Raw genomic sequence first — 56,596 nt, forward strand, 5'->3', positions numbered from 1 at the left:
ACCCTGATAGAGACAACGGAGACCTTGTCCTGGGGTTGCACATTCAACCGTCAAAGAGGTGTGGGGATAGAAGGCCAACTGGTCTTGATAGGCTTTGACAATGCCTGCACCCAATACAGATAGGGTAGAACTCGAGATAAAAAACTGAATGGGGTCTGAAGTTGTGAGGTAGGGCACCATTTCTTCCCAACAGGTGACAATAACCTTCTTATCCGCAGACATCAATGCCCCAGCATCTTTTCAAGAAGTGCCACATCATCCCGTAAGGTGGGATCATTTTCTTGGAGAGATTTGATGGCCTTCACTGCGTGCATCACGGTGGTATGGTCTCGTCCCCCAAACTTGCGTCCAATCTCGGGTAAAGATCGAGACGTCAATTGTTTTGATAGATACATAGCGACCTGACGAGGACGGGCGACGATCCGGGAGCGCTTGCTAGAATGCATATCGCTGACTCGGATATTATAGTGTTCAGCCACATGACGTTGGATTTCCTCTACCGTCACATATTTTTCATTGGCTCGCAAAAGGTCTTTTAAAAGTTCTTGCGTTTTGTCTAAGGAAATATCGCTGCCTACAAGGGTGGCATGGGCCGTAATGCGATTTAAAGCACCTTCCAGCTCACGGATATTTGAAGTGATTTTATGAGCTAGAAACTCTAAAATTTCTGCGGGCATAGGAAGAGGCAAATTTTCAGCCTTGGATTGAAGGATGCCCAATCGAAGTTCGTAGGTGCTCGGGTGAATGTCTGCTACGAGCCCCCATCCTAACCGAGACCGCATCCGCTCTTCAATCCCCTGCATTTCGGAAGGAGATTTATCAGCAGAGAGGATAATTTGTCGTTTCTGATCCACAAGAGAGTTAAAAGTGTGGAAAAATTCTTCTTGGGTAGAGTCCTTACCGCTAATAAACTGAACGTCATCAATCATTAAAATATCAACAGATCGAAGTTGTTCTCTAAAATTGATCATGGTTTTGTGTCTTAGGGCTCGAATGAACTGGTACATAAACTTTTCAGCCGACATGTAAATGACGCGTCGGTTGGGCTGTGTTTTATGGAGCTTCCAGGCAACGGCATGCATTAAATGGGTTTTTCCAAGTCCGACACCCCCATACAAAAAAAGAGGGTTGAAATAGACTTTGTCTGATTCCGCAACACGCTGAGCGGCGGCGTACGCAAGCTCATTGGGTTTGCCAACGACGAAATTTTCAAATGTAAAGCGGGGGTCCAAGCCAGCGGTTGAGTTCTTTAAGAGATAGTTATCAAGCGCTTCCGGAGCAGATTCTTCTTCAGGGGCGACAAAGGCATTGTTTTTAGGGGTGGATGCAGGCTTCTCTGATTCTTTTGCGATCACCTCGATGGTTTGGATACTGCCATCTTCTTTTTGCCACAGGGCTAAGATTTGATTTAAATAACGGTTCGTAATCCAGTCTCGAATGAAAGGGGAAGGGACAGAAAGCAAGATACGGCTTCCCATATCTTCCTCAAATTCCAGAAACTTAAGCCAGCCTTTGTAAGTGGTCTGCCCAAAGACATCAGGCAACAATGATTGAACCCGATTCCAAATTTGTATTTTTTCAGTCACAAGACTACCCCAGTTTAACTCCTAAAAAACCCTGTTACTTCTTTTGAGGAGGCTAAGAGAATATAAGAATCTATAAAGATTTAATTTTTGTAGATAACCGAGCAATTTTACGAGAGGCTGCATTTGCATGCATAAGCCCTTTTTTTGCTCCTTTTACGAGGAAAGGCTGGGCTGCTTTGAAAGCTGCTTGGGCAACTTCTTTTTGACCAGAGATAATAGCTTGCTCTACTCTTTTCACAGACGTCCGCAATGCGCTCATATGCGATTTGTTTATTTCCGTGCGATTCACTGTCTGCCGAATTCTCTTTTTTGCTGATTTATGATTAGCCATCTTCTTTAAACCTTTTTACTTAAAACTCCACAAAAATCTATACATTGTGGGGCGATATGTCAAGCGCTTTAAGTAAAGAATCTAAGCTTCAAGAATTCATAGAGGGTAAAAAGCCCATACCCTGTAATTAAAGATCCTGAAATATAATTGATGTACCTAAAAAAGCGAGCGCTGGAACGTTTTTTGATAAAACTTACAAAAAAAGCTAACAGAATCCACCAACTCAGAGCTCCAAAAAACACGCCGATCACAAGAGAATATAACCCTACCGGGGGGAGAGGAGTTTCAAAAACATGATAGGCATTAAACATGGCAATAAAAAGCAGTGTGGTCATGGGGCTGGCAAAGGTGAGCAAAAGGGTTCGGTAAAAAGATTTAAATAAATTTCCGGATAATCCCTTGGTAGTGTCTACTTGGGGAGGGGTGCTGCGAAAAATGGTTATCCCTAAAAAGACCAAGAAAGAGCCACCAAAGAAGTAAAACCATAGGGAATAAGTGTCGATTAAATGTTTAATGAGGAGGGTACTATGTGCCGCAAACCAACTGTAAATGGCATCTGCAAGAGAAACGGCAACACCTGCTGTGAGTCCAGAAAGAGTTCCAAAGGCAAGGGTTTGTCGAATGCAAAAAATGGCCACAGGCCCAATAGGGGCGGCCACTGAAAAACCCACCAAAAAACCCGTCACAAAATAGGAGCCCATAAAAAAAGACACCGCTTAGGATTTCCTTTCAAAAACTTCTTAAGTGTATCCAAAAGAAAAAAGATACTCAAGGAGAGAGATTGTTTTAAGATAAGTTGACATTCTAAGGGGTTTCCATAAAATGATCCTATGGAGGGGCCAATTAATAAGAAAAATATTATTTCAACAGCTGTTTTAGCGGCTCTGCTCTCTTGTGATTCTTCCGCTGATGCAGGGGGAGTAACAGACCCGTTTGCTCCCGTTGTGACTTCGCCGGTGCCTGCAACCCCCCCTGTTTTTGCTTTCCCCACTCCTCCTCCAACGCCTCCCCTGACGCCTCCGGAATATGAAAAGTGTTATGGTGTTTCAGGAAAAGACGAAAATGATTGCGGATATGCCTCTTTTGATGGAGAGCCTAATAGCTGTGCTGGGACAGCCAAGGCTTGTGATCCTGGAGCTTGGCGTTGGGTGCCCAAGGGAACCTGCACACGCATTGTGGTGGGAACCAGGGAAGATGGAACCATTTTACAAGGCACCTTACAATCCTCCATGGAACGGGGCGAACCTGTTTTATGTACGCCTTATGATCCAGCCCTCTTAAAATCGAAACCGTACGGTCTTTAGGATGATTAAAGGAGAGATTCCTTGTAAGGCGGGCATAAGCCTAAAAAGTGTACATTATGAAAGAATTCTTCAAGAGAAACCTCCTGTAGCTTGGTTTGAGGTACATCCAGAAAATTTAAAATCAGGGGCCAGTCTATCAATCGTCGATAAGGTTCGCCATGATTATCCCCTGAGTTTACATGGTGTAGGACTGTCTTTGGGGTCAAGGCACTTAAATGACTCTCATTTATCCTTTTTAAAAACGCTATGTGACCGTCTAGAACCAGGGCTGGTCTCCGAACATGTGGCCTGGAATTATGTGGATGGGGTATACATAAATGATTTGTTACCCCTCCCCTATACGGACGAGTCTCTAGATGTTCTTGTTGAAAACATTCAGGACACACAAGATTATTTGAAACGAACAATTTTGATAGAGAATCCCTCAACGTATCTTCAGTTTGCCCACTCTGAATATGTAGAAGAAGAGTTTATAAAAGAAGTGGCACGTCGCAGTGGATGTGGGGTGCTTTTGGATGTCAATAATGTCTACGTGAGTACTTGCAATCAGGGAGGGGATGCCCACTCATACATTCAGACGTTGGCAAAAAGCGGATATGTGAAAGAAATTCATTTAGCGGGTCATAAAAAGATGGTGTTTGAAGGAGAAACTTTCCTTGTGGATCACCATGGGAGTGCAATTTCCCCAGAGGTCTGGGATCTTTATGAACACACCCTTTCTTGTCTGGATCCTGTGCCCACGTTAGTGGAGTGGGATCATCATCTCCCGGCGTTTGACGTCTTGTGGGCAGAGGGGAAAAAAGCGGATTTTTATAGGGAGAAAGCGCGTGCAGCTGCTGAAGTTACAGCAACAATTTAAGGATATTTTATTCCAAAAAGAGGAGGGCCTTTCATTGCCTCTAACGCAGGGGGGGGCGCGGGCAAAAGCTCAATTCTTTCTCTATCAAAACAATCTTTATAGCAGTCTTTATAAAAATCTCACCGACAAGTTCAGCATGACAAGAGCTTGGCTAGGGGAAGAAGCCTTCTTTGCCCAAGCGAAAGAGTATATTTTTACTGTGCCTCAGCACTCTCCCTATCTGTGTGACTATGGGGGAACTTTCCCTTCTATCTTGAGTGATAGTGTGGGTAAAGAGATCGCAAACCTTGAATGGAAGATGAACCTATCTCTTGTTTCCTATCGTGTTGAGACTCCTTTAGCGGTGGAAGATGTATTGACAATGCCCCCTCCTACTATTAGTAGGGCTACCTTTCGACTTTCTTCATCTATACAGGTACATACTTCTTCTTATGCTTTAAAGGAAATCTGGATGTCCTTAAAGAAAGGGAAAAAGCCCCCCTCTTACAGGCAGCGTTCTTATTTTTTTATTTCAGCAAAAAACCAACAAAGCTTTTTTTCTGCCCTGAGTGAAAGCGAATATAATTTTCTTACAATGATCAAAGAGGGGAAATCTCTAGGAGAAGCATGTGATCCTCTATCGGATGCAGATTTTATCCAGCAGCTGCTTCATAGGTTTATCCCGTATTTTGTAGAAATCGGGAATAAATCGTTTTAGTTGGATGCCTCTGTGTGGGAAAAATCCAGCCTACTAACCATGGTCATGCATTCATCGCGAGAAAGCCCTGCTTTTTCCTGAAACTCGGAAAGGAGGCTTGCTAAAGCCTGTTCTTTCTGAGAAGCGGGAGACTGGGAGGTTAAAGCTTCAAGATGAGAAATACTGCTGTTTGGGCTCGTTGGCTCTTTTTGTTCTTGGGGTTTTGCGTGATGTACTATGAAGGGAGTTCTTACAGTACCGTTTGACATAACGCCATATCCCAGTAAGAGGATATTTTCCTCGTGGGTTGTTTGATACCCTTTAACTAATGCGGCTGTTTCTTTGAGCTCTGTATCAGATGACGTTTGATATTGATCGAGAGCTCCTTTTTTCGAAACTTTTGGAGAGAGATATCCTTCAAAATCTTTGCCGCTTAATATGTCATTTCTAAATTTAGCCTCTACGAACCATAATTGTCTTTTTGTTGGGTCTTCTTCCTTAGCATTTACATAAATACCGTCAATTCCTTTATTGCCCTTCCCCTTACCGGAAGACCCTTTTATTTTAGAGGGAAGCTTTTTAAACCCATGAGAGAAAAATGTGAGATCTGCTGCAAGCTCTCCCAAATTGCCTAGCTCTTCTGTATGGTTTGTAACAAGAGTATGAATGCTGCCTGCACCGGTTCCCGTCAAATTATAGGAACTACAGAAGTCTGTTTCTCCTATTAAAAACTGAGCTTTGAAGGGGTTTTTGGGTGTGTTTCTTCTATTTTTAAATTTTTCTAAAAACTTCTCTAGGTCATTTTCTTTTAAATACTTTGGTTCGCTCTTAGTTGCCATGAAGTAGGTGGGAGTACTCCTATCAGTCCATGTAAATGAGCTCACTTGAGCAGCCGTAGGTTTTATAGGGGAAACACACCAAGTATCCTCAAGAATCTGACTTGCATCAATCTTGATGGAGAAGGTTTCAGGGTTAGATTCTATTTCATATCCATAAGTAATTTTTATTCCTCTATATTCAAATATGTAAGGACTTTTAGCAGGGGTAAGATAGTAGGAAATGGCGTCAAATTTTTGAAGATCAGTGTCAAAATGTACAAGCCGGACCAATGGATAGGCAGAGCTCTTGTTTTCAGTTGGTTTAGAATAGTGAGTATGCTTAACATTCTTTCCGAAATTACTTTCCTCTATATCTATGATATGTATCGCCCAGCTTTGACCAACTAAGATGTAGGCCAAGATAAAAGTGTGGATTAAGAAAAAAGACTTTTGCATTTTCATTTTTTATACCTTCGTTGTATATCCCTCCCCCTGACTTTTTTGGGGATACTTCTTTCCTCCTATATTTGATACCCCGAAAAATACCCTCTGTTTAGGGCAGATGTCAATATATGAAATGAGATTTTTCTGGACCTTATTGGATCAGGTCAAAAGATAGGGTGGTACCCGCTGCCGGACTCGAACCGGCAAGGCCGTTAAAAGCCAACGGATTTTAAGTCCGTCGTGTCTACCAAATTCCACCAAGCGGGCAAAAGGTGATTCTCAACCTAGCGAATACTTGAATGTTGAGCAAGGGAAAAGTGGTTTAAATGAAGGGCAAAAGTTTGTTTCTCCCCTGAAGATTAAGAACGATAGCCAAGAGAGGAGCGATTGTTGGTTATGTGTAAGGGGGGAGGGTCCATCCTTTCGGAGACAAAGTGAAAATCTCATATCCTGTGGATGTCACCCCCACGGAGTGTTCGAACTGGGCAGACAGAGATTTATCTCGAGTGACGGCTGTCCAGTCGTCTTGCAAAATCTTTACGTCATATTTTCCGGCATTAATCATGGGCTCTACGGTTATGAACATACCTTCTTTTAATTCAAACCCTGTGCCTTTTGTGCCATAATGTAAAACTTCTGGGTCTCCATGAATATAACGTCCAATCCCATGGCCACAAAAATCTCGAACAACAGAAAATCCGTTTTTTTCCGCATAGTATTGAATGGCATAGCCAATGTCACCTAAGTGAGCGCCTGGCCTAATAACCTCAATGCCTCTCATCATACATTCATAGGTCATTTCCACAAGTTTTTTGGCTTTTATGCCAGGGGTCCCCAGATAAAACATGCGGCTTGTATCCCCGTGCCATCCCTCTAGATTCACGGTGACATCGATATTTAAAATATCTCCCGATAAGAGCTTTTTAGGACCAGGGATTCCATGACACACCACATGGTTAACGGACGTACAAATAGATTTGGGAAATCCCCGATAGCCTAAGCAAGCGGGAATAGCTTTGGCAGCAATGATAAAATCGTAACAAAGTTTGTCGAGTTCTTCAGTGGTGACACCAGGCACAACATGAGGGGTGATGTAATCAAGCACCTCAGCGGCCAAACGGCCTGCCAAGCGCATGCTTTTGAAATCTGCTTCTGTATGGAGGGGAATTGTTTTCATCATCTCACAAAGTCTAAATCAAGGGGTATGGGTTTATCTAACCAAATATGAGAGGGAGTAACATGGCACTGATAGGCCAATACTTCTACCCCGCAATCGATGGCTTTTTCTAGGGTTTCACAATAAAGAGGATCTATGGTCTTGGCAATAGAAAACCGCTGACAGTCATTACGTTGCACCACGTACAACATAACGGCTCTCTGTCCTTGGGCTTTGATATTCATCAACTCATTTAAATGTTTTGTGCCTCGAAGCGTGGGGGCGTCTGGAAACAAAGCCCTATCGCCTTCTTTAAGGGTGACATTTTTTACCTCCAGATAGGTTGGTTGTTGAGTAGCGTCTGTTAACAGAAAATCAAGGCGGGAGGATCCATAGGTCACTTCTCTTTCTATATGAGCATAATCGGAGAGCTCAGGGATATTTTTGTCTTTCAATGCCTCATAGACAATATGATTGGTGCGATGAGTATTGACCCCCACTAAGGTCCCGTCCGTTTCTATGATTTCCAAAGTATGTGAAAGTTTCCGGTTTGGATTATTAGATACACTGAGCCAGCTCATACCCCCTGCCCTGATGAGCCCTTTCATTGATCCGGAATTAGGGCAGTGAGCCGTCATAACTGTGCCTCCTATTTCCACATCCACCAAAAATCTTTTATAGCGTTTTAGAAGAGTTGCTTTTTGAAAGGGTAAAGTCATTGGGTTGTTCTTGAGCTCATAGGGTGAATAAGGCATAGTAAATAAAACACTTTAATTTCATACCATTGAGTTTCTGATGAATAAAGATTTTATTGAAATTTTCACGGACGGAGCCTGCCAGGGTAACCCCGGTCCAGGGGGATGGGCGGCCTTATTAAGGTACAAAGGACACCTCAAGGAAATCTTTGGTAGAGAAGACCACACAACGAATAATCGTATGGAATTATTGGCCGCCATTCGTGGTATTGAAGCGGTGCGAAAAAAAGTCTCCATTATGCTCTATACAGATAGCCAGTATCTAAAAAAAGGGATGACAGAGTGGTTGCCTCAATGGAAACAAAATCAATGGCGCAATGCGCAGAAAAAGGAAATCAAGAATAAAGATTTGTGGCAAGAACTGGATGTTTTGGGTCAGGAGTACAGCATTTCTTGGCACTGGGTTAAGGGTCACGCAGGTCATCCCGAAAATGATCGGGCTGATTATCTAGCGACACAGGCTATTCATCGGTTGTCTGCCTCAAAGGATTGATTTATATATTCTAAGGAGGATATCCAAATGAAGGTTTCTGTTTTTATACAACTAGGTTTTTATATATTAGGGGGTTTGATGTCTGTCTCTCCTTTTTCTTACTCTCAAAAAATCATTTTAATCGCTGATCCTCGTGTGCTGGCAGTGCCTATCCAAGAAAACAAAGATCCTTTAATTGACCTCAGACACCAAGATATCCTTATATTTGGTTCGTCTCCTGAAATTCCCAACAATACGAATTACACCAAAATGCGGAAGAGTGTTTATGACCGATTGGTCAAAGCCCAATCTTTGTTGCCCAAAGGATATAAGTTTTGTTTGTATGAAGCTTATCGTAGTCTTGCTTTGCAGCAGCAGATCTTTTCTGAAAAGTACGAGCGCCTCAGGGCGTTACACCCAGGATGGTCCCATGAGCATGTTTTCACCGAGACCACCAAGCTTGTCTCTCCCGTCATCAATCTTGATGGATCAAAAAATATTCCTCCTCATTCAACGGGAGGGGCCATTGATGTGTACTTAGTGGATAGAGAAGGGGTTCCCATTGATATGGGCATTCATCCAAAAGATTGGATGGAAGATTTAGAGGGGAAACTTTCGCAAACAGATTCCACCATCATTTCGGCAGATGCGCGTCGCCACAGGAAAATGATGGGGGAGGTTCTCTCGAAAGTGGGGTTCATTAACTATCCCACAGAATATTGGCACTGGTCGTTTGGAGATCGCTATTGGGCGTATCTTACAAAAAGTTCAACAGCCGTTTATAAGAGCATCTGAGTGACCGTTATTTCTATTTTTCCCCAAGATTGGAAGCATTTTTCCGCAGATCTATTGCAATATTTTTGTTCCTCAAAATTATAGTTGCCTTCCCCATAATTTGTGATAGTCTGTGCCCAGTTAAATCGATATTTTTTATCGATTTCTTGAAAAAGTTATGGTTGAGTATAGCGTTACACTAAAAAAACGGAAAAGTATGGTCTGAAGATCGGTGTTTCAGGCCTACCTTTCTTTTTGGGCGGTCTGAAAAACCTACTAAAAGAAGATTACGTACGTTATACAGAAGGCTTTTTGTCGTCCTTAAAAAAACAGATGTCTAAATTCTTAAGAGCCATATAAACATTGGAGACGCTTGACATGTTAGAAAAACAGAAAAAACAAAAAAGAATTAAAACAACAGGCCTCTTGCAGGGAAAAGAAGTAACCCTTAACCCAAGTCATAATTATAGAGATTTCCTTTCATTTTTAAGCAGAACTTCAGAGTCTATTTATAAAACGACTGTTATGATTCAGCAGCTTGAATGCGAAATAACCAGATTAAAATGCGAAATTGTGGCGACGGAAAATGAATATAAAAATTTACGCCAAGCAGCTGATGATGCCTCTCTATTTTTGACCAAAAATCCCTCAGTCTCTCTTAAAAAGTCGTGTCAAGTATCTCCTCACGTATAAAAATTGGGAAATATTTTCATCTTTCCCCTTGCAAATGTAAGATAAAACTCTTAAGTATATGGGGACATTGGAGAGTTTGAAATGGCAAAAAAATCAGAACAAGTCGTTGAAACCGTGCCGGCTTTCTCTACAGAGCCGCAGGCGTTTAGTGGCTCCTATAGCATTTATAATTACAAGAGTTTGTCCTTCTTTTTAGAAAGAATGGCAGAGTCTGTTCATAGGACTACCGTTACGATTCATCAGCTTGAGTCTGAAGTTTCGCGGTTGAAGTATGAAATTATGGCAATGGAGAATGAGTATAAAAACTTATGTGAAAGAGCTGCCGACCTAGAAACAAGCGCTCCCAAGCCTAAGAGCTCTTCAGAACTGGCCCAGTCGTAATTTTTATGTTAAAAAAGTTCAGCAGTTAAGATAGAGACTCAGACAGCGGGTTCTGTTTACTTTCTGTGCCAATGCAGTAGGGACAAGAAACATCTATTACATAAGCAGCGCTTGCATAATCTTCCTCCGTTAGGGGAGAACGACACCGAAAACAAAGTCTTGCCTTTGTTTGTTCCAAAGAAGGATTAAGTGCCACTCGATGATCGAATACGAAACAGTCACCTTCCCAGAAGGCATCACCGCATTCCTCGAAGTATTTTAAAATTCCCCCGTCAATCTGATAAACTTCTTTAAATCCTTCATTTTCTAAATGGGGAGCTGCTTTTTCACAACGCACGCCTCCTGTGCAAAAAGTAACAATGGGTTTTTCTTTCAAGGAGGGGTCTAATTTTTTGACGGCTTCTGGGAAATCACGGAAGCTGTCGATATGAGGATTGATAGCATTTTTAAAAGTCCCTAATTTAATTTCATATTCGTTGCGCGTATCCAATAAGACAACCTCTTTCCCTGACTCAAGCCAGTCTCGCAATACGCTGGGTTTAAGATGGGGAGAGGTATAAACTTGGGGCCTTATTTCTGGAACTCCAAAGGCAATCACTTCTTTTTTAAGACGAACAAGCATCCGATTAAAGGGCTGATGATCGGAAAGACTTTCCTTAAAGGGCATATTTTTGAACAGAGGTTCATTCTCAAAGTAGGCAATGATAGCGTCAATGGAAGAACGAGCGCCGGCTAAGGTGACATTGATGCCTTCGGGGCTTAATAAAATGGTTCCTTTAAGCCCTAATTTAAGGCAGGTGCTTTTTAATTTGGATCTTAAAGGTTCCAAATTATTTAAGGTTACAAATTTGTACGCGGAGATATTAATCACTTGTGTCATACTCTGATCCTTAATAAGATGTAGACAATATATAGTTAAAATAAGGTTATGGTTATGGAAAGTCAAATAGAAAGGATGCGAGCAATGTGGGGAAAGATATTTGTTTTATCTTTGTTGCTAATTTTCCTAGGAGAACAGCTGGTGTTCTCAAAAAAGGATGATGTGGACAACACAGCAACGGAAGAGGTGATGGAAGTCGATAATAAATCAAGTAATCAATGGCTTATGTATCGTATGCTGAACTATAAAACAAAAAATCCTGCGGATATAGACTACTATCGTCGTTGGAGAAAAGAGCGACATTTAGAATGGCTTAAATTAGAATGGTTTGCCGATCATAAGAACTTAGATATACCTGGAATGGTAGACATTGGTAATCGTAGTTCTTCATTTGTACCTGGAATGATAGATGCTGAAGAAAAAATCTACTGATCTTCTCTCGTATAGAGGGGTTGCCCAAGAGGTTTTGAGGCTGGAAAAAGAGGCTCTTCAGGCTCTAAGCGATAGCCTGGGAGAAGAATTTGACCGGATTGTTGATCTCTTTTTAGAAAGAGATGGCAGGATTATTGTAACGGGTATGGGGAAAAGTGGTTTAGTTGGGCGTAAAATTGCATCTACGCTGGCCTCTACAGGATCACCTTCTTTTTTCTTACACCCTGGGGAAGCAAGTCATGGTGATCTCGGGATGATCACTCCAAAAGATATTCTTCTAGCGCTTTCTAATTCGGGCGAAACCCAAGAGCTTGCCGATGTGATCTCTTATAGTCGGCGACATGGCATTCCCTTGGTTTCTATAACTCAAGGGGCAAAAAGTGCTCTGGCACAAGAAGCTGATTTTACTCTTCTACTTCCAGCCTTACCCGAAGCTTGCCCGAATGGGCTCGCTCCCACGACCTCAACAACTATGATGATAGCCTTAGGGGATGCTTTGGCGATTTCTTTGCTAAAAAAGCGCTCTTTTTCTAAAGAAGATTTTAAGGCATTACATCCAGGAGGACGTCTCGGGACGCGTTTAAGACGCGTTAGAGAATTGATGCACATAGGGCGGAAGCTTCCTCTTGTTGAACACGGGGCTCTCATGTCGGAGGCCTTGATTGAGATGAGCTCAAAAAGCTTTGGTTGTGTGGGTATTGTGAATAAAGAAGGCATTTTACAGGGAATCATTACCGACGGAGATTTAAGGCGGCATATGTCCAGTCATCTTATGGAACAAACGGTTGAGAGTGTTATGACTCTGTCTCCCAAAACAATTTCTCCAGAAATACTCTTAGAAGAAGCGCTCCACATTATGGAAGGGAAAATCACCCTTCTTTTTGTTGTGGATGAGCACCAGAAACCCATCGGTTTGCTACATATTCACGATCTATTGAGAATAGGGATGATCTGATGTCAGCAGATCATGAGCCGCATATGGATGAAGCAATCCATAGACTTTATCGTCTCAAAAAAAACAGAAAATATTTCAAGTATATTGCCGTTGTTTTTATCGCTCTTACTTTGGGAGGGGTATTTCTGTGGCCCTATCTTGAACAAATCCCCCTTATCTTCTTTCATAAAAAATGGCTGAATGGACGCTTAGAAATAGGCAACATAGATCTTAAGAAAAAATTCATAGAGCATGCTAAATTTATAGGAGGCGGGGATCGTCCTTATATCTTGATGGCTGATCGTGCTCAGCAGGTAGGGGAAGATAAAGTTGTTCTAGAAAATGTACAGGCTCGGATTACATTGAAAAATGGAACTATGTTGTCTATCCTCTCTCAGCAAGGAGATATGCAGATCAAGAACCAAAGGCATGCAAATCTACACGGAGATGTCAATATTATTTATGAAAAGGGAGATACAGAGATTTGGACGGAGTCTGTATTCATCGACATGAAACAGGGGTTCTTAGAGACATCAGATGAAGTGGAAGGGGTAAGTCTTTATGGAGCTCTCCATGGGTCTCAAGGGATTTACATTCATCAAGACAGCCAACTCTATAAACTTAAGGGACCGTCAGACCTTATGATCAATCGCCTAGAGAAAGAGACTCGATGAGATATCCTATCTGGATGTGGGGCATCGCCCTGTTTTTATCTGTATCTTCTTTGTCTCAACCTGCAGATAAGGAAGATACAGATAAGAATGAACCCATCTATATTCATGGAGACAATGGCATTGAAATTGATCGTACACGTAAAGAGATAAGGGCCTTTAAAAATGCTTCTTTGAAGAGAGGGTCGTCCATTCTGTATGGAGATGTTATTTATGGGTACTACGTAGATACGAATGGGAAGCCTACTCTTACAAAGGTAGATGCGATTGGGAACGTGAAAGTCACAATGCCCAATAAAACCTTGAGAGCTCGGGAAGGCACCTACAGTGTTGTCAAGGACGTTATTGTTTTCCGGGGAGATGTGCGTGTGACGGAAAAAGATAATCATTTAAAGGGATCATATGCAACCATGGATCGAAAAACAGGGCGGACTACAGTTTTAAATCATGATCCGTTAGATCCAAAAAAATCTCCTACTTCGCAAACTCAAAATCAGGTTCGGGTTCTTTTAGGAGGGGGGAAGCCTCTAAAATAGGGTTTTTAAGGGGGAGGGGTTTTTTCATATAAGATGGCTTTTTTACGTCAAACAGATCAAGAAGGGTGGGAGCAATCTGAATGGATTCCACTTTTTCTCTGTATGGTACAGGGGTTAGACCTTTTTTATAAACAATCCAAATTCCTTTAGGCTGATGGTACCCTGTGCCAGGATCCCGCTCGATGAGAGAGAGGCCAAAATGGTCTAGAGCTAAAGGCAGGCTTCCTTTATAAATAAATTTTTTGTCTAAGGTTTCGGGTGTCACTTTTAAATTACAATTAAGAGTTGTTCCTTCTACTTTAAGTGTAAAGACGGGATGTCCATCGGGTGTGGTAAGAGAGGTGATCAAATGCTGGAAATGTGTGAGATCTTCTTTACTTTTAAAGGAAAAAGCAAAATCTGGCTGCATGGCAAGATTGTTCTTTACTTGTCCCTCATATCCCAATCCTTTATAGAATTGATCAGCATCCGTAATCCGTAATTCTCCCCTATAGTCTCCGCGGTCAATGGCTTCTTGCCCCATGCTGGATCCGATCATGAGCGTATACCCATGAGTATCAGAAAAATTTTTAAGCTTTTTGAGCTGGGTATCTGTAAGCTTCATAGCTCGAAAAATGTTGCGGGCTTTGAAGTGGTCCTCATCTCCCTCTAGGGTATAATTAAATTCCTCGGGAAAGGTGTATTTCCAATATCGATGCATAACGCTCGCAAGATGATTCGTGAAATAACACGAAAAATCAGGATGAGTTGCTTCCAATAGATGGAAATAAAAATCAAAAGAAACAGGGGCCTGGAAAATAGCTCTAATGTTACGATAGAGAGGGTTCAATCTTTCTTGAATTAACTGATTGATCAGGACAAGAGCCGTTTTAGGAGAGAATCCTAAGTCGAAGAACATCAGAACATCTTTCATTAATCTCCAGGATAGTTTTATTTTATCGGGTGTTTTCCCCCCATCCTTTTTGGTTTGGTTTAAATTAAATCTTTGGAAAGGTTCTAAATTCTCGGGGTGTGTTTCTGAGGTTTGGGCAAATGTATCGGGGATGTAAAATCTATAATTCTTTTTGTTAGGTGGGAGAGGCCAAGATTGTAAGCTCCCAAAAAGACCCACGGATTTTCCTGCTTTGGTTAAAAGCTCCCAAATAGGGGGATAGGTATTCTTGATTTTCTGATTGAGAAATCGAATTTTATGGGTATCGTTATAAACGCCGCGGTGGATTGTGGGCCAAGTGCTCCAAGGGTGAAGCTCCCCAGAATCTTGAGTTTCAGTCGTATATTGATGGGAGTGTTGCAGCAATTGTCCAAGGGTAGAATGGGGACATTCTTTTGTGAAATAATCAATCACTTGCCAGGGGACTTCATTTAACTCATAGAAAATGATTTTTATATTTTGGGGATGAGGCATTTTAGAATTTCCTGTACATGATTATTTACTTTAACCGAACGCCAAACTTTTTCAATGTGTCCATTCTCATCAATTAAAAAGGTGGAACGGTTTATCCCTTTATAGGTTCGTCCATACAGGTTGTTCTCCGTTAGAGCCCCATAAGTTTGTGCAATCTCGCCTTTTGGATCCGATCCCAGAGGGAAGGGAAGCCTATATTTCTGGGAAAAATTTGCGTGGGATTTTAAAGAATCTTTTGAAATGCCGATAAGGACACAATTTTTTTGCGCAAGGTCTCGAAAGGATGATTTAAAATCGCAAGCTTCTTGGGTGCAGCCCGGGGTATTGTCTTTGGGATAAAAGTACAGAATGACCTTTTTCCCCCGATGATCTTTCAAGGCAAAAGCAGAATTTTCTCCCACAGAAACCGTAAAATCAGGGGCAATACTTCCGTCAACCAATGCCATACATTATCCTATGTTTTTATTTAAGGCTGTGTTACGTTTCAGATGCAATATGGCGTATTGTTAAGCATATGAAAAGTAAAATAAAAAAATTCTTCCAATTTTTATTGGCCATTCTTTCTACCGTTGTCTTAATTGGGTTGGCGGGGCTTTGGCGCCTCTCTTTGAGCCCCATTAAATTTGAGGCTCACTCCCCCATCCTGCGACACATCCCCGACTCCATTCAGTTTTCAGAGATTTTTTTAAGAGCCGGTAGATTCTATACGATTCCTGAATTGGAATTGCAAAATGTCCACTTTAAAACGAAGGAGATAGAAATTAAAGCGCCTAAGCTCTTTGCAACGTGGAACTTGTGGGATGTTGTGAGGGGGGATCTAAGGATTTCTTCCGTTCGTTTTGAAGAGCCGGATGTAGTGGTAAACCCAGAGGCGAGGGCATCCCCAGAAGAAACCGGACCAGAATCTCTTTCTATGGGAGCGCAATTGAATGCCGTTTTCAATAGAATTCCGGTTAAATACCTTGAATTAACCCGGGCTCAAATTTCTTTTTACTATGAGGGTACCCCCCATCGAATTAATCGGGCAGATCTATATATCTTAAAACTTTCCAAATCTACTACGTTTCGATTATCAGGCTTTTTAGCAAAGGGGATGCCGCATCCTTTTGACTTTAAACTAGAGGGGCGTGTTGATTCTGAGTCTCAAAAGGTGTCAGGCGAAATAAGATGTGAAAAAATTGTGCCTAGTGATTTACCTGTGCCAACTTTTTTTCAAGACTATACTCGGTTTTATCAAGAGCCTCTCACTATTGACGTAATTTTCAATCAGTCTCCTAAAGCAGAAACCTTTTTTGTGAATGGAACAATCAAATTTAATTCTTTAGCGTCTTCCCCTTACGTTGTTTTCGTAAAAGCAGAACAGAAAGATCGTGACCAGTTTTCTTTGACTCTTACGTCTCCCCGTTTGACTGTTGAGGCTTTACCCAAAGTGTGGCCCTTGACTGTGGGAGAAGATATTAGAAAATGGGTATTTGACTCTCTTCTAAAGGGGACTGCTCATAATATTAATTTGAACTTTGTCTTCCAAAATAAGAAGGATGGCAGCTCTGTGCTGGGAGACAGGAAAGGAGACTTGGATGTGGAAGGCGCATCGGTTCTCTATCTGAAGAGACTGCCTGTCATAGAAGGCCTTCGGGCACATGTGTCTTTTAATAAAGAAACAGCCTCCATTCTTGTGCACCAGGCTCATATAAAAGATTTAAAAATAATGGATTCTCCTCTGAATTTATCCCAATTTCAAGAACCAGCCTTACACCTAGAGGGAGACATCCATTTCAAAGGCCCTTTTCCCACGCTTGTTTGGTATATGACCCATGATTTCTTCAAAAAATACTTGCCAGGGAAAATGAAAGCCGGGGCAGGCCAAGTTAAAGGGGCTGTTCATTTGTCTCTTCCTCTCAAAGAGGAGACGTCCCCTAAAGAGGTGGTGGTTGATATAGATGCAACTCTTAAGAAGGGGAGCTTTTCTTTCCAATATGGGGATCAAAATCTGGTTTTGAAAAATACAGATTTAACACTGTATAAGAAGCAGGATATTTTGAAAGTTTCTGGAACGGGGAACGTGGGAGGATTTCAATCTTCCTTTTTATGGGAGGAAGACTATCAAGAAGGCGCATCTATTAAAAGTAGAAAAAAAGTAAAAGGGTCCGGTGCTTTTAAAGGACTATTGGATATTTTGCCTCCTTTTCTTCAGGCTCACATTCAGACCCAAAAGGGGGGCGACGCCGTCCTGTCTTTTGCCTCAGAAGAAAACAAAGAAGGCGTTACAAAGGTAGACTTAGATTTGGATCTTACCAACGCAAGTGTTGTGTTGCCTCTCCTTAATTGGGGAAAATCTAAGGGAGAACCCGCTAAATTAGAGATTGATCTAGAAACGAAGAATAGCCGCATCTATAAATTTAAGCAATTGTCCTTCATGAGTAAGGGGCTAAAAATACAAGGCAATGTAAGATTTGATGATCAGGGCAAGGTTTCTGAGCTTTATTTTTCACCGCTTCTCATCAATGGACTAAAGGGTGAGGGACGGGCTGTGATGAAAAATGGAATATGGGACGTAGTGGCCAAGGTTCCTCTTTTAAACTTTAACTCTGTGTTGAGTGTGTTGCAATCGCTGCAAGATCCGGAAAAGAAAAAAGACGGGGTTTCTTTGAATCTCAATTTGAAGGTTAACACATTGTTTTTCAAACAAAACTACGTTTACAAAAATCTAGAAATCATTAGCAAAATAAGGAAAGATGATCTTCACTTCTTAAAAGTGAGCGGAGACGATCGAGGGAGTCCTTTTTCCATTCGTTACGAGCCCCACCAAGACGAGATGGTGCTTGAAGTAGAAATCCCGCGCTTAGACACATTCTTAGAGGGGTTAGATATTTCAAATCATATCAAGTCTAAGAAAGTGGAAATTCAGGCATCAAAACCTCTCAATGATTTAGAGAGTCCTATTAAAGGTAAGTTGTTTATCGAACAGCTGAGAATTCTTAATGCACCTGGATTTGCAAAGCTTTTAAGTCTGATTTCCATCGAGGGTTTGGTGCGGGCTCTAAATGGGGATGGCCTTGTCTTTACGGATAATTATGCCAAATTTGAATATAAAGACCAGCAAATCGCTTTGCGGCGTGCGCATATGATGAACAGTGCCATTGGCATTACAGCCAAAGGATATATGGATCTGAAGGGGAAGACATTAAATTTAGAGGGGGTGTTGGTTCCCGCCAACTTTTTAAACCAACTGTTAGGGAAAATCCCTCTCATTGGAACCTTGCTGACCGGCGAAAAAGACCAAGGACTTTTCTCCGTTTCTTATACAGCGAAGGGAGATATTAAAAACCCAGATATCAAAAGTAATCCTTTGGGGGTGATTGCTCCGAATATTCTGAAATCATTCTTTGAGGATTTAACAGGCGGTAAAAAACCCAAACCCACATTGGGGGTGGAATCTTAATTTAATTCGATTGAGACTGTTTTTCAAACAAAGAAATGGCAAGTGCATTTGAAACATTGAGGGTCGGAAAATTTGGGTTGGTAGGCAGACGAATCAACTGATCGCATTTTTCCTTTGTTAGCCGACGGAGGCCTTTCCCCTCGGCCCCCATGACTAAAGCAATTTTTCCATCTAATTTTATCTTTCCCAAAACCGCTGACCCCGCCTCATCCAGCCCATAGCACCAGAATCCCTTTGTTTTCAGAAAATCTAGGGTGCTGGCTAAATTGGTCACTTCAAGGAGAGGAATAATTTCCAAAGCGCCGGACGCCGTCTTGGCTAAAATTGTACTATTCACACCAGAACTGTGATCCGTTGTCAGAATCAATGCCGTCGCGTTAAAAGCAGCGCAAGAACGCAAAATGGCTCCCACATTATGGGGGTCTGTGACTTGGTCTAAAATGACTAGCGTTGCTTCTTCATCTGGATGACTGCAGATTTCCTCGATAGAGAGAGAAGGAAGAGAAGTGGTTTCCAAAACAATTTGCTGATGCACACTTTGGGGAGGTATTTTTTGTTCGAGCTCTTTGAGGGAGATAATTTTGACAGGAGGGACATTATCCTTGAGCTCCTTAATCAACGGGTGGGTTTTAGAGGTGACATAAAGCGCTTTATGGTTGCGACGTGGATTGGACAGCGCCGCTTTGACGGTGTGAAGCCCAAAGAGAATTTGTTTGCTCATTTGGCTTCTTCCACGTTTATAATATTTGTCGTGCCTGGTCTACCAAAGGGAACACCAAAGGTGATAACAATACGAGCACCTTTTGGAGCTAGTTTGTAGTCTTGGACGATGGAGAGCGCTTTTTGGGTAAGCTCTTCAAAATCAGATACCTTTTCTGTCAGGAGAACAGGAAAGACTCCCCAGGTTAAGGTGAGGTTTCGTGCCACACTCTTGGATTCAGTGAGTCCTACGATGGGACAAGGGGGGCGTTTGTGAGCTTCCCGAAGCGCTGTTCCTCCTGTGGCGGTAAAGGTGATAATCAGTTTGGCATCGAGATCATAGACAAGTTGCTGACTTGCAGACGTAATGGCATCAGAGACAGTGTTTTCGATAATGGGCATCGTTGCTTTTAGGAGTCTGGGATAGAAAGAATCCTGCTCTACATTCCGGATGATCTTTGCCATTATTTGTACTGCTTCCAGGGGATGGTCTCCGACAGCCGATTCGGCTGACAGCATGACAGCATCTGCGCCATCATACACAGCGGTTGCCACATCTGACGCCTCCGCACGAGTAGGGATGGGAGATTTGATCATTGACTCCAACATTTGGGTTGCAATAATGACAGGTTTCCCATGAAGGCGACACAGCCTCACAATCTTTTTCTGCAGGGCTGGCACATTTTCGGGGGGAAATTCCACCCCTAAATCTCCGCGGGCAACCATGATGCTGTCAGACACAGTAATGATTTCATCCAAATACTGAATCGCTTGGGGTTTCTCGACCTTGGCAATGATCTGCGCTTTGTTTTTAACATGCTTCTTAAGTGTCTTAATGTCATCTGGATGCTGCACAAAAGAGAGCCCAATGAAATCAATATCTTGGGTTAAAATAAATTTAAGATCCTTCAGGTCTTTGTCGGTCAGTGCAGAAGAAGGAATCCTATCTTCTGGAATGTTGACGCCTTTATGATCAGAGAGAGGGCCACCCGTTTGAACGATTGTTTCAATGGTTTTGGCCGTGACCTTGGTGATTTTTAATTGAATCTTGCCGTCATCAATCAGAATTTTACTGTCTTTCTTTAGGTGAGGATAGACAATCGCGTGCGGGAAAGAAACACGCGTTAAGGTGCCAAGGTCGCCCCCTAAGTCTAGGGTAAATTTTTGTCCCCCTCTCAGGTGAATGCTGCCTTGTTCAAAACTACCGATGCGAAACTTGGGGCCTTGCAAATCAGCTAAAATGCCCAGAGGAGTCCCCAGTTTTAATTCTACCTCGCGAATGATTTTCAAGTTGGCGGCATGGGTTTCATGGGTGCCATGGGAAAAATTCAATCGAAAAACATTAACACCCGCCAGCGCCAGGGCAGAAATCATGTCTTGGGTGGAACTCGCTGGCCCGAGCGTGGCGATGATTTTTGTTTTTTTCACATATTGTGGGGAGTGCATCTTGTTTTCTCTGTTAACTCAACTTTGTAGAGCATAACGTAGCCCTCGCACTGAGACAAGGAGATAACGCTCTTAAAGCCGGTTTTTCTAAAGTTTTTTGGGAAGAATCTCATTGAAAATGAACTTAATTTTAAAAAATGCTTGCAAGTTATGAAGGTCCTGATTATTTTGTGGTATGTCATGGGGCTATAGCTCAGCTGGGAGAGCGCTACAATGGCATTGTAGAGGTCAGCGGTTCGATCCCGCTTAGCTCCACCAGCGCTCCAAAGATGGTTGTGGGCTTGTAGCTCAGTTGGTTAGAGCGCGCGCTTGATAAGCGTGAGGTCGGAAGTTCAAGTCTTCCCAGGCCCACCATAGCCCTTCGATCCCAAAATCCTTTAGTGGGGGTGTAGCTCAGCTGGGAGAGCGCCTGCCTTGCACGCAGGAGGTCATCGGTTCGATCCCGTTCACCTCCACCACTTAAAGCTCAATACTTTGAATAAGTTCTTCTTTCTCTTGAATAACTTAAAATTCTCCTTATATAGTTGTTAAAGATTAAGGGTTTTAGATGTCATATATTTTAATGATACTATTTTGGTTTGTTGTGGGTGTTGTTTCAGCTTGCTCCGCTGCAGTGGAATCTGATCAAACAGAACTCAACGTTATTTCTACGCGTCTTCAAAATGGGGGGTCGGTGACGCTTTCTGCCTCTCAAATTGACTATTTCCAAGCAGGGCAATCTTTGAATCTTCAGTGGGCTGATTTGACGCTGGTAGATGATGTGACGGGGATTGGCAAACTGATGGGGAAACTTGAGATCTTTAAGGGCTTTGTCGTCCCTTATTTTTATAAGGTCTCTAAGGAAAAGACGAGTTTTGATATTTTGGGATCATACCATCTCCTTCCTTTAGAAATTCTCCCTCCTTTTATCAAAGAAAAATTTAAGGGATACTCTGTCTTGGCGGATGAAGGGAGAGGATCTGAAGAAGACTCCTTTTCTGTGGAGGAGGGGGTTGATGAGCCTGCTTTCCTAGAGTTTGTTGATCGCCTTAGTCCAGAAGAACAGAGATACCTCCAGCGCCTTCCAGTGGACATGGGGAAGGTTATGAAAACAGATGTTCGTATGATGCCGAGCTTGTATAAACATTTTTACAACAAAGAAAAAATGGATGATCAGCTCGTATCGACAGCTAAGGAACAGAAACCGTCTTTCCTATTATTAGGTCTAGAAGAAGGTTTTTTGGATCCTAGAAGGCTAATTTCTGATTTTTCTGAAGATGATAGTCTTGACGAATTTCGTTTTCTTTTGCAGGAAAGCATGAGGTATGGAGGGTTCCTTAATCACCCGAATATAGTTTTTGGGGCAATAGAGTATTTGAAGGGGGCACTAGGTCCTTTGGAAGACGAAAATGTATATGTGGAAAACGCAAACTGGTTTCGTCGACTAAAAGAAAGGATGATAAATGGAATGGGAGTGGTTATAGGGGCTGGCCATCTTTGGGGTTCTAAAGGCCTTTTTAGCCATTTTCTGAATGACGGTTGGAAGATAGCGCCCTATAATAAAGATGGGAGACTGGAAGAGGTCATCGATTCGATCTCGTTCACCTCCACCCCTTAGGAACAGTCTCTAGAACGTATCTCTAAAAAACCTTTTTGTTTTAATTTCTCTTATAGGATAGACATTGTGAATTTAAGTTTCTTTGAAAACCGATCAGAGGTATGGAAGTTTGATACAAATGAACGATTTTTAGATCGAAAGAAGAGTAGGGGTCTTTCTGACATGGACCGTAAAGAAATAGATGGTTGGACGGAGGCGCAAATAACCCGCCATCGAGAAGAAGAAAAAGAAGTCTATATTAAGGACTTTAAGCATGATTCCACCCACTCTCTTGTGAACTCATTTATTTGGGACGGTTGCAGTATTTTCTTTAGTTTGCATTGGTGGCTTTATCAAAGAGAAGCAAGAAGGAAACCCTAAACTTGGGGGGCTGCTGCCTCGTTCGGGATGTTAGGAAAGCGTCATAGGTTTACGACAACGACTCCCACGACCAATCAAGGGCTTTGCCATAAGGTTGGCGGTTTTTTCTTTTATCCACATATTCGTCATAGAGCCTGCGGAATCGTTTGGCCATTTCTTTTAAAATCTTTTCAGCCTCAGGGGTCAGATGTTTTTCATTAATCAATAAAAAGTCTGGAATTTTATTGTCTTTGAACAGCGGTACTCGCAATTTTTTCTGAAGTTCAGCGGGTTCTTTTGTGAGAGCAACAACAGCATCTGCCAGCTCTTCAAAGGAAGCATACTGAGTAACATCCATAAAAGAGTCTGGGTTAAAAAATTCCCGGACGGTGTCAGCGTCTCCCCAATATATGGGAATGGCGCCGACTTTGTAGGCGTTAATAATTTTTTCTGTCACATATCCTTTGTAGTCTCGGTTTTCGGCGGCGATCACAAAATTGTAGTCTTTCAAAAGAGCGTCCAGATCTCCGTATCCTCCTGGTGCTTTGTGTCCGGGGGTCGTAGAGCATTGCCCCATTCCTATGGCTTGGTCACCACCCAGTCTTTGACGTAATGCATGGAAGATCCCCTCGCGTTCGGGGGTGCAATCACTGGCTATATAAGCAACCTGGTGGCTTCTTGGCGTTGCTGTGGGCCTTTGGCGCATGGCCTCTTCTAAAATGTCCTTCAGAGAATCATAGGCATAGATAAAGAAGGGTAGAAAGATAAAATTATCCGTTTCTTTTTTGCGGCTGACGAATTCAGCGAAGGGATAGCCAGTGGCTCGAAAGCGCCGCCAGCGCACGCTTTTGTTTTCGATGGAAAGGGCGAAGTAAGGCGCCCGTACGGCTTGTTGATCCCACGACTCTTCTGATTGGCCATAATATCCGGTGATGAGCAAATGGGGAGCGCGCGCGTTTTCTTTATAAGTAATTTTATATTCAGGAAAGGCTAGGGTTAAGAGGCGCTCCAGCACGCGTGGAAGATCAACGCCTTCGCTTCGGATGATAAACTCTTCTTTGGGTTGGGGGAGTTTAAACTCCCACCGAGTGCAGCATTCATTAAACGTCGCCCATAGGAAATACTGATAGCGGTTGATGAGGGCCAAGGAGATACCCCCTATTAAAAGGATCATGATTAAGTTTTTTATCAATTTTGATTTTTTTAAGAAAAATTTCATATCTTACTTTCCAGGTTAGAGTCTTGTGGAGTCATATCCTTAAACCCGGTTGCTTTCAACCCTAATTTAGTAGCACATTTCTGACCCTTAGAGACGTGTGTTGTGAAATTTCAAAAAGATTGAGAAACTCCTTGACGAATGTCGGGGGATTCTCTATACAGGTTCCTGAGCTCTGCTTTGGTAGAGTCGTTCATTGAAATTGTAAACAAAAGAGTTAACACTAAGTTTTTCCAAGATTTTTCTAGCAATAGAAAAAGCAAAGAAACACGAAACGTATCTCTGTGTATTTCTCGATACACAGAAGCGTGAGAATACATATCACTGTATATGAAGTCTCAATAAAGCGTTTTAAGAGCATTTGGTGGATGCCTTGGCATTAAGAGGCGATGAAAGACGTGGTACGCTGCGATAAGCGACGGGGAGGTGCGAACAACCTTTGATCCGTCGATCTCTGAATGGGGGAACCCACTGCACACTGCAGTATCCTGTTCTGAATACATAGGACCAGGAAGCAAACCCGGCGAATTGAAACATCTAAGTAGCCGGAGGAAAGGAAATCAAACGAGACTCCGTTAGTAGTGGCGAGCGAACGCGGACCAGGCCAGCCTTTACGAAAAGAACAATTTGAATCATCTGGAAAGATGAACGACAGAGGGTGATAGTCCCGTAGAAGTAATGTCTTTTTGTAGAGCTCGAGTAGGGCGGAACACGTGAAATTCTGTCTGAATATAGGGGGACCATCCTCTAAGCCTAAGTACTCCTTAATGACCGATAGTGAACTAGTACCGTGAGGGAAAGGCGAAAAGAACCCCAAGAAGGGGAGTGAAATAGACCCTGAAACCAAATGCTTACAATCAGTCAGAGCACCTTTAAGGTGTGATGGCGTACCTCTTGCATAATGGGTCAGCGAGTTAGTCTCTGTAGCAAGCTTAAGCCGATAGGTGTAGGCGCAGCGAAAGCGAGTCTGAATAGGGCGATTGAGTTACAGGGATTAGACCCGAAACCGGGTGATCTACCCATGGACAGGTTGAAGTTACGGTAACACGTAATGGAGGACCGAACCATATGCTGTTGCAATAGCTGTGGATGATCTGTGGGTAGGAGTGAAAGGCTAATCAAACTCGGAAATATCTGGTTCTCCGCGAAATATATTTAGGTATAGCGTCAGAGGGTTACCATCGGGGGTAGAGCACTGGATAGGCTAGGGGGGAGCAATCTCTACCAAACCTAACCAAACTCCGAATACCGATGAGTATACTCTGGCAGACAGACTACGGGTGCTAAGGTCCGTGGTCGAAAGGGAAACAGCCCAGACCGCCATCTAAGGTCCCCAAGTCATCATTAAGTGGGAAAGGATGTGGGAAGGCCAAGACAGCTAGGAGGTTGGCTTAGAAGCAGCCATCCTTTAAAGAAAGCGTAACAGCTCACTAGTCTAGTTAAGCCGTCCTGCGCCGAAAATGTACCGGGGCTAAAATGATGCACCGAAGATGCGGATTTTAGGAATCTATCGTGATTCTTAAAGTGGTAGCGGAGCGTTCTGTAAATCTGCGAAGGAATACGGTGACGTATTCTGGAGATATCAGAAGTGAGAATGCTGACATAAGTAACGACAAAGCATGTGAGAAACATGCTCGCCGAAAGTCCAAGGTTTCCTGCGCAAGGTTAATCCGCGCAGGGTTAGTCGGCCCCTAAGGTGAGGGCGAAAGCCGTAATCGATGGGAACAAGGTTAATATTCCTTGACCAGTCTGAAGTGACGAAGATTGTAAGGTGTCTTTCCTAATTGGATTGGAAAGGCAGTGAAAATCTTCCAGGAAATAGCTCAGACGTAAATGACCGTACCCTAAACCGACACAGGTGGATGAGTAGAATATACTAAGGCGCTTGAGAGAAATATGTTGAAGGAACTCGGCAAATTGACCCTGTAACTTCGGAAGAAAGGGTACCCATCTTTGGGCAACCAGAAATGGGTGGCACAGAATAGGGGGTGGCGACTGTTTATCTAAAACACAGGACTATGCTAAGTCGAAAGACGATGTATATGGTCTGACGCCTGCCCGGTGCTGGAAGGTTAAGAGGAGGTGTGCAAGCTCCGAATTGAAGCCCCAGTAAACGGCGGCCGTAACTATAACGGTCCTAAGGTAGCGAAATTCCTTGTCAGGTAAGTTCTGACCCGCACGAATGGCGTAACGATCTCCCCACTGTCTCCAACATATACTCAGTGAAATTGAATTCTCCGTGAAGATGCGGAGTACCCGTGGCTAGACGGAAAGACCCCGTGCACCTTTACTGCAACTTTACAGTGGTATTAGGGTGTTCATGTGTAGGATAGGTGGGAGTCTATGAAGCTTTGGCGCCAGCTAGAGTGGAGACGTCCTTGAAATACCACCCTTGAATGTTTTGATATCTAACCAGGAGCCCTGAATCGGGCTTTGGGACCCTGTATGGTGGGTAGTTTGACTGGGGCGGTCGCCTCCCAAAGAGTAACGGAGGCGCGCGAAGGTAGGCTCAGGCTGGTCGGAAATCAGCTGTAGAGTGCAATGGCATAAGCCTGCTTAACTGCAAGACTGACAAGTCGAGCAGAGACGAAAGTCGGTCATAGTGATCCGGTGGTTCTGTATGGAAGGGCCATCGCTCAACGAATAAAAGGTACGCCGGGGATAACAGGCTGATCTCCCCCAAGAGTCCACATCGACGGGGAGGTTTGGCACCTCGATGTCGGCTCATCACATCCTGGGGCTGAAGCAGGTCCCAAGGGTATGGCTGTTCGCCATTTAAAGTGGTACGTGAGCTGGGTTCAGAACGTCGTGAGACAGTTCGGTCCCTATCTACCATGGGTGTTGAAGAATTGATAGGATTTGTCCCTAGTACGAGAGGACCGGGATGAACGTATCTCTGGTGTACCGGTTGTTCCGCCAGGAGCATCGCCGGGTAGCTATATACGGACGGGATAACCGCTGAAAGCATCTAAGCGGGAAACCCACCTAAAAACTAGTTCTTCCTATGAGAGACGTTGTAGACCACGACGTTGATAGGCTGGGTGTGGAAGCGTGGCAACATGTGAAGCTAACCAGTACTAATATCTCCATCGGCTTTATTTTGATCTTCATGTACAGTAATATGTATTCTAAGTTCTATTAAAAAGTCGTTTTAAGTAAAACAACCCTTAATAAAATTTCAGCAATCGTTTCAAAAAATAGTGTTTTCTCTTTTGTTTCCTTTTCAATAAAGGAAGCTCCTAGATAACCTGGTGGTTATAGCGAGGAATCTACACACGATCCCATCCCGAACTCGACCGTGAAAGTCCTCTGCGCCAATGATACTACACCTCGACGTGTGGGAAAGTAGGTCGCTGCCAGGTTTTCTAGGAGCTTTTTTTATTCTTTCCCTTGATATGCCGAATGTACTTTCTCGGATGGATGTTACGTTCGAGGTTTTGGTGGAATCCAATTACAAATTTGTTTGAGGTGGCAAAGAAAAAAGATTATCTTGTGGGAGCAGTTAATTCACGATATACAAAATATAACCACCCTTTACAAAGGAAAAATCAAATGAAAAATTTTTTACTTGTTCTTGTTTTGTTTAGTGTAAGCGCCGCAACTTATGGAGCGGAAGCAGAAAGAGAAGATGCACAAACACCAAGGGCTGAAGTACATAGATCCCATCCTGTATTTGATGAGGTAATGGTCTCTAAGGATGTCCATGGATCTATGATTCATGTCCCAACCACCAATCAACTGCGTGATATGCTTTATTCTAAGTATTATGGTGATTCTGTAATTCCTATTGATGGACTTTATTCTGAACATATAGGTGGGATGCTATTTTCAAGATTTGATGGTAGGGATTGGATTTTCTCTGTGAAAAAAAATAGTTTCAAACGCATTATGGAAGAGAAACTCTCCAATTGGGTGGTAGAAGGACCTTACCCTATTCTCTATCAAGTGGCTTCAAGAACCACGCAATTGTTTGAGGAGAGTTGTCGTCTATGTGGTAGTGGGCCGCATCGTCCATGCACAAAATATACGTATGTCTTTGAGGCTGCTTATAAAATTATGGGGGGGGAGGAGAGAGAACCGATCTGGGGTCAACTGATTTTAACAACTATTGCAAAAGAGGCTAGTTTTTTTGAAGAATTTGGACCAAATAAAGAAATGAAAAAAGTACTACCTGTAAAAATTAATGTTTATTCAGATGCACTGGTGTCAAAAAATGGTTCGGTTACTGTTGGTGGTCCTCAGGGAAAAACCCCGTTTATTGTTCAAGAAATTGTTGGGCCAGAATTTCACGATAACCTGTTTTTCTCTTTTGAGGGGTAATGTCCTCTGCGATACTTCACCTCGACGTGTGGGAAAGTAGGTCGCTGCCAGGTTTTCTAGGAGCTTTTTTTATTTTTTATCGGAATTGATTTTTTTCACAGACGAGTATGAACTTTTTAAGTAATGAGTTATAAAAATTCTGAGGAATTTTCTATAGCTTTCAAGAAAGACACAGCGGAATTTTCAATTCCTCAATAATTTTTATCATGGTGAAAATGTAATGAAAAAATTCCTATCCATTTTCCTCTCTTGCCTCCTTCTCTTTTCTGGCTGTTCGGAAAAAAGTTCCTATCATCCAGAGCGCAGAAAATCTTTAGAGAAATTAGTGAAATACTTTCAGGTATATGATGCTCAAGACCAAAAAGGTCCTCTGGTCCTAAAAAGAATAGGTCGGGATTATGATGGGGGATATGTGGTGGCCGAAAAATCATTGAAATCGGCGGATGTTCTGTTGGGCTATGGTATTGCGGATGACATCTCATTTGAAGAAGCTTTTTGCACTCTTTATAAAAAACCTGCTTATGGGTTTGATGGGGGTGTCGAAAATGTAACATCCAAAAATAAGTTATTTACATTTTTTAGGGAAAGTATTTCAAGCGATAAATTTTTGTATGGGAACCAAACGTCTTCAGGCAAAGTTTCTACCTTTGGACAACAAATTTCCAGGCTGAAATTGCAGGATAAAAAAGTCTTCGTCAAAATGGATATCGAAGGCGCCGAATATGATGCCTTTGCGGATATACTCCCCCACCATGCACATATTACTGGGATTGTGCTTGAGCTTCACTTTAAGTCTTTAGAATCCCTCAAAAGGGCTATCGAGCTTCTTACTAATCTTGATAAGCACTTTTTATTGATCCGTATCCATGGCAATAATGCGTGTGGCTCAAGATTCTCGACCAAAGGGATGTCAGGTAAGATTCCTTATATGGTTGAGCTGACTTATATTAACAAAAACTTAGTAACCAAATTTGAACTGTCAAAAAACCAAAAGCATCCTCAAGATCTGGATATGCCGAATATACCATCCCGACCTGATGTGGCATTTGAAATAAAATCTTAACAGCTTCGGTTTAGATAAAAAAGGTACTAAAACCCTTGGACAAAAATAGTTTTCTCAGATGAGGTCTGCTAGACTTTGACTTAAAAGAGGTATCTTAAGGGGGAGGCAGATGCTTAACAAAAAACTTATATCCATCCTGGTCGTTGTGGGTGTTTTCTTGAACTCAGGCGTCGTTTTTGGCAGCCCGACTGATCCTGAAAGCCAAGAGTGTTTCCGTTTTCTTCGTCCTCTTCCTCAACCCGTTCAAGAAGATCCAATGATCAGAATTCGTCGTTCTCTGAATTATTTTATACCTGCTCCTTTTCAGTGGGTAAGGTTCCCCCTCTATGCAACAACCCTCATAGTACTTCTAAAAATAAATAAAAAAGGCCCCCGATCTTTCGACCAGGAGCCTTTTTCGGTCTTGAATAAACCTAAAGTTTAGACAAGTTGCAAATTTCCGGCAGATTGCTTGCCGCGATCAGTTACGATTTCATAGCTGACTTTTTGCCCTTCGTTAAGACCTTTCAATCCAGCACGCTCAACAGCGCTGACGTGCACGAATATGTCTTTCCCACCATTCTCAGGGGAGATAAAACCATAACCTTTTGTTGGATTGAACCATTTTACTGTACCGTTTGCCATAACAATTTTTCCTTTCAGTGGCGCATCAATAGCTGAGGTCTTGAATTATTTCAAGTAAGGTATTTACGAATTTTTTGGGAAAAGTCTTAATAAATATCTTAGAACCGCTTTTGAAAACAGATTAACGGATCCACACTAAACTGATTTTTCTAAGAAAACCAGCTTTTTTTTATTTTTTTTCGTGAGGGGGGGGTAGAAAAGTCTTTATTTCTGGATCTTTGTAAATCCGTCATCACTCCAGAATTCACTGCCCACATAGTGCCGGCCCACAAACAAGCCGACAGGATCATATCTTTTTTTGAGAAAGAGAAGTCGTTTATAGTGAGGGCCCCACGCGCGCTGTTGCCAATTTTTACCAAAGAAATCAGCCTGCGGGTTGTAGGTGCCGCCGCTCGGAATAAGTGTCCGCATCACGGCCATGGCTTTCTGCACCCTCTTGGCACTTTTCTGGGCTCGGACAAGATTGGGTTCATGCTCTTTGATGTTTTTATAAACCTTCCCTTCTCCCTTAGAGGTTATGAGCAGAGCAAACGCGTCTATCATCACCGGATTTAGGGGTGTTTTTTTCGCCGCTTCGATGACTGCTTTGGAGGCTCCAGCCAATCCTTTATTAAAATGAAGTTCAAGGGGACTGAGTCGAGAGGCGTCAAAGAGAGCTTGTACCAACTGATCGAGAGAGGGGCCCGATAAGAATTTCTTTGGGATCCAGAGGGAATCTGCGCCCTGTATATAGAGGCCCACTTCTCTATTGCTGTTTTTCCACCAAAATTTTTTCCGAGCTTTTGGCCGCTGATCTGTTTTGATAGATTGAGGCATTGTCTTTGTAAGATAAGCATAATCCCACCATTTCTCGGCAGGGACTACGCTAAGGGTGAGAGAGGACGAAGTTTCAAGATCGCCAGATTGTTTTTGAACCCATTCGCTAAAGGGTTTCCAAATCACCATCATTTGTTCTTTTGTGAGAGACTGACACAGCATGGAAATCTCAAGAGAGTTATTTTTACGAATCACAATTTTCTCTCCCCAATTTGGATTCAGGAGATTGCTTCTGTAAAAGATAAAAAATTCTTTCAGCAACTTTTTAAAGGCTATGTCGGATCGCGCTTTGATTTTCATCTCTGCCGACCCAAAATATTTTGGCAAAGCATGTGTTTGGAGGGTAACCTTTGTGATGACCCCAAAGGAGGCCCCGGCGCCTTTTAGTGCCCAAAAAAGATCAGGGTTTGTACAGGCATTAGTGGTAAGAACGGCGCCGTCAGAGGTTACCACCTCGGCTTCAAGAAGGCCGGCAGAGGCTACCCCCCACCGTTTGGAGAACTCTCCAAACCCCCCTGTTTGAATAAATCCTGCCACGCCCACTGTGGTGCATCCTCCCCCTTGGACATACCGTCGGCCGCGAGTTGTAATGGCATCATACGCTTGCAGCCAATTGGCACCGGCTTCTATCGTGGCCGCCGGGACGGGTTTACCCGGGCAGTCGTGGGGCGTGAAAGCATTGTGAAGAGTGATTTTATTCATATTTTTGGTCCAGAGCAGTAAAGAGTCCGGCGCATTCGATTGACCCAAATAGCTGTGAGCGCCCCCCTTCACCACCAACCTTAAATTTTTTGTGCGGGCAAAATTGATGGCTGCGACCACATCCTGCGTGGTGCGAGCCTCCACTACATATCGGCTGAGGGAGGAATCCCAAGCTTTGAACCATCCACTTAGCTCTGTTCCCCCAGGCTGCTCTTGCACATAGAAAGGATTTTTCATGAGAGAAAGGGCTTCAAAGCAGGCTTTTGATTTGGTATTTTTTCGACACGCAGAAAGAGGGTCCTTAACCGGCCAAAGTCGTCCTCCCACATTTTTTTTGAGCTTCTCCCATTCAGTGACAGATGGCCACGTAGCGTCAGAGGGGCGCACGCGACGAAGAGGCGCTGCTGTCACGGATAGGGCACACCAGAGAGAACTCAGAAGAAATAAAGAGAGGCCAAATTTGACGAAGGGGAGCATAGCATTCCTATTTTTTTAGACTTCTTGCCAAACCACAATCTGGGGGCGATTTTGTCGTCAAAGCTTGGTCTTCGGTCCTCACGTACTCAAGTACGTTCCGGTCCTCGCCGGCACTTTTCCTAAAACTCCCCACCCATCTTGTCGCTTTTGCGACGAAGTCTGTATTTATGGTAACACAGGTCTGAGAGGAAAGGCGACGCTTAATTCTTGCCGAGGATCTCCATCAATTCACCCCACTCGCGTTGCCCCATCCCCATGGATTCGGCGGTGGGGTTTTTGCCGGCAATCATCTCTTTCACAGTCGCGAGTCCTTTGCCGGAAAGATGAACCCCGTTTTTACGGTAATTCATGAAGGCCTCATAAGCGAGAGGTACCCATTTTTTAACAATATCCAGCATCACTTCTGCATAAACGCGCAATTCATATTGCGCGTGGGGATCGGCACGGAGAGACAAAAAGTGCATTAAATTACTGAGATCAATTTTCCAATACCATTGGGTATAGACACTGACAGGGAGGTTAATGCGGGCCAATTCACGGGCCAATCCTTTTTTGTTTTTATCAACCACATTTCCGTGACCATCTTCGTTGAGAAGTTCTTGGTAGCTATCATAACATTGTAGCGCATCCCGCTTTAAAAGCTCGAGGGCGCGCGCGGCTTCTTGTCCCTCGAGAACATCTTCCCGACCTTGGCGGTTGGTTTGAGACTGCTTGCCCAACTGATCAGGGGAGGGCACGTAAAACTCATTCTCCAAAATAGAATAACGGGCAGAATACTCATTTACATTGGCGGTGCGATGGCGAATCCAGTCGCGGGCCACGAAGATGGGCATCTTGGCATGGATTTTAATTTCGCACATTTCAAAGGGGGTGTTATGACGGTGCCGCAGCAAATAGTTAATGAGGGCTTTATCATCTGAAAGTCTTTTCGTTCCTTTTCCATAAGATACCCGCGCGGCTTGCACAATGGCGGCATCGTCTCCCATATAATCAATCACCCGAAGGAACCCATGATCTAAGAGGGGGAATGGTTTATAAAGAATTTTTTCCACCTCTTCACAAACGGGACGCAACGTCGGTTGAGGGTGGCTTCTGAGTACCTCAATTTCTTGTTCCTGGGTTAAGAGTGTGACGGGTGTATCCATATGAGTCGTATCCTTCTTTCGAAGTATTCTAAGGATGTCAGATTAAAAATGGAAGATCTATTTTGCCGTGGCGGTTAATATGACGCCGGCCATGATGAAGAGAGCGCCTACAAAGAATCGTGCGCTCAGTTCTTCTCCGAAAAAGTAATGACTTAAGAGGGGCAAAATAATAAAAGCGGAAGAGACAAACATATAGGCTCGTCCAATGGCCATGTGCTGAAGAATATACAACCATGAGAACATGGAAAGGCCATAAGACACCAAAGCCATGATAAAAAGAGGCTTTAAAATCAAATGCAAGGGATGGGCCAAATCGGCGATCATGAGGGCACTTTTTTTAAGCAAGAGTTGCCCCGTACAGAGCGTCAAAATGGAAAAGGCGAGGCAAAAATAGACCATGACAAGAACATATAACATTTTTTTCTCCGAGGCAAAGCAAAATACTTGACCTGGCCGTTTCTTTCCTATATGAACATATGTTCAGAGTTTTGAAAGGAATGATCATGTCTCGCGTGTGTCAAATTACGGGTAAAGGCGTTATGGTTGGCAACAATGTAAGCCATGCCCATAACAAGACCCGTCGTCGGTTTTTGCCCAACCTTCAATCGGTTTCTCTTGCCAGTGAAGCGCTCGGGGTGTCAGTGCCCATTCGTTTATGTACCCGTGGGCTTAGGACTGTTGAATTTAAGGGCGGCTTGGATGCTTTTTTGCTGAAGACAAAGAATGCGAAGTTGACCCCAGAAATGAAAAAACTTAAAAAGCAGATTTTGAAAAAACAAGGTGCGGCTTAAAAATTTTTTTTATTTCTGTCGTTTTAAAACCCGCCTTATCGCGGGTTTTTTAATTTAGGTGTACGGGTGGATATCTTTCTTTTTCTTGTGTCGCTTTTCTTAAACTTACCTTCCGAATCGTTGCTGTTGGTTGAGTTTTTTCTTTGTGGCATCTTAATTTTACTGGCGGAGCGTTTCTTTGGGCTCGCTGGGCTCTATGTTTATACGGCGATGGGAGTCGTGGCTGCCAATATCTCTGTTTTAAAAACCGTTCAATTTGCCTTTTATCCAGTGCCTATGGCTCTCGGGACCATTGTTTTTGGTTCCTTATTTTTGTGCAGCGATATGATTAACGAGCGCTACGGAAAGGCTGCGGCCTTAAAGGCAATGGGACTGGGGTTCTTTGGCTACTTTACCACCTTGTTGATGATGGTCATGACGTTGGGGTATGCCCAAAGTTCCTCGTTTTATTTTCAATCGGCGGTCTCCTTTCTCATGATCCCCGGGCCCTCTCTTTTTCTAGCCAGCCTGATTGCTTATTTTCTCGGCCAATACGTGGACATTTTTCTGTATCATTTTATTCACGTCAAAACGGGGCAGCGCTATTTATGGGTGCGGTCATTGGTTTCAACCCTTTTGGCCATCTTCATTGATAATACACTGTTTAGTCTGCTCGCGTGGCACTTTTTTGCGGTCAAGTCGTTGGCCTTTGAGGACATCTTTTGGACTTATATTTTAGGAGGTACCATTCTCAGAATGGCTTTATCCCTTGGGAATGTGGCCTTTATGTATATATCTTCTTTTTTAAATAGAAATAAAAATCCCCATGTTCCCTCGGTATCCTAACTTTTCTTTTAAAGCTCAGTCTTGTGCCAACGCCGGCTCTGCGCGGCTTGGGGAGATCATCACGCCCCATGGAGTGGTCAAGACACCGGCCTTTATCTTCTGTGCGACAAAAGGGGCAATGAAGGCCATTGCCATGCCAGAAATGAAAGCAGCAGACACCCAGATTATTTTGTCGAATACCTACCATATGATGTTGCAACCGGGGTCAGAACTCGTTCAGAAGATGGGGGGATTGCATAAATTTTGCGGATGGGAGGGGCCCCTGCTCACTGATTCTGGAGGGTTCCAAATTTTCAGTTTGGGGCACGGTTCCGTTTCTGATGAAATCAAGGGCAAAAGATCAAGCGGTAAGGGCAGGTCTTCCGTCGTGAAAATTAAAGAAGAAGGAGCCTCTTTCCGTTCGTATATCGATGGGAAGAAATGGCTTTTAACTCCGGAACAATCCATCCAGGTTCAACGACAATTAGGCGCTGATCTCATTGTGGTTTTGGACGAATGTACTCCCTTTCATGTGGATAAGGCCTATACGAAACGGTCCATGGAAATGAGCCACCGCTGGGCGCTCCGCAGCCTCGCCGAATTTGACAAAGGGAACACCCATACCCAGGCCCTCTACGGCATTATCCAAGGGGGCATTTACGAAGATCTGCGTCAGCAGAGTATCGATTTTGTGAACGACCATGATTTCTTTGGGCATGCCATCGGGGGGTGTTTGGGTGAAATGGAAGAGCAGATGAATGAGATCACAGCCTTCACGGCCTCCAGACTGCGCCCGGATCGCCCCATTCATTTATTGGGAGTTGGAACGGTTCGGCACATCTTTTCGGGGGTGCGACAGGGCATTGATACCTTTGATTGCGTGCATCCTACCCGGATCGCTCGCCATGGAGGGGCTTTGGTCAAGGGGGCTCCGCGCGAGCATCTTCAAATCCGAAATGCGCAGTACAGAGAAGATGAAAATCCTCTGGAATCTGACTGTGCGTGCCCCACGTGCCAGGGGTATTCGCGTTCCTACTTGCATCATCTTTTTAAAGCCAAAGAGATATTGGGGATGCAGCTTTTAACGGTGCATAATGTGCACTTTATGAACAATTTACTGAAAGACATCCGAAAAGGATTACAAGAAGGCACTTTTTCCCAAGTAGAAAATAAGTGGCTGAATAGAAAAAAATCGATATAAAGCAATCAAACTATAGAGATTTCATGGTTTTTATGGTATAAACTCTATCTTTAGCTTTTTGGAATGATGAGAATGACTGAAATTCGGAACTTGGCAATCATTGCCCACGTGGATCATGGTAAAACAACTCTTGTTGATGCCCTTCTGCACCAGAGTGGAACTTTCCGTGAGAATGAACGCGTGGAAGAGCGTGCCATGGACTCAAACGACTTGGAAAAAGAGCGAGGGATTACCATTCTGGCCAAGTGTACCTCCATCAATTGGGGGGACAAACGCTTTAACATCGTGGATACACCTGGACATGCTGACTTTGGTGGTGAGGTAGAGCGTATCCTAGACATGGTGGATGGGGTGATTTTATTGGTGGATGCGGCGGAAGGTCCCATGCCACAGACCAAGTTTGTGCTGACCAAGGCGCTCGCCCAAGGGCTCCGTCCCATTGTGATCATTAACAAAATTGACCGTCCGGACGGGCGTCCGCAAGAAGTCTTGGACGAAGTGTTTGAGCTCTTCTTTTCATTGAATGCGACGGATGAACAATTAGATTTCCCCATTTTGTATGCCGCCTCTCGAGATGGCTGGGCGGCGCGGGATCTCAACGATCCTCGCACAGACATGAAGCCTCTTTTGGAAACCATTTACAGCCACATTCCCCCTCCCACCGTTGATAAAGAGGGACCCTTCAAAATGTTGGCCACCATTTTGGAATATGACAACTTTGTGGGGCGTATTCTGACGGGGAAAGTTTACAGCGGAAAACTTTCCGTGAACGATGCCGTCAAGGCGCTTTCTTCTGCGGGAGAGGCAAAAGAATCGGGTAAGGCCACCAAACTCTATATGTTTAAAGGGTTGCAGCGTGTATCTATTGATTCCGTGGAAGCGGGGGACATTATTACGTTTGCAGGTCTTTCTGAGGCAACGGTGGGGGATACCCTCTGTGCGCCTTCAGTGACAGAGCCTTTAAAAACAATTCCCATTGATCCCCCGACTCTTGCCATGACTTTTTCCGTGAATGATTCACCGCTCGCGGGGCTCGAAGGCAAAAAGCTTACCTCTCGTATGATTCGAGATCGACTCATGCATGAAAATGAAATCAATGTTTCTATTCAGGTGAGCGAAACAGAAAGTAAAGAGGCATTGGACGTAGCTGGTCGGGGAGAACTTCAATTGGGTGTTCTCATTGAAACCATGCGCCGGGAAGGATTTGAATTGTCCATTAGCCGTCCGCGCGTTTTGTTTAAAAAAGATGAGCAAACGGGGGAACGGTTAGAACCTATGGAAGAAGCCCAAGTCGACGTGGATGAACCTTTTGTGGGCGTTGTTGTTGAAAAGATGGGTCTTCGAAAAGGAGAGATGATCAATATGACCACCATCGGGGGAGGGAAGGCGCGCTTGACGTTTATCGTTCCCACCCGTGGCTTGATTGGGTATCGAAATGAGTTTCTCACAGACACTCGGGGAACGGGCATCATGTGCCGGTCTTTCCATGGATATGCGCCTCATAAGGGAGAAATTAGCGGACGCCGTAATGGAGTTTTGCTCTCGACTGAAAAAGGAAAAACGGTGGCCTATGCTCTGTGGTTTATCGAAGAGCGGGGAACGTTATTTGTTTATCCCGGCACAGACGTGTATCCCGGGATGATTATCGGAGAAAACTCGCGCCCAAACGATCTGGAAGTGAATCCGTTGAAAGGGAAAAAGCTGACAAACGTGCGGGCCTCTGGTAAAGATGATGCCATCAAGTTGACACCGCCCCGAGAAGTGACTTTAGAGCAGGCCATCGCCTATATTCAAAGCGATGAGCTTGTGGAAGTGACTCCTGAAAATATCCGTCTGCGCAAAGTTTATTTAGATGCGAATGACAGAAAAAGAGCGGAGCGATCTAACACTTTTGAATAGGATCTTGGATGATCTCGGCTTTCAAAAAAAAATATATTGATCCTTATTTCTCTCCCCGAGTTTTAAGTATTGGTTTTTTTGGCTTCCCATACGGGATGATGTTCTTCCTCATGGTTCTGACCCCACAGGTTTGGCTGAAAGAAATTGGGGTTGATAAAACGAACATCGGTCTCTTCGCGCTCGTCAGCTTTCCTTATGTATTTAAGTTTCTCTGGGCTCCTATGGTGGATGTGGTGAAGTTGCCCTTTTTGCATCGGTTGGGTCAACGGCGCAGTTGGCTCATTTTTGTGCATCTCTGTTTGATCGTCGGGTTAATCGCCATGGGGTTTTCTGATCCAAGGCCCGACCATTTAATTCCCATTGGCATCATTGCCTTGGTTCTTTCTTTTTTGGCGGCGACCCAGGATATTATTGTGGATGCTTATCGCATTGAGATCTTGAATAAAGATCAATCCATTCCGGGGGTCAGCCTGTTGATTTTTGGGTATCGGTTAGGGTCTCTCACCGCTAAAGCTGGCCCTTTGTATTTGGCTCATTACTTCAATTGGACAGTGGCATATATTGTTATGGCGCTTCTCGTCGGCATTGGGATCATCGCGACGTTATTCAATCCCGAGCCCGTGCATACGAACAAAAAAAGGACGTTATCCACCACCATCATCGAACCCTTTTACGAGATTATTCGACGTTCTTCCTTTTGGCCAGCCATGATTGCTTTTGTGATTTTGTACCGTCTGAGTGACGCCATGATTCATAATATGGCCTCTACCTTTTATCTGGAAATCGGGTTTTCCAAGACAGATATAGCTTCTGTCATGAACGTCTTTGGAGTTTGTGCCACCATTGTGGGAGGATTCCTAGGAGCCGCCGTTGTAAAACGATTCCATATTTACAAAGGATTGTTTTTTTGCGGTGTGTTTCATGCCCTCTCGAACCTCATGTTTGTTTTGCTGGCCTATACCGGCAATGATCTACCCACTTTCTATCTGTCTGTGGCGGTTGAGAACATCACAGGCGGGATGAGCACGGCAGCTTTCTTTGTGTATTTATCTCGGGTGTGTCACTTAAATTCAGCCGCCACTCAGTTTGCGCTTTTAACGTCTCTCTGGTCTCTTTCAACACCCCTGGCGAGCTTAAGTGGATGGATCGTGGACCAGCTTTCCGGGCATTGGATCGCCTTTTTCTTGCTGACGGTTGTGGCGGCAGTGCCAGGCATTGTGCTGATTCGGTTGTTGCCTAAGTATGCCTTGGGGAACGAAGGCGCCATTGACCCGGTGACATGAATTTTCTCCACAGTTCATCCTCTTCGTCTCTCTCTGTGGGGATTTTTTTGAAGACGATAGAAGATTCAGCTGATACCATATTAATGGAGGAGGACTAGGGATGATGCGGATACTTTTTTTCTTCTTTTTTTGGGGCCTCTGGGGCACGAGCGGGGCGGCTTCTGTTGACAGAGGAGATATAGAACCGGCGCCCCCTCTTGAAAAACATCTGTCACCGAGTATTGGAACGATAACAGCCGGGTATGACCGTGTCTTTGAAAAGCCCAATGCGTGGAGCGAAGCATTTTTGGGCCATATAAAATTGGAGGATTTCCAGCGCTATCTTTCCACCCCTCAGGAGGAGGGACAGGAAGAAAAGAAACACCCCAGGTTGGGCCAGTTTTATCAGTCACGCGTTGACGCGTACAATAAATGTGTCAGAGCGCTGAACAAGCTAACGCTGGCTCAGCAACAATTCTGGGGTCAGCAGGCTGACCTTTTTACGGATCCTTTTCTGTTTGTGCGCGCCCAGCGTATTCCTAAGATCCCCGCGAAGAGGTTAAAGGAGATGACCAGGTTAACTGACCTAAAAGAAGGTGAGGAAAAACATTTATTTTCCATCTTTTTGTATATAGGGCAGGCAAGAAAAGAAAAACTGGAGACGATTAATCTTAGTTTTACGTCCAGCAGAGCAGAGCTGTCTGAGAGAGAACGCTTCATCAAGGGAGAGGCAGAAGAACCGACCCCAAGCTGCTGGCCTTGTTGGAAAAGAGGGGCGGCATAGGTGCCGGGCGTTCTGGACATAAAACTCCGTCGTGTTTTTTACTTAAGGGGCTGAAGTAGGGAAGACCTAAAAATAGGTGTCTCTGGAAAAGCACCTACCCTTAAGAAAGAATATAACTTGTACTGCGGCCTCCTTGAGGATTCTGTTGTAAAATATCGTAGGCAAGCAAATCTTTGATGTCTCTGAGGGCTGTATCCTGAGAACATTTTGTAATCTTTGCGTACTTGCCTGTTGTTAAATGTCCCTCGAAAGATCTAAGCATCAGATTGAGAATTTTAATTTGTCGCTCATTTAGAGGATGCTTTTCTGCTTTTTTCCAAAAACGGCTTTTCTGTAGCGTAGACTCAAGAAGAATTTCTGAACCCTTTATAGCGTTCTGCAGACATTCTATAAACCAGAGTAGCCATTCCGTAATATCTAAATCGCCTTTCTGTCCCCACTCGAGCTTGTCATAATAGAGGGAACGTTCTTTTTCGATCCAGAACGACATACTATAAAATCGATCGATGGATTGATCGGAACGGGTAAGAAGCAGATCTGTCAGAGCCCGTCCGATTCGTCCATTCCCATCCTCAAAAGGGTGGATGGTGACAAACCAAAAATGGGCAATCCCTGCTTTTAAAACAAGATCAATTGAAGATTCCTCATTAAACCACGAAAGAAACAAAGCCATCTCTTTCTCAAGTTTTTGGGCTTCTGGCGCCTCAAAGTGGACCCGCTCCCGTCCCATTGGACCAGACACAACTTGCATAGGACCTTCTTGCTCTGTGCGCCATGTCGCTACTTTTATCTGTTTCATCCCACTTCTGCCGGTGGGAAACAAAAGAGCATGCCATCCAAAAAGGCGATCTTTTGTGAGGGGCTTACCATAATTGCGAGTTGCATCAAGCAGCATATCCACCACCCCATCAATGTGTCGATCTTGAGGGAAAATGGAAACCGTATCAATACCAAGTTTTTTGGCAAGAGATGACCGAACAGCTTTTGGATCTAGTATCTCTCCTTCAATGGAGCTTGTTTTCACGACATCAGCGGTTAAAATTTCGAGACTTGCTTCCTGACGCGTATTAAATCCTAACTCTCCCATTTTTCCTAAAAGATGCCCTTGTAAATATCTCACCTGAGCCAATCTAGGATTTACTTTTTCTTCCTGCCATTTAAAGTGAGGCCATTCTAGTCTTTCATGAATAAACATTCTATTCTCCGCAAGTTATAAGGAGATTATATTACTTAATCACCGCAAATACAATTAAATACCGCATAATATGCGGAGAATAAATTATCGTGACAATCGAGTCCTTGCAGTCCCTGTTTCTTTATGGAGACAGATCCTTGCTTTTTCGGGTTTTTGTTGTTCAATTTCCTTTCTAAAAGAGAAGATCAGCGTTAATTGACATCTATAGAATGTTTTGTTCTAATAAGAGGGAACAGGGAAAAATCATGACCAACAGCCGTATTTTAAGCTTAATAATCCTTTGTGGATCCTATCTCACATATGCAGGGTTTACACCCTATTATCCTGGGTATGGGAATTTGGCCCCATCGTATTCCTATCAGCAGCCTTCCTATTATGGCGGGGGATACCAACAGCCTGGGTATGGAGGATACCAACAGCCTGGGTATGGAGGATACCAACAATCCCCCTATGGCGGAGGGGGTTATCCGCAACGGTTTGGGGCATCACCTCTGCAGAGACTTTCCCAGGGGCAATGGTCCGGCGGGGGCTCTGGGGGCTCTATTTTTGACTGTTCGGCTAATAGCTGTGGCACCTTGAAAGGCTTCAAAAAATGTTTGGGGAGCCAGAAAAGCGCGTATCGGTATTTTATTTTCCATCCCGAGGCGCTCGAGTCCCGTCAGGCCAGAACCCGGCTTCGCACGTTTATTAATGATCACCCCAAATGCTATACCCAGTTTTGTAATCGGGTTTGTTCCACCGTTCCTGAGCAGTTTCTAGGGGCGGCGAGAAAGAGGCCGCAGAAAGCCAACTGGCTGAGACGGCAGGCGGATTGGGCACGGCAAAATAAGGCGTGGCGCACGCGGGAAGCCCACACAAGATTCAGAACGAGGATCAGAATAGAAGATCTGTGTAAAAGGCAGGATAACCGCGGCAAAGAGATTCGCCTCTGGTGCAGTGAATGCGCGGACTATTTAAAAGGTGACCGTGAAATGATTGACGCTTGTCGGGCAGAGATTACTTATAATATATCGCCTGTAATAAGATTCCGAAAGAGGGGTCAACAAGGGCAGGTTCAACATGTGGTAGCGCAAGAAGAAATAACTATCGGTGGGGGAGACGCCCCTCAAATGCAAGGGCAAAGACAGCAAAAGACCCAGATAAAAACAGTGGAGCAAAGACAGCAGCAGGGGACTGTCGTAGAAAAAGAAGCCGGTCCTGGTGGTGTAGTCATGAGCAGTACGTCATCCCAGCGGTCTGAGTCCAGTCAAGGGTCTGAGCAGAGCTCGGATCGCTGGGATGACGATGAGTCTTCAGACGATGATTCTGGAGAGGAGTTTTCAAGCGCATCCTCAGACTAACAGCAGCCGAAGAAGATAGATCGTTTCTACCATCTCTTTTTAACTTGAGCCAAGGTCATGTGCTCGTTTCTGATTCTTTCCATAACACGAGGGTTCCCTTTGGGGTCAATACGTCGTCCCAACAGATAGACTTCTATGTCTAGTTGGGCACATTTGGCTCGGCTGATCTCATTTTCTCTTTCGCCCTTTACAACTTGTTGGGCATACGGATAATCTAAAACGCCTTTTCTAACAGCTTCCATGGCAAGTGGTTTTGTCTTGGCATCATTCCATCCCCCTGGTTGCTCCGTATCTCTCTTTAGAATTCCCAACGCTTGATTAATAATCTGGTCTCGTTTAAGGGCTTCTTCCACAATCTTAGTGCCGAAAGGTTTGTTGTTTTGGATACGGTCAACCATGGTCCAGTTAAAGTCATCCCACTTGTCTGTGCTACACCAGGCAACCGGGTTATGGGAGGCTGATTCTAAGCGCTGCGCAAATGCCTTGACTATGGAGAGGTTCTCTTGGTGCTGTCTTTTTTCTTCTCTCTCGGCTTGCTCACGATCTTGTTTCGCTTGACGTTGACGGGCGGCGTCCTCTCTGTCGGTTTGCTCACGAGCGCGTTGCTCTCTTTCTTGCTTGGCTGTCTTAGCCGCTTGAGCTTTATCAAACGCCAAGCGGTCTTCTTCTATCTTGGCCTGACGATTCATGGCTCTCGCTTGATCATTCATCGCACGAAGGGAGAGACGGGCCATCCGGTCTTCATAATCATCATATCCATATCCCCCGGTGGCAGCCTCACTGAGCCCTTGGGACAAGACGATCCCCAGGGTGATTAAAATACTTTTTTTCATACCGAAACTCCTTGTATTCATTGCAGTAACGTACACTATTGAAACGTCTGCCCCTTTTATATAATTAAAGCAAGTAGAAAATTCAAGGAATTGTGTATAAAAATGAGAAAAGAATACCAGGGGCGGTAATCCCCCATACCGAGTTCTTCTTTAGAAAATCATTCAGACTCAATCTATACAAAAGGACATAGTATTCTAAAAACCATTTGATATATCTTAATAAATAGACTTGAAATTTTTTTTGAAAGGAGATAGTGTGCTCATGGTTGAGCAGAGGACATTATGAAAACCAGGTCTTTTTTTTTCACTCGAGTGGTGGTTATCCTTTGGATAGTTTTGTTTGGAATCAATGCTATTGCCGATCCAAAAAAGATAAATATTAATTCTATCAAAACTTTTTTCGATCAACGTTTTAAAAACTATAAAAATAAACAGGTTCTTGGCGAGAGAATTCTTTCACCTAATTCGGTGAAACGCTTATATTTAGTGGAATTTCCCTTAGAAGACATGCCGGATGAAGAGAAGGCGAAACTTCTTGAGAATGAGGATCCTGAGGCATTTTATTATGGATATGGGGGGGAAATCGACTACGAAAAAGCACGTCTTATCGCTTATTCACACTTGGGGAAAACACCCAAAGGTGAGAGGCTCTCTCTGGCGGCATTGTCTGTGCTGATGATGATTTATGGGAACGGGCAGGGTGTGAAATCTAATTTCGAGTTGGCTCAGTTTTTTGCTGTTGTGGAGGGGGGATCTCACTTTGAATTGACGGGAGAATTAATGGATTTAGAGGAACGTAAATCCAAGGGTTGGAAAGGAGAGGAATTTTCTTTCTGTGACCATACAACAAGTGGATTTCGTGAGGGATATTGTAAACGCATACATCGAGATCTTCAGCGCTTTAGGCACAATAAAGCCTTCCTAATTTTATCTCAACATTGGACACCTCCCCAAATTCAAGCATTTGAAAGATTAAAAAAGAAAGCTTTGCGTTACTTTTTGAGCCAGTCTCAGAATGAAATAGATGGATCTGGATCAGCGGGCACTGCTTTTATCCTTGAGGAAGAGATGAATCACCATGATGCTTTTAAGAAATTGATCGAACAGCTTGAAGAGAACGAAATTTCTTCCTTTTCTAAAGAAGAATTTGATGAATCGAATAAAAATCTTAAAACTGCCTGTAAAGATGCTTGTGAATATCTTGTACGTTCAGAAGAAAAATTCATCGATTTAATAGGTTTTAAAAAGGAAGATCTCAAAAAAACCCAACAAGATTGGGCCCAATACAGAGATGCTTTCTTTAATTTTTCAAGGGTGAGATATCCAAAAGTTTCAAAAAATACTCTAGGAAAAATATTAACAGATATGAGGATAGAAGAACTCCAGAGAATTAGGGGCTGTCCCTTAACAAATCCTTATGCTATCTGAGACAACCCCAACTATTATTGTCAGAACACCGAAGGGGGTTCTGATAAGGTTCCTTAGTTGTAATATATTTTCACTATGTCGAGTGCGTCTCTTTGGTACCTATCACCCAGTCTATCCCAATTGTCATCTAAAATGGAAAAGTCCGCACCTCTTTCTCTGTCTTTAGAAGAAAGACTTTCGCTGGGGGGCTCTCCTAGATTGAAACTTCTGCCCCTTCTCCATACTTAAAGCAAGCAGAAAATTCAAGAAATTGAATGTGAACGCTCCACGGAGAAATTATTACAAAAAAATGTAAAGAAGATTAGGAGAAACGGTTTAAGATAGGATACAATGACGAACGCTTTTAAAGCCTTAAGTAAAATATTTTGTACCATTAGTCAGACATATCAATCTTGGAGGGGGAACGGAAAAATGATCGTAGGACTTAAAAACGATAAAGAAAAAACCTCTAATAACAACGGCACGCACTCTTTAAAAGATCAACTCTATGATTTTTTGGAAGATCTGCCGAGGCAAGAGGGAGGGGTTACGCATATTTGCAGTTTTTTCGTCTCTCTTGCGAATCAACAGCATAGTCTTTCAGATATTTTATACGAGATTGGAGAAGATCCCCGTCTGTACTTTTGGCTTAAGTTAGTTATTGGCTCGCTCAGCTTTAAAGAAAGTGACCAGTTGACTAAAACTTTGAGATCAATGTTCCCTAAAGAAGGGCCCTTGATGCAGGAAGTAAATTTTTTCTTTTTATCTCATCAAAAGAAACTGATTCAAGAAATTGCGTCTCATCTCACAAAGCAAGTCAGCCTCTCCCCCCTTCAAAGTCATGAAGGAACGGCATAAGTTCAAGGGGCAGAAAAAATTTAGAATAGTGTAGTCGGGCCTTTTCTTGGGGGTCTCTTTCCAACGGTCCTTATCGGGGTTGATTTTTTCCGATTTTTCAACTGGATCTATATTTTTAGTCGATATAGAAACTAAAAGTACTTGTGGGGAGGAGATTTGATGAAATCACTGATTTATGGTGCCGTGTTTTTTGTTCTGAGTGGATGGGGAGCCGGAGCTGACTTGGGGCCAGATGTGTTTTCTATGCCCTCAAGTTCTAGCCTGAAAAGTCACTCACCGTACACTATGAAAGTTGAAGCAGATCCTTTGGCTCTCGCTCGAGTTTTATGTTTGGATGGGGGTGGCGGTCGCGGTATTTATACGGCCGCAGTCCTCGATTATCTAGAGGAAGAATTGCAGGGGAAAAGAGTTTGTGATTTTTTTCAAGGTGGCATTACAGGCACGTCAACAGGGTCCTTAATCGCCTTAGCCATTTTGGCACCAACTCATTTTAATAAAGCCACCGGAAAAAGAGAAGAGGGTCCATACCCTGCTAACGAAATTGTGGATTTTTACGAAGATATGATTAAAGAAGTATTCAAAGGATGGACACCTGCTAATTGTTGGAGAAATGTGAGTCATGGATACGATGAGGGGTGCTTCTCCAGCCTAAAGAAAACCCTTTGGAGCATGATGACTTGTTTTGGGTGCTGTGCTTGCTATAAAAATTGTGATGGATTTTGTGGTCCTCGGTACAGCAACCATAGTTTGAGGGCATTTTTAGAGAGGCACTTTGGGGACCTCACCTTGGCAGATGCTTTGGTGCCTGCTCAAATAGTTTCTTATGATGTTTCTCAAAACAGGCCTATTTATTTTAGCAGTTTCAAAACTCCTAAAGTAAGATTTGTGGATGCTGCTTTGTGCTCTTCAGCCGCCCCCACTTATTTCCCATCTGTCTCCATTGAAGACGGTAGAAATGGCACTTATCCTTGTGTGGATGGAGGCGTTTTTGATAACAGTGCGTGTTTGGCTGCTTTAAAGCTAGGTCTTCTCCATTCTGCTTCTCTGATGTCCCCTGCCTCGACACGTCATCTGGATAATTTTGTCTTATTATCCATCGGAACAGGAGAAGAAAACATTGATTCACGGTATAAAAAACTAAAGCACTCAGGTAAACTTAGGTGGGCATCCGATGCTATTAAGATTAGTATGGAGGGAACGTCTAAAGCGGCTCATGAGAATCTACAGGATATCTATGAAGCCAGTGGCGTCAGGGATGAACGATATTTCAGAATCCAAACCATTTTAACTCCTAAAGAAAGCCAAATGGATAACACAAAAGAGAGCATAACGGAGGCGTTGGTAAACAAAGCACGGAACGATGTAAGCGATGACAGTAAACCATTCCGACGTTTCGTGAGATATCACATTGAAGGGAAACTTAAAAGGGAAATAAAAGAAGATGCACAGGAAGATCAGGAGGTTCTACAACAGTTCCAGGCTCTTAACACCTCTCTAGCTCAAGTTGCCCATTCCGAAGTTTAAAAGAGGCCCAAACTACAGCTCAACTTCCAAAGGTGTTCAGAGTCCTTGCCTGTTGCTGAAAAACCCATATGGCCTGAGCGATCTCAAAAAGGACTATATGGCTCGTTATTTTTGTTCGATCAAAGCCTGAGTCTCTGTAAGGCTGAAGAACTCCTCTTTCATTTAAATAGGCAAGAAATTCCTTAAATCTCTCCCCCGTTGGAATTCGACTTCTTATTAATTTCCGTTGGGTTTTGTCATCTCCCCGCGGGAGTAGATGCGTTGCGGGTTTTTGTTGTAGTTTTTCCTCATTCGCTTCACCCCCCGCCGCCTGCAAAGAAGGCAAGGACAAACAGGTTATCAAGGCGGTTGCGCATATCCATGGAACAGCTTTCATGATGGGTCTCCTTAAAAGTTATAACGCTATGATGATCTTTGACACCCTACGCTTTTTTCATCAAGGCGAAAATATAAAAAAATTAAATTTTCCGAAATAAAAAAACTCAGACAAGGCCAAGCTGATCTTTTCTCGCGTTCTCTCTTGCAAAAAGTTTGAAGCGTGCTAATATCCTGCGATAAACAAGCGGGAATAGCTCAGGGGTAGAGCACAACCTTGCCAAGGTTGGGGTCGAGGGTTCGAATCCCTTTTCCCGCTCCAAGTTTTCTGGTTTATCCCCCTTCCAGATCCTGCTAAGATAACCCCACGTTGTCGAGATGGTTAGGTTTTTAAGAATGGATCCCCAAGAAAAAAGACAAGAGAAAAATCCCATCATAAAGCGGATAGAAGCGGTGGCTCAAGCGTACAAGTTTCCGGCGCTTTTTTATCAGTTCCTTTCTTTCTTTCTGTCCCAAGCGTCGCTTGAAGATCTTGCCCAATATGCGCCGGAGGAATGGGTTCGCCTTGTGTCCCATGGGTTTGATGCCTGTCATGCGCAAAAAGGGAGGCGGTCGTCTGTGACCCTTTACAATTTATCAGACTTGTCAGATCTGCAGACTCAGGGGGGTGATCAGGCGGTGATCGAGATTGTCCACCCCCATCTTCCCTTTTTGGTGGATTCCCTCTATGCCACCTTGGTGGCCGAGCGCCACCATATTTCTCTTTTCCTGCACCTTATTTTAAAAATCACTCGGACGGCAGAGGGCACCCTCCTCTCGTTGGAACGGGGCAAGGCGTCTTTAGGGGAAGAAGGATTAGAATCTTTCCTGCATATTCATTTAGAGAACCCTCTTTCCTCTTCGGAAAAAAGAGACTTGCAGCAGAGCTTAGAGGCTGTAATCCAAGACGTGAAGATTGCCGTGGAAGAGTGGCAACCCATGCGGGAGCGGGTGCAAAAATGTTTAGAAGAGATTCACTCAAGCAGGACCCCTTTGAGCGAGACCGAAAAAAAAGAACAATCGGATCTTCTCAAATGGTTGGATGAAGGATTTTTTACTTTTTTGGGGTATCGGTTTTATGGAGCAGCGGCTGGTGGGGCGGAAGAAACATTAGGTGTCGCCAAAACACATAAGGGGAGTTTCTTTGGTCCAGACGAGCGCACCGAACAAACCATCCTCAGTCAAACAGGGGGTCTGGCTCCCTATTTCAGTGTGACGAAAACCATGGTGCAATCTAAAGTGCATCGCCCTGTGCCCATGGATGTGATTCGGTTTACCGCATTTGACTCCCAAGGCAATGTGCGAGGAGAGCATGAATTTTTTGGACTGTTCACGGCGGCGGTATATAACGCGCGGCTTCAGGATATTCCCTTTATCCAAACAAAGGTTGCCCAAGTTTTAAAGGCCTGCCATGTCCAGCCAGATTGGTATGACGGGCGGCGGTTGATGTATATTCTGGAATCGTTGCCACGGGATCTTTTGTTCCAAATTTCCGTTGCAGAACTGGCGAAATTTTCCCAGTCTATTTTGAAATTAAAGGAACGACACAAGCTCTCTTTGTTTGTGCTCCCGGACCCCTTAGGACACTTTATGTGGAACCTTATTTATATTCCACGGGATCGCTATACGGCAGCCCTGGCGGGTGACATGGGGGAGATGCTGGCAGATTGTTACAAGGGCGCGCTCGTCTCTCATAATACGCACATTGGGGGGGATCTGTCTTTTGCGCGGGTTGAATATATTATTTCAACGGATGCCCATCCTCAGCATAAAATTATGTGCGACATTCAAAGTACAGAGCTTGCCCTCTCTGAGCTCTCTCTCTCGTGGGAAGAGTGTCTGAAAAAAGAATACCGAGAACACACTAAAAAAAGCGATCTGATGGGCACGCGTTTGTTCTCGTCTGCATACCAAGAACATTTTTCTGTCAGAGAGGCTTTAAAAGATCTGCCCTTCATAGAAGAGGCCGTGAAAACGGCGTCGAAAGGCATTCGGTTCTACCAGAGCAAAGAAGACACCACCCTTCATGTCAAAATTTTTAGTCCGGCTCATCCTTTGTTTTTGTCAGATATTTTTCCCACTCTTGAACATATGGGCTTACGTATCTTAACAGAAGCCTCTTACAAAATAGGACAAGGATCAGAGAGTGTTTGGCTACATCATTTTAAAGCGGAACCAGCGCACTCACCAACAGAGCGGTTTCAAGATATTTATGGCAACTTTTTGAAAGTTCTCACGAAAGTACTGCACCAAAAAGCAGAGGATGATTCCTTTAACCGTCTTGTTTTGGTGAGCAATCTGACGGATCGGCATCTCTTATTGGTGCGGGCTTATTATCATTATCTTTGCCAATTGGGGTGGCCCTTTATGCGAGCCGCCATTGTCTCTGCTCTGGAACGGTATCCGTCCTTTTTAAAGAAGCTTGGGCAATTGTTTTACAAACAGTTTGATCCGGCTTCTTCAGCTGCAGCAGGGGAAGAAGAAGCTCTCTTTTCTATGATGAAGGAAGATCTGATGGCCATTGAAAGCGGAGAAGATGAAGCCATCCTCTCGGGTCTATTGACGCTCATCAGAGCCACTCAACGCACAAACTTTTTTCAGCTGGATGACGCGGGCAACCCCAAAGAATATGTGTCTTTAAAATTTTTACCGGCTCTCATTGAACCGCTCTCAGACACCAAACCGTTGTATGAGGTTTTTGTGTATGCGCCAGAGGTGGAAGCTATCCATTTGCGGAGTGGAAAGGTGTCACGGGGGGGCATTCGATGGTCAGACCGACGCTTGGATTATCGCAAGGAAGTTTTAGAACTCATGAAGGCGCAGCTTGTTAAGAATGCAGTGATTGTCCCTATGGGGGCCAAGGGTGGGTTTTATGTGAGGACTCCTTTGGAACATCTTTCGTTTGCAGAACGTCAAGATGTGGGCATCCAGGCTTATAAAACCATGATTCGCGGGTTGTTGGATATTACAGATAATTTAGTAGATGGTCACGTTATTCCTCCTCCCTTCGTGAAGCGTCGGGATGAAGATGATCCGTATCTTGTAGTAGCGGCTGACAAAGGAACAGCCACCTTTTCAGACATCGCGAATGAGTTGTCTAAGGACTATGGATTTTGGTTGGGCGATGCCTTTGCTTCTGGCGGATCGGCAGGGTACGACCACAAAAAGATGGGGATTACTTCTCGGGGTGCCTGGGAATCTGTCAAAAGACATTTCCGGGAATTAGATAAAAAGATGGACCATCCCTTTACCGTGGTAGGGGTGGGGGATATGTCGGGAGATGTGTTTGGCAACGGCATGCTCCTTTCTCCCAAAATTCAGTTGGTGGCAGCGTTTAATCACGCCCATATTTTGATTGACCCGAGACCGGATGTGGAGGTGAGTTACAAAGAAAGAAAACGTCTCTTTGAGCTGCCTCGATCTCAGTGGTCAGATTATAATCCTGCTCTTCTTTCCAAGGGAGGAGGGATTTTCGAACGGAAGGCAAAATCTATTCGTCTCTCAGCAGATGCCCAAGCTCTCTTGAAAGTGACAGAGAGGGATATAAAGCCGGATACGCTGATCCAGCAGATTCTGAAGCTCCCAGTGGATCTTTTATGGTTCGGGGGGATCGGGACTTATGTGAAAGATCGCAAAGAAACAGAGGGGGAAGTGGGAGATCGAGCGAATGAAGCGGTACGCGTCAATGGCCAGGACGTGAGGGCCCAAATCATTGGGGAAGGGGCAAACCTGGCCATGACTCAAAGGGGCAGAATTGCGTATGCGCTCAAAGGGGGCAAACTCAATCGAGATTCGGTGGACAATTCCGCAGGTGTGGATTGCTCGGATCATGAAGTTAACATCAAGATTCTGTTTCAAGGCATTGTGAAGGCTGGCAAGTTACAGGAAGAGGGCAGAAATACCTTGCTAAAAGAGATGACAGCAGAGGTGGCTCAGTTGATTTTGCGGCATAACTATCTTCAAACGCAGGCCATCAGCCTCATTGAAAGCCGGGGGTATAAAGCACTCGCGCGGCAAAACCGGTTGATTCGGTTTTTGGAAGCAGAGACGCGTCTGAACCGAGATCAAGAAGCGCTCCCGTCAGAAGAAGATGTGGAACGACGGATTGAAAAACAGAGAGGGTTAACGCGCCCTGAAATTGCTGTTCTGGTTTCTTATACAAAGCTGTATTTATACGAGAAAATTTTAGAATCAGATTTACCAGAAAGCCCTGATCTTACCCATTATTTAAGGGCGTATTTCCCCAAACCGTTGCAAGAAAAATACCCCACGTTCATCGACCAACATCCGCTGAAACGAGAGTTAATTGCCACCAGTGAAGCTAACTTCTTAGTGAATCGATTAGGAACAACTTTCTTCTTTGAATTGGAAGAGAGGTTGAAGACGCCTTTAACGGAACTCATCCGCCTCTTTGCTCAGATGCGCTGGGCCTGGAAATTAGAGGCGTATTGGGTACGGATCGAATCTCTAGAGGGAGCTGTGCCGTACCAGATGCAAAATAAACTCTTTAATTTCCTCATTTCTTTTTGTGAGAAGGCTCTCGAAGGAGCTGTCCAAGAAGGCATTTCTTTTTTGCCAGAACCAGGTCCCGTATTTCAGAAAAGATTGGTTCGAGACGGGATGAGTGAAAAAGAATTGGAAAGGTTGAGAGCTGGAATTTTACACGTAAATCAGACAGTTGGGTCGACTGATCTCTTTCGGAAGTTTTTAGCTCAACTTACGGAGATTTTGTAGTTCTTGTGCGAGAAGAGGAACGTTTGAGTATGTCTAAGACCCCTAGATCATTGAAGAAACCTGCGTACTGCGTAGCGAATTGACCTAAATTAGATTAAGGATCAGTTTAATGAGTATCTCTTTATCTGAGGGGTGACTTTGAGCTATCAACAGAGCCAAAGTTGTCAAAGTCTCATTTGTAACGACATCGGTGTTTACACCATGTTGTTTTAGATAAAGGAGAAACAAAAAGCTTGCGGTTCTTTTGTTTCCATCAACAAAAGGGTGATCCTTAATGACAAAATAAAATAAGTGAGCTGCGCGTTCTTTAACGGAAGGATAGAGCATTTTCTGTCCAAAAGTTTGATGAACATTGCCAAAAATTTCCTTAATACCGTGATTTTGAGGTCTGGCAAATAGGTCTGAAGCCTCTCCTTTTTCTCTGAGTTTTTCTGCAAGGGAAGCAATAGCTTCTTCTGCTTCTTCTTCATCCAAAAGTGGGGGCACTTCTAAATCAGCAGGTCTCTCTAGCTTATTCTCATCATAGGCTAATAGAAGATGCCACGCTTTTGCAAATTTTTGAATAATTTCTAAAGCATTTTCTCCAATGTCTGTAATTTCTCCAGATTCTTTCAGACTTCTCTGGAGTAGATTTAAAGCGCTTGTAATTTCTTTGAGGCTTTTTTCACTGAGACGTCGTTGATTGAGAGTATATCCTTTAAGCAAATGGTGATTGAGAACCTGAGTCGCCCAACGTCTGAATTCTGTGCCTCTCTTTGAGTTTACCCTGTAGCCTACGGATAGGATGGCGTCCAAATTGTAATGGTTTACTTTATACGTTTTATTGTCAGTGGCAGTTGTTGCATAATTTGCAACAACTGATTTCCTTTCTAGCTCCTTAGTTTTAAAAATTTGAGAAAGATGCCTAGAAATCACGGACTTATCTCGTTGAAATAGCCCTGAAATCTGCATTAGGCTAAGCCAAATTGATTCGCCTTTTAGAACAACCTCTAAATTAATCTCCCCATCCTTGGAATGAAAGATAATTTGATTTTTTGTGATCTCTAAGTCATTGGCCATTTTAAAGAGTCCCTTAGGAAACCGGAAGAGAGGCTTCCAGTTCCTTTTCCGATCCTATTGTAAGAGGGTTTTTTCGTAATTTCTATCTTTTCTTTGCCATCATGGGCTCGTCGATCTTTGAGGACAGAGCCAGATATTTGATTGGAAATCGATAAAAATGCCCCCATCAGGGCAGAGTCGTCGAGTGTATGTGATTTGCTCCCCAAAACTCAGGCCAATCAGATGGTACGTAAATCTTCGGCCAAATAAAATCAGGCGACAATTGATGCCGAAACCAAGTCATTTGCCGTTTGGCGTAATGGCGCGTTTTTTGCTGAATTTGTTCCGTCATTTCGCCGTGCACGAGATGTCCTTCTAAATAAGATAGAATTTCTTCGTATCCCAATGTCTTTTTAGCCGTGAGGGAGGGCAGGATGTGGCGCTCTTTTAAGCGCCTCACCTCGTCGATGGCGCCATTTTCTAGCATATGCTCCACTCGCTTATTGAGGGCGGCATACAGGGTTTCCCGATCTGGGTCGATCAAAATTATTTTCAGAGGGGGGGAGAGGGGAACGATTTTTTCTTTAGGAATTTTCTGCCACTCTAGAAGAGGTTTTCTTGTGTGACGGATGACTTCAAGAGCCCGTAAAATACGTTGTGTATTCCGGGGGTCCATTTTCTCTGCCGTCAACGGATCTTCTTCTTTTAACAGCTGGAACATCTGGGTGGTGGAGGTGGCGGCCAAGAGAGAGTCTAGCTCTGCACGCAGAGAGGGAGGGATATCTGGAATGGGGCTTAATCCCTCTAACAAAGTCTTTATATAAAGACCGGTGCCCCCCACAAGAATGGGGGGATGAGGGGGGGATTTTTTTAAAACCGCTTCCACAGACTGAAGCCATTTTCCCGCCGAGTTAATGTCAGTAATGGGCAGAATACTATAGAGAAAGTGGGGAACGGAGGCCTGGTCTGAAAGCGTCGGTTGGGCCGAGAGAATGGGGAGCTCTTTGTAAAGCTGCATGCTATCCGCATTGAGGATGTGACCATTTACATGACGGGCAATATCTAGGGCAAGGGTTGACTTCCCCGAGGCTGTAGGTCCACAAATAATATAGGTTGTCATTTTAGGCTTGTACTTCTTTCAGAATGGGACGGGCTGTTTTTAATAAAGAAAAGTGCTGATCGGCCAAACATAGCACTTGGTCACAATAATCCAAAGCTAAGTTTTTTTGGTGCAGAGACAGAAGAACAATCTTATCTTGCTGTGCATATGCCCGCAGTACCTCAAGGGCGATTGTTTGATAGGTGTCATCCAAATGGCTGGTAAGCTCATCTAGGATAAGAATATGTGTGTGTCTCATCACGGCGTACGCTAGAAACACGCGCGCTTTTTCACCAGAAGAGAGGGTTAAAAAGTTTTGGTCTAAAAGGGGATGCAAAGCCAGGGTTTTCAACAGCGGGTGATCTAGATGAAATTTCGGGTTATGGATGGTCATGACCTGTTTGGTTGAAAGTGGCCAATGACAGGTGAGCGTAGCAGGGATATAGGTACGGATCTCTGTGAGGTCTTTAAGAGAGTACGTGGCCAAGTCTTTATGATGGAGGGATATCTTTCCTGTATAATCAGGATTTAACCCAGCAATGGCACGCAAAAAAGAAGTTTTCCCCGTGCCATTTGGGCCCGTGATGCCGATGAGATGTGACCTCGAAAAATGAGCAGAATAACCTTTGAGTAGAAGTTTAGAATGGTATTTCAACGTAAAGTTTTCAAAACGAATCATGGGAGGACCCTTTCTTTTTGAGGATGAGGAACAGGAAAAAAGGAGCACCCAAAAGAGCGGTAATCACTCCTATTTTTATTTCGGTGTGCGTGGGCAGAAGCCTCACAACGATATCGGCCACAAGACAGAGGAAAGCCCCTCCCAAGGCAGAGGGAAGAAGAAGATCGCTGGGTTTCACCTTCAGAAAATGCCGCAAGATATGAGGGACAATAAGCCCCACAAACCCAATTGTTCCTCCCATGGCGGTCAGTGGGCCAATGCAAAGAGCAATCCCAACAATGATCATTTGGGTGGATCGCCTTAAGGAATACCCAAGCGTTGCTGCCATCTCTTCTCCCAAGCTTAAGGCATCTAAAAGCGGACGCTGGATCCACAGCAGCACGACTCCGACTCCCAAGAAAGGAAGGGTAAAAAGAATATTCTCTAAGGGTTGTTGGTCAAACGATCCTAAAAGCCAAAACATAATTTCTAAATTTTTGTAAGGATTTTTAGAGAGGTTGAGGGTGAGCGCTGTTAAGGCGCTAAAGAGACTGTTAAAAGAGAGACCAATCAGAATCAGTGTCAAGATGTCTGATTTTTTTAAAGAGATGACATACAGAAAAAACATGAGTGTGAAGGTACCTATGACACCGCAGAAAGAGGTTAAAAAAGGAGAGATCCCAAAAGAAAGGGCGAGAACGGCCCCAAAAGAAGCGGCAGAAGAAATCCCGATAATGCCAGCGTCAGCAAGAGGGTTCCTTAAATACCCCTGAAGGACAGCACCCGTTAGGCCCAACATACCACCTGTTAGAAGCGCTAGAAGGGTGCGGGGAAGTCGTAAAATTTCAAGGACGGTCCAAAATGTCTCAAAATCTTTTATCAGGAGAGAGAAGGGAAAATTTCCCACCAAGAGAGAACTCAAAATGCTGACGACGAGCAACGTAAAGAGGATGATGAGCAGGGCGGGTTTACGCATGGGATGTTTCTCTCAATAGACGAATCAACTCAAACACAGCCGGGGGATAGGGACACAGGGTTAATCGATAGGGAATTTTCTGAAGCGTTATTTTTTTCTTTTTGAGATGGTCCCAGAGAGGGTGAGGTCTCGGCGTATCTGAAAAGAAAACAGCGGATAGAGGGGTAGAGAGAAGAGACTCTAAGGAATTATAGGTCCATCCTTCTTTGGTGCCATACAGATTTTCATATCCAGCCGCTAGAAGAACTTCATTTAAGAGGGTATGATTTCCAGGAGAAAGCCCTTGGGCTTCGTAGAACGCCGCTTTTTGTGTACAGGACGTACAGGGAGAATTCTTCTTTAAACGTTGGATCCATTTTTCCCCTTGTACAGAGTGGAACACGTGGGACAAAAAAAGAATTTGTTTTTCCAACTCTTGGAACGAGTGAGGATAAGAAAGAGCAATGAGCCGAATCTTCTTTTTTTGACATAACTTTTTGATGACAGGAGAAATGGGTTCATACCCAATCACCATTTTAAGGGCGGGGTTCATCAAGTCTTCGGCGGTCCCTCTGTGGGTAGGGACAGAGGATGTACGGGAAGCTAAATAAGAGAGCTCGGGGTCTTGTCCTACATAACTGACCGAGTGAATCTCTTCTGGGGAGGCCATCCCTAAAAGCCATTGATCGGCGCATAAATCGAGGGAAAGGATGCTTGCAGATAAAGGAGCCATGAAAAAACTAAAAATAAAGATGTGTGCCCACATAGATGGCCCTTCCTGGAGTTTGATAGTTATACGTTTGTGCATAGCGGGTATTGAAGGCATTGTCCAGACGGGCAAAGAGAGAGGCCCCTGGGTTTAGCTGA

General features: G+C 43.9%; 56 protein-coding genes, 5 tRNA genes and 2 rRNA genes (2 of these 63 running past the window's edge). 34 read left to right on the forward strand and 29 right to left on the reverse strand.

The genetic code is table 11. The annotated features are described in order from the left end of the window. From A2621_01115 to A2621_01130, 4 genes are all read right to left on the reverse strand, one after another. Positions 1-222: the 5' portion of a hypothetical protein gene (locus A2621_01115; GenBank protein ID OFW89510.1), read on the reverse strand. Its footprint begins 87 nt before the window's first position; 222 of the gene's 309 nt are visible here — the first part of the coding sequence; it begins with the start codon at positions 220-222; the stop codon falls past the left edge of the window. Then, positions 222-1,586 carry a chromosomal replication initiation protein DnaA gene (locus A2621_01120; GenBank protein ID OFW89511.1) on the reverse strand — a complete coding sequence of 455 codons (1,365 nt, stop codon included), beginning with the start codon at positions 1,584-1,586 and terminating at the stop codon, positions 222-224. Before A2621_01120 ends, A2621_01115 begins: the two co-directional genes overlap by 1 nt. A 70-nt stretch (positions 1,587-1,656) precedes the next feature. Then, positions 1,657-1,917: a 30S ribosomal protein S20 gene (locus A2621_01125; protein ID OFW89512.1), complete on the reverse strand. Its 261-nt coding sequence runs from the start codon at positions 1,915-1,917 to the stop codon at positions 1,657-1,659. 68 nt (positions 1,918-1,985) lie between these two features. Further along, positions 1,986-2,630, reverse strand: coding sequence for a hypothetical protein (locus A2621_01130; protein OFW89513.1), 645 nt, complete (start codon positions 2,628-2,630; stop codon positions 1,986-1,988). Positions 2,631-2,747: 117 nt separating this feature from the next. On the opposite strand from A2621_01130, the gene A2621_01135 reads away from it, so the two are divergent. Genes A2621_01135 through A2621_01145 form a run of 3 tightly spaced genes read left to right on the forward strand, consistent with a single transcriptional unit; the run spans position 2,748 to position 4,777 of the window. Further along, positions 2,748-3,221, forward strand: coding sequence for a hypothetical protein (locus A2621_01135; GenBank protein ID OFW89514.1), 474 nt, complete (start codon positions 2,748-2,750; stop codon positions 3,219-3,221). A gap of 1 nt (position 3,222) precedes the next feature. Then, positions 3,223-4,080: a hypothetical protein gene (locus A2621_01140; GenBank protein OFW89515.1), complete on the forward strand. Its 858-nt coding sequence runs from the start codon at positions 3,223-3,225 to the stop codon at positions 4,078-4,080. Further along, positions 4,049-4,777, forward strand: a complete 729-nt coding sequence (locus A2621_01145; GenBank protein ID OFW89516.1) for a hypothetical protein — start codon at positions 4,049-4,051, stop codon at positions 4,775-4,777. The genes A2621_01140 and A2621_01145 overlap by 32 nt, the downstream gene beginning before the upstream one ends. Here A2621_01145 and A2621_01150 read toward each other — a convergent pair. The 4 genes from A2621_01150 to A2621_01165 form a co-directional block, all read right to left on the reverse strand. Continuing rightward, entirely contained in the window at positions 4,774-6,036 is a 1,263-nt protein-coding gene (locus A2621_01150; protein OFW89517.1) for a hypothetical protein, read from the reverse strand. The two genes, A2621_01145 and A2621_01150, sit on opposite strands and share 4 nt — an antisense overlap. A 159-nt stretch (positions 6,037-6,195) precedes the next feature. Next, a tRNA-Leu gene (locus A2621_01155) sits at positions 6,196-6,285 on the reverse strand. Between the two features lie 127 nt (positions 6,286-6,412). Beyond that, the gene (locus A2621_01160) at positions 6,413-7,198 is read right to left on the reverse strand and encodes a type I methionyl aminopeptidase (GenBank protein OFW89518.1); all 786 of its coding nucleotides are present in this window, start codon (positions 7,196-7,198) and stop codon (positions 6,413-6,415) included. Beyond that, the gene (locus A2621_01165) at positions 7,195-7,893 is read right to left on the reverse strand and encodes a sugar fermentation stimulation protein SfsA (GenBank protein OFW90105.1); all 699 of its coding nucleotides are present in this window, start codon (positions 7,891-7,893) and stop codon (positions 7,195-7,197) included. Before A2621_01165 ends, A2621_01160 begins: the two co-directional genes overlap by 4 nt. A gap of 76 nt (positions 7,894-7,969) precedes the next feature. Here A2621_01165 and A2621_01170 point away from each other — a divergent pair, with 76 nt between their 5' ends. From A2621_01170 to A2621_01185, 4 genes are all read left to right on the forward strand, one after another. After that, positions 7,970-8,422 carry a ribonuclease HI gene (locus tag A2621_01170; protein OFW89519.1) on the forward strand — a complete coding sequence of 151 codons (453 nt, stop codon included), beginning with the start codon at positions 7,970-7,972 and terminating at the stop codon, positions 8,420-8,422. A gap of 78 nt (positions 8,423-8,500) precedes the next feature. Continuing rightward, on the forward strand, positions 8,501-9,196 hold the full coding sequence (locus tag A2621_01175; protein OFW90106.1) for a D-alanyl-D-alanine dipeptidase: 696 nt from the start codon (positions 8,501-8,503) through the stop codon (positions 9,194-9,196). Positions 9,197-9,553: 357 nt separating this feature from the next. Next, positions 9,554-9,868 (forward strand): hypothetical protein, encoded by a 315-nt coding sequence (locus tag A2621_01180; GenBank protein ID OFW89520.1) that lies wholly within the window; start codon positions 9,554-9,556, stop codon positions 9,866-9,868. 81 nt (positions 9,869-9,949) lie between these two features. Beyond that, the gene (locus tag A2621_01185; protein OFW89521.1) at positions 9,950-10,249 is read left to right on the forward strand and encodes a hypothetical protein; all 300 of its coding nucleotides are present in this window, start codon (positions 9,950-9,952) and stop codon (positions 10,247-10,249) included. Between the two features lie 25 nt (positions 10,250-10,274). On the opposite strand, the gene A2621_01190 is transcribed toward A2621_01185, so the two are convergent. After that, positions 10,275-11,129 (reverse strand): sulfurtransferase, encoded by an 855-nt coding sequence (locus A2621_01190; protein ID OFW89522.1) that lies wholly within the window; start codon positions 11,127-11,129, stop codon positions 10,275-10,277. A gap of 48 nt (positions 11,130-11,177) precedes the next feature. Between A2621_01190 and A2621_01195 the strand changes: the two genes are divergently transcribed. Genes A2621_01195 through A2621_01210 form a run of 4 tightly spaced genes read left to right on the forward strand, consistent with a single transcriptional unit; the run spans position 11,178 to position 13,702 of the window. Next, complete coding sequence (locus tag A2621_01195) at positions 11,178-11,561, forward strand: hypothetical protein (GenBank protein ID OFW89523.1); 384 nt, start codon at positions 11,178-11,180, stop codon at positions 11,559-11,561. Continuing rightward, positions 11,539-12,516, forward strand: a complete 978-nt coding sequence (locus A2621_01200; GenBank protein ID OFW89524.1) for a D-arabinose 5-phosphate — start codon at positions 11,539-11,541, stop codon at positions 12,514-12,516. Before A2621_01195 ends, A2621_01200 begins: the two co-directional genes overlap by 23 nt. After that, positions 12,516-13,169: a hypothetical protein gene (locus tag A2621_01205; GenBank protein OFW89525.1), complete on the forward strand. Its 654-nt coding sequence runs from the start codon at positions 12,516-12,518 to the stop codon at positions 13,167-13,169. The genes A2621_01200 and A2621_01205 overlap by 1 nt, the downstream gene beginning before the upstream one ends. After that, entirely contained in the window at positions 13,166-13,702 is a 537-nt protein-coding gene (locus A2621_01210; protein ID OFW89526.1) for a hypothetical protein, read from the forward strand. Before A2621_01205 ends, A2621_01210 begins: the two co-directional genes overlap by 4 nt. Here A2621_01210 and A2621_01215 read toward each other — a convergent pair. Then, on the reverse strand, positions 13,641-15,107 hold the full coding sequence (locus A2621_01215) for a hypothetical protein (GenBank protein OFW89527.1): 1,467 nt from the start codon (positions 15,105-15,107) through the stop codon (positions 13,641-13,643). The genes A2621_01210 and A2621_01215 overlap by 62 nt on opposite strands. Continuing rightward, positions 15,086-15,553, reverse strand: coding sequence for a hypothetical protein (locus A2621_01220; GenBank protein ID OFW89528.1), 468 nt, complete (start codon positions 15,551-15,553; stop codon positions 15,086-15,088). Before A2621_01220 ends, A2621_01215 begins: the two co-directional genes overlap by 22 nt. Before the next feature lie 68 nt (positions 15,554-15,621). Between A2621_01220 and A2621_01225 the strand changes: the two genes are divergently transcribed. Beyond that, positions 15,622-18,549, forward strand: coding sequence for a hypothetical protein (locus A2621_01225; protein OFW89529.1), 2,928 nt, complete (start codon positions 15,622-15,624; stop codon positions 18,547-18,549). 1 nt (position 18,550) lies between these two features. On the opposite strand, the gene A2621_01230 is transcribed toward A2621_01225, so the two are convergent. Continuing rightward, positions 18,551-19,270, reverse strand: a complete 720-nt coding sequence (locus A2621_01230; GenBank protein ID OFW89530.1) for a 23S rRNA (guanosine(2251)-2'-O)-methyltransferase RlmB — start codon at positions 19,268-19,270, stop codon at positions 18,551-18,553. Beyond that, complete coding sequence (locus A2621_01235) at positions 19,267-20,694, reverse strand: pyruvate kinase (protein OFW89531.1); 1,428 nt, start codon at positions 20,692-20,694, stop codon at positions 19,267-19,269. The genes A2621_01230 and A2621_01235 overlap by 4 nt, the downstream gene beginning before the upstream one ends. Positions 20,695-20,876: 182 nt before the next feature. On the opposite strand from A2621_01235, the gene A2621_01240 reads away from it, so the two are divergent. The 5 genes from A2621_01240 (at position 20,877) to A2621_01260 (ending at position 22,651) form a co-directional block, all read left to right on the forward strand. Then, positions 20,877-20,952: transfer RNA gene (locus tag A2621_01240), tRNA-Ala, on the forward strand. A gap of 19 nt (positions 20,953-20,971) precedes the next feature. Beyond that, positions 20,972-21,048, forward strand: a tRNA-Ile gene (locus A2621_01245). A 28-nt stretch (positions 21,049-21,076) separates the two neighbouring features. Further along, a tRNA-Ala gene (locus A2621_01250) sits at positions 21,077-21,152 on the forward strand. An 89-nt stretch (positions 21,153-21,241) separates the two neighbouring features. After that, a complete protein-coding gene (locus A2621_01255) occupies positions 21,242-22,291 on the forward strand; it encodes a hypothetical protein (protein OFW89532.1) in 1,050 nt (349 codons plus the stop codon). A 66-nt stretch (positions 22,292-22,357) separates the two neighbouring features. Continuing rightward, entirely contained in the window at positions 22,358-22,651 is a 294-nt protein-coding gene (locus A2621_01260) for a hypothetical protein (protein ID OFW89533.1), read from the forward strand. A gap of 49 nt (positions 22,652-22,700) precedes the next feature. On the opposite strand, the gene A2621_01265 is transcribed toward A2621_01260, so the two are convergent. Both A2621_01265 and A2621_01270 read right to left on the reverse strand, forming a co-directional pair. Continuing rightward, a complete protein-coding gene (locus A2621_01265) occupies positions 22,701-23,849 on the reverse strand; it encodes a hypothetical protein (GenBank protein OFW89534.1) in 1,149 nt (382 codons plus the stop codon). Positions 23,850-23,959: 110 nt separating this feature from the next. Next, positions 23,960-24,166 (reverse strand): hypothetical protein, encoded by a 207-nt coding sequence (locus A2621_01270; GenBank protein ID OFW89535.1) that lies wholly within the window; start codon positions 24,164-24,166, stop codon positions 23,960-23,962. 19 nt (positions 24,167-24,185) lie between these two features. Between A2621_01270 and A2621_01275 the strand changes: the two genes are divergently transcribed. The 5 genes from A2621_01275 (at position 24,186) to A2621_01295 (ending at position 29,653) form a co-directional block, all read left to right on the forward strand. After that, positions 24,186-26,952, forward strand: a 23S ribosomal RNA gene (locus A2621_01275). A gap of 141 nt (positions 26,953-27,093) precedes the next feature. Next, positions 27,094-27,208 (forward strand): 5S ribosomal RNA (gene rrf / locus A2621_01280). 97 nt (positions 27,209-27,305) lie between these two features. Further along, positions 27,306-28,166 carry a hypothetical protein gene (locus A2621_01285; GenBank protein ID OFW89536.1) on the forward strand — a complete coding sequence of 287 codons (861 nt, stop codon included), beginning with the start codon at positions 27,306-27,308 and terminating at the stop codon, positions 28,164-28,166. Between the two features lie 220 nt (positions 28,167-28,386). Next, on the forward strand, positions 28,387-29,229 hold the full coding sequence (locus tag A2621_01290) for a hypothetical protein (protein OFW89537.1): 843 nt from the start codon (positions 28,387-28,389) through the stop codon (positions 29,227-29,229). Positions 29,230-29,338: 109 nt separating this feature from the next. Beyond that, on the forward strand, positions 29,339-29,653 hold the full coding sequence (locus A2621_01295; GenBank protein OFW89538.1) for a hypothetical protein: 315 nt from the start codon (positions 29,339-29,341) through the stop codon (positions 29,651-29,653). Here A2621_01295 and A2621_01300 read toward each other — a convergent pair. The 4 genes from A2621_01300 to A2621_01315 form a co-directional block, all read right to left on the reverse strand. Then, the gene (locus tag A2621_01300; protein OFW89539.1) at positions 29,650-29,853 is read right to left on the reverse strand and encodes a cold-shock protein; all 204 of its coding nucleotides are present in this window, start codon (positions 29,851-29,853) and stop codon (positions 29,650-29,652) included. The two genes, A2621_01295 and A2621_01300, sit on opposite strands and share 4 nt — an antisense overlap. 204 nt (positions 29,854-30,057) lie before the next feature. Continuing rightward, positions 30,058-31,848: a hypothetical protein gene (locus A2621_01305; protein ID OFW89540.1), complete on the reverse strand. Its 1,791-nt coding sequence runs from the start codon at positions 31,846-31,848 to the stop codon at positions 30,058-30,060. A 200-nt stretch (positions 31,849-32,048) separates the two neighbouring features. Then, positions 32,049-32,993 (reverse strand): FAD-dependent thymidylate synthase, encoded by a 945-nt coding sequence (locus A2621_01310; protein OFW89541.1) that lies wholly within the window; start codon positions 32,991-32,993, stop codon positions 32,049-32,051. A 57-nt stretch (positions 32,994-33,050) separates the two neighbouring features. Next, positions 33,051-33,410: a hypothetical protein gene (locus A2621_01315; GenBank protein OFW89542.1), complete on the reverse strand. Its 360-nt coding sequence runs from the start codon at positions 33,408-33,410 to the stop codon at positions 33,051-33,053. 86 nt (positions 33,411-33,496) lie between these two features. On the opposite strand from A2621_01315, the gene A2621_01320 reads away from it, so the two are divergent. The 6 genes from A2621_01320 (at position 33,497) to A2621_01345 (ending at position 39,734) form a co-directional block, all read left to right on the forward strand. Next, on the forward strand, positions 33,497-33,784 hold the full coding sequence (locus A2621_01320) for a 50S ribosomal protein L28 (protein OFW89543.1): 288 nt from the start codon (positions 33,497-33,499) through the stop codon (positions 33,782-33,784). Between the two features lie 66 nt (positions 33,785-33,850). Further along, positions 33,851-34,609, forward strand: a complete 759-nt coding sequence (locus A2621_01325; protein OFW89544.1) for a hypothetical protein — start codon at positions 33,851-33,853, stop codon at positions 34,607-34,609. Further along, a complete protein-coding gene (locus A2621_01330; GenBank protein OFW89545.1) occupies positions 34,590-35,789 on the forward strand; it encodes a tRNA guanosine(34) transglycosylase Tgt in 1,200 nt (399 codons plus the stop codon). The genes A2621_01325 and A2621_01330 overlap by 20 nt, the downstream gene beginning before the upstream one ends. Before the next feature lie 63 nt (positions 35,790-35,852). After that, a complete protein-coding gene (locus A2621_01335) occupies positions 35,853-37,688 on the forward strand; it encodes a GTP-binding protein TypA (GenBank protein ID OFW89546.1) in 1,836 nt (611 codons plus the stop codon). Between the two features lie 8 nt (positions 37,689-37,696). Continuing rightward, positions 37,697-38,971: a hypothetical protein gene (locus tag A2621_01340; GenBank protein ID OFW89547.1), complete on the forward strand. Its 1,275-nt coding sequence runs from the start codon at positions 37,697-37,699 to the stop codon at positions 38,969-38,971. 100 nt (positions 38,972-39,071) lie between these two features. Further along, the gene (locus A2621_01345; protein ID OFW89548.1) at positions 39,072-39,734 is read left to right on the forward strand and encodes a hypothetical protein; all 663 of its coding nucleotides are present in this window, start codon (positions 39,072-39,074) and stop codon (positions 39,732-39,734) included. Positions 39,735-39,834: 100 nt separating this feature from the next. On the opposite strand, the gene A2621_01350 is transcribed toward A2621_01345, so the two are convergent. Continuing rightward, positions 39,835-40,929 (reverse strand): cell filamentation protein Fic, encoded by a 1,095-nt coding sequence (locus A2621_01350; protein OFW89549.1) that lies wholly within the window; start codon positions 40,927-40,929, stop codon positions 39,835-39,837. A gap of 245 nt (positions 40,930-41,174) precedes the next feature. Between A2621_01350 and A2621_01355 the strand changes: the two genes are divergently transcribed. Next, positions 41,175-42,269 (forward strand): hypothetical protein, encoded by a 1,095-nt coding sequence (locus tag A2621_01355; GenBank protein OFW89550.1) that lies wholly within the window; start codon positions 41,175-41,177, stop codon positions 42,267-42,269. Between the two features lie 26 nt (positions 42,270-42,295). Here the strand turns inward: A2621_01355 and A2621_01360 are convergent, their stop codons facing one another. Further along, entirely contained in the window at positions 42,296-43,102 is an 807-nt protein-coding gene (locus tag A2621_01360; GenBank protein OFW89551.1) for a hypothetical protein, read from the reverse strand. Between the two features lie 282 nt (positions 43,103-43,384). Here A2621_01360 and A2621_01365 point away from each other — a divergent pair, with 282 nt between their 5' ends. The 3 genes from A2621_01365 (at position 43,385) to A2621_01375 (ending at position 46,891) form a co-directional block, all read left to right on the forward strand. Then, entirely contained in the window at positions 43,385-44,530 is a 1,146-nt protein-coding gene (locus tag A2621_01365; GenBank protein ID OFW89552.1) for a hypothetical protein, read from the forward strand. Between the two features lie 411 nt (positions 44,531-44,941). Next, on the forward strand, positions 44,942-45,367 hold the full coding sequence (locus A2621_01370) for a hypothetical protein (protein ID OFW89553.1): 426 nt from the start codon (positions 44,942-44,944) through the stop codon (positions 45,365-45,367). Between the two features lie 159 nt (positions 45,368-45,526). Beyond that, positions 45,527-46,891, forward strand: a complete 1,365-nt coding sequence (locus A2621_01375; protein ID OFW89554.1) for a hypothetical protein — start codon at positions 45,527-45,529, stop codon at positions 46,889-46,891. 19 nt (positions 46,892-46,910) lie between these two features. Here A2621_01375 and A2621_01380 read toward each other — a convergent pair whose 3' ends face one another. Continuing rightward, positions 46,911-47,267, reverse strand: a complete 357-nt coding sequence (locus A2621_01380; GenBank protein ID OFW89555.1) for a hypothetical protein — start codon at positions 47,265-47,267, stop codon at positions 46,911-46,913. A gap of 186 nt (positions 47,268-47,453) precedes the next feature. Between A2621_01380 and A2621_01385 the strand changes: the two genes are divergently transcribed. After that, a tRNA-Gly gene (locus tag A2621_01385) sits at positions 47,454-47,528 on the forward strand. A 74-nt stretch (positions 47,529-47,602) separates the two neighbouring features. After that, positions 47,603-51,979, forward strand: a complete 4,377-nt coding sequence (locus A2621_01390; protein ID OFW89556.1) for a hypothetical protein — start codon at positions 47,603-47,605, stop codon at positions 51,977-51,979. A gap of 84 nt (positions 51,980-52,063) precedes the next feature. On the opposite strand, the gene A2621_01395 is transcribed toward A2621_01390, so the two are convergent. The 7 genes in view from A2621_01395 to A2621_01425 are tightly spaced (at most 1 nt apart) and all read right to left on the reverse strand, a layout consistent with a single transcriptional unit that may run on beyond the window. Then, positions 52,064-53,038 carry a hypothetical protein gene (locus A2621_01395; protein OFW89557.1) on the reverse strand — a complete coding sequence of 325 codons (975 nt, stop codon included), beginning with the start codon at positions 53,036-53,038 and terminating at the stop codon, positions 52,064-52,066. Continuing rightward, positions 53,023-53,205: a hypothetical protein gene (locus A2621_01400; protein OFW89558.1), complete on the reverse strand. Its 183-nt coding sequence runs from the start codon at positions 53,203-53,205 to the stop codon at positions 53,023-53,025. The genes A2621_01395 and A2621_01400 overlap by 16 nt, the downstream gene beginning before the upstream one ends. Beyond that, positions 53,205-54,137, reverse strand: coding sequence for a tRNA (adenosine(37)-N6)-dimethylallyltransferase MiaA (locus A2621_01405; GenBank protein OFW89559.1), 933 nt, complete (start codon positions 54,135-54,137; stop codon positions 53,205-53,207). The genes A2621_01400 and A2621_01405 overlap by 1 nt, the downstream gene beginning before the upstream one ends. Before the next feature lies 1 nt (position 54,138). Continuing rightward, positions 54,139-54,795 (reverse strand): hypothetical protein, encoded by a 657-nt coding sequence (locus A2621_01410; GenBank protein OFW89560.1) that lies wholly within the window; start codon positions 54,793-54,795, stop codon positions 54,139-54,141. Further along, positions 54,782-55,750 carry a hypothetical protein gene (locus A2621_01415; protein ID OFW89561.1) on the reverse strand — a complete coding sequence of 323 codons (969 nt, stop codon included), beginning with the start codon at positions 55,748-55,750 and terminating at the stop codon, positions 54,782-54,784. Before A2621_01415 ends, A2621_01410 begins: the two co-directional genes overlap by 14 nt. Continuing rightward, positions 55,743-56,495: a hypothetical protein gene (locus tag A2621_01420; protein ID OFW89562.1), complete on the reverse strand. Its 753-nt coding sequence runs from the start codon at positions 56,493-56,495 to the stop codon at positions 55,743-55,745. Before A2621_01420 ends, A2621_01415 begins: the two co-directional genes overlap by 8 nt. Then, a protein-coding gene (locus A2621_01425) for a hypothetical protein (GenBank protein OFW89563.1) crosses the window boundary here: on the reverse strand, positions 56,470-56,596 show its final stretch. It continues 1,661 nt past the right edge of the window; only the last 127 of its 1,788 coding nucleotides appear in the window; the start codon falls outside the window, past its right edge; the stop codon is at positions 56,470-56,472. The genes A2621_01420 and A2621_01425 overlap by 26 nt, the downstream gene beginning before the upstream one ends.

It is taken from the genome of Alphaproteobacteria bacterium RIFCSPHIGHO2_01_FULL_41_14, assembly GCA_001767855.1.
Classification (GTDB): domain Bacteria; phylum Pseudomonadota; class Alphaproteobacteria; order UBA7879; family UBA5542; genus 2-01-FULL-41-14.

What these genes read in the sequence shown, in the direction of transcription:
- A2621_01125 (OFW89512.1), bottom strand. Translation starts at nt 1,917, where the DNA reads ATGGCTAATCATAAATCAGCAAAAAAGAGAATTCGGCAGACAGTGAAT.
- A2621_01135 (OFW89514.1), top strand. Translation starts at nt 2,748, where the DNA reads ATGGAGGGGCCAATTAATAAGAAAAATATTATTTCAACAGCTGTTTTA.
- A2621_01140 (OFW89515.1), top strand. Translation starts at nt 3,223, where the DNA reads ATGATTAAAGGAGAGATTCCTTGTAAGGCGGGCATAAGCCTAAAAAGT.
- A2621_01150 (OFW89517.1), bottom strand. Translation starts at nt 6,036, where the DNA reads ATGAAAATGCAAAAGTCTTTTTTCTTAATCCACACTTTTATCTTGGCC.
- A2621_01160 (OFW89518.1), bottom strand. Translation starts at nt 7,198, where the DNA reads ATGATGAAAACAATTCCCCTCCATACAGAAGCAGATTTCAAAAGCATG.
- A2621_01165 (OFW90105.1), bottom strand. Translation starts at nt 7,893, where the DNA reads ATGACTTTACCCTTTCAAAAAGCAACTCTTCTAAAACGCTATAAAAGA.
- A2621_01170 (OFW89519.1), top strand. Translation starts at nt 7,970, where the DNA reads ATGAATAAAGATTTTATTGAAATTTTCACGGACGGAGCCTGCCAGGGT.
- A2621_01175 (OFW90106.1), top strand. Translation starts at nt 8,501, where the DNA reads ATGTCTGTCTCTCCTTTTTCTTACTCTCAAAAAATCATTTTAATCGCT.
- A2621_01180 (OFW89520.1), top strand. Translation starts at nt 9,554, where the DNA reads ATGTTAGAAAAACAGAAAAAACAAAAAAGAATTAAAACAACAGGCCTC.
- A2621_01185 (OFW89521.1), top strand. Translation starts at nt 9,950, where the DNA reads ATGGCAAAAAAATCAGAACAAGTCGTTGAAACCGTGCCGGCTTTCTCT.
- A2621_01190 (OFW89522.1), bottom strand. Translation starts at nt 11,129, where the DNA reads ATGACACAAGTGATTAATATCTCCGCGTACAAATTTGTAACCTTAAAT.
- A2621_01195 (OFW89523.1), top strand. Translation starts at nt 11,178, where the DNA reads ATGGTTATGGAAAGTCAAATAGAAAGGATGCGAGCAATGTGGGGAAAG.
- A2621_01200 (OFW89524.1), top strand. Translation starts at nt 11,539, where the DNA reads ATGCTGAAGAAAAAATCTACTGATCTTCTCTCGTATAGAGGGGTTGCC.
- A2621_01205 (OFW89525.1), top strand. Translation starts at nt 12,516, where the DNA reads ATGTCAGCAGATCATGAGCCGCATATGGATGAAGCAATCCATAGACTT.
- A2621_01210 (OFW89526.1), top strand. Translation starts at nt 13,166, where the DNA reads ATGAGATATCCTATCTGGATGTGGGGCATCGCCCTGTTTTTATCTGTA.
- A2621_01215 (OFW89527.1), bottom strand. Translation starts at nt 15,107, where the DNA reads ATGCCTCATCCCCAAAATATAAAAATCATTTTCTATGAGTTAAATGAA.
- A2621_01220 (OFW89528.1), bottom strand. Translation starts at nt 15,553, where the DNA reads ATGGCATTGGTTGACGGAAGTATTGCCCCTGATTTTACGGTTTCTGTG.
- A2621_01225 (OFW89529.1), top strand. Translation starts at nt 15,622, where the DNA reads ATGAAAAGTAAAATAAAAAAATTCTTCCAATTTTTATTGGCCATTCTT.
- A2621_01230 (OFW89530.1), bottom strand. Translation starts at nt 19,270, where the DNA reads ATGAGCAAACAAATTCTCTTTGGGCTTCACACCGTCAAAGCGGCGCTG.
- A2621_01235 (OFW89531.1), bottom strand. Translation starts at nt 20,694, where the DNA reads ATGCACTCCCCACAATATGTGAAAAAAACAAAAATCATCGCCACGCTC.
- A2621_01255 (OFW89532.1), top strand. Translation starts at nt 21,242, where the DNA reads ATGTCATATATTTTAATGATACTATTTTGGTTTGTTGTGGGTGTTGTT.
- A2621_01265 (OFW89534.1), bottom strand. Translation starts at nt 23,849, where the DNA reads ATGAAATTTTTCTTAAAAAAATCAAAATTGATAAAAAACTTAATCATG.
- A2621_01270 (OFW89535.1), bottom strand. Translation starts at nt 24,166, where the DNA reads ATGTATTCTCACGCTTCTGTGTATCGAGAAATACACAGAGATACGTTT.
- A2621_01290 (OFW89537.1), top strand. Translation starts at nt 28,387, where the DNA reads ATGAAAAAATTCCTATCCATTTTCCTCTCTTGCCTCCTTCTCTTTTCT.
- A2621_01295 (OFW89538.1), top strand. Translation starts at nt 29,339, where the DNA reads ATGCTTAACAAAAAACTTATATCCATCCTGGTCGTTGTGGGTGTTTTC.
- A2621_01300 (OFW89539.1), bottom strand. Translation starts at nt 29,853, where the DNA reads ATGGCAAACGGTACAGTAAAATGGTTCAATCCAACAAAAGGTTATGGT.
- A2621_01305 (OFW89540.1), bottom strand. Translation starts at nt 31,848, where the DNA reads ATGCTCCCCTTCGTCAAATTTGGCCTCTCTTTATTTCTTCTGAGTTCT.
- A2621_01310 (OFW89541.1), bottom strand. Translation starts at nt 32,993, where the DNA reads ATGGATACACCCGTCACACTCTTAACCCAGGAACAAGAAATTGAGGTA.
- A2621_01315 (OFW89542.1), bottom strand. Translation starts at nt 33,410, where the DNA reads ATGTTATATGTTCTTGTCATGGTCTATTTTTGCCTCGCCTTTTCCATT.
- A2621_01320 (OFW89543.1), top strand. Translation starts at nt 33,497, where the DNA reads ATGTCTCGCGTGTGTCAAATTACGGGTAAAGGCGTTATGGTTGGCAAC.
- A2621_01330 (OFW89545.1), top strand. Translation starts at nt 34,590, where the DNA reads ATGTTCCCTCGGTATCCTAACTTTTCTTTTAAAGCTCAGTCTTGTGCC.
- A2621_01335 (OFW89546.1), top strand. Translation starts at nt 35,853, where the DNA reads ATGATGAGAATGACTGAAATTCGGAACTTGGCAATCATTGCCCACGTG.
- A2621_01340 (OFW89547.1), top strand. Translation starts at nt 37,697, where the DNA reads ATGATCTCGGCTTTCAAAAAAAAATATATTGATCCTTATTTCTCTCCC.
- A2621_01345 (OFW89548.1), top strand. Translation starts at nt 39,072, where the DNA reads ATGATGCGGATACTTTTTTTCTTCTTTTTTTGGGGCCTCTGGGGCACG.
- A2621_01350 (OFW89549.1), bottom strand. Translation starts at nt 40,929, where the DNA reads ATGTTTATTCATGAAAGACTAGAATGGCCTCACTTTAAATGGCAGGAA.
- A2621_01355 (OFW89550.1), top strand. Translation starts at nt 41,175, where the DNA reads ATGACCAACAGCCGTATTTTAAGCTTAATAATCCTTTGTGGATCCTAT.
- A2621_01360 (OFW89551.1), bottom strand. Translation starts at nt 43,102, where the DNA reads ATGAAAAAAAGTATTTTAATCACCCTGGGGATCGTCTTGTCCCAAGGG.
- A2621_01365 (OFW89552.1), top strand. Translation starts at nt 43,385, where the DNA reads ATGAAAACCAGGTCTTTTTTTTTCACTCGAGTGGTGGTTATCCTTTGG.
- A2621_01370 (OFW89553.1), top strand. Translation starts at nt 44,942, where the DNA reads ATGATCGTAGGACTTAAAAACGATAAAGAAAAAACCTCTAATAACAAC.
- A2621_01375 (OFW89554.1), top strand. Translation starts at nt 45,527, where the DNA reads ATGAAATCACTGATTTATGGTGCCGTGTTTTTTGTTCTGAGTGGATGG.
- A2621_01380 (OFW89555.1), bottom strand. Translation starts at nt 47,267, where the DNA reads ATGAAAGCTGTTCCATGGATATGCGCAACCGCCTTGATAACCTGTTTG.
- A2621_01390 (OFW89556.1), top strand. Translation starts at nt 47,603, where the DNA reads ATGGATCCCCAAGAAAAAAGACAAGAGAAAAATCCCATCATAAAGCGG.
- A2621_01395 (OFW89557.1), bottom strand. Translation starts at nt 53,038, where the DNA reads ATGGCCAATGACTTAGAGATCACAAAAAATCAAATTATCTTTCATTCC.
- A2621_01400 (OFW89558.1), bottom strand. Translation starts at nt 53,205, where the DNA reads ATGGGGGCATTTTTATCGATTTCCAATCAAATATCTGGCTCTGTCCTC.
- A2621_01405 (OFW89559.1), bottom strand. Translation starts at nt 54,137, where the DNA reads ATGACAACCTATATTATTTGTGGACCTACAGCCTCGGGGAAGTCAACC.
- A2621_01410 (OFW89560.1), bottom strand. Translation starts at nt 54,795, where the DNA reads ATGATTCGTTTTGAAAACTTTACGTTGAAATACCATTCTAAACTTCTA.
- A2621_01415 (OFW89561.1), bottom strand. Translation starts at nt 55,750, where the DNA reads ATGCGTAAACCCGCCCTGCTCATCATCCTCTTTACGTTGCTCGTCGTC.
- A2621_01420 (OFW89562.1), bottom strand. Translation starts at nt 56,495, where the DNA reads ATGTGGGCACACATCTTTATTTTTAGTTTTTTCATGGCTCCTTTATCT.